This is a genomic window from Desulfobotulus alkaliphilus (genome assembly GCF_007830435.1).
Taxonomy (GTDB): Bacteria; Desulfobacterota; Desulfobacteria; order Desulfobacterales; family ASO4-4; genus Desulfobotulus; species Desulfobotulus alkaliphilus.
In genome coordinates, this window is the sequence record NZ_VLLC01000002.1 from 114,491 (window position 1) to 171,611 (window position 57,121).

51 protein-coding genes (2 of these 51 cut by a window edge) are annotated in these 57,121 nt (G+C 51.9%); 24 read left to right on the top strand and 27 right to left on the bottom strand.

What is annotated here, in order from left to right:
* Nucleotides 1–1,006, top strand: partial view of an adenine deaminase gene (ade, locus tag LZ24_RS02135; RefSeq protein WP_144681861.1) — the 3' portion only. The gene continues 716 nt to the left of window position 1, outside the view; 1,006 of the gene's 1,722 nt are visible here — the last part of the coding sequence; its start codon lies off the left edge, out of view; its stop codon occupies nt 1,004–1,006.
* A 62-nt stretch (nt 1,007–1,068) separates the two neighbouring features.
* Here the strand turns inward: ade and LZ24_RS02140 are convergent, their stop codons facing one another.
* Nucleotides 1,069–1,767, bottom strand: a complete 699-nt coding sequence (locus LZ24_RS02140; protein WP_144681863.1) for a hypothetical protein — start codon at nt 1,765–1,767, stop codon at nt 1,069–1,071.
* A gap of 906 nt (nt 1,768–2,673) precedes the next feature.
* Between LZ24_RS02140 and LZ24_RS02145 the strand changes: the two genes are divergently transcribed.
* Together LZ24_RS02145 and LZ24_RS02150 are read left to right on the top strand one after the other, a co-directional pair.
* On the top strand, nt 2,674–3,879 hold the full coding sequence (locus LZ24_RS02145; protein ID WP_144681865.1) for a DDE-type integrase/transposase/recombinase: 1,206 nt from the start codon (nt 2,674–2,676) through the stop codon (nt 3,877–3,879).
* A gap of 1 nt (nt 3,880) precedes the next feature.
* A complete protein-coding gene (locus LZ24_RS02150) occupies nt 3,881–4,717 on the top strand; it encodes an ExeA family protein (protein ID WP_144681867.1) in 837 nt (278 codons plus the stop codon).
* On the opposite strand, the gene LZ24_RS02155 is transcribed toward LZ24_RS02150, so the two are convergent.
* The 5 genes from LZ24_RS02155 to LZ24_RS02175 all read right to left on the bottom strand — a co-directional run bounded on the left by LZ24_RS02155 (nt 4,701) and on the right by LZ24_RS02175 (nt 9,525).
* Nucleotides 4,701–5,333 (bottom strand): hypothetical protein, encoded by a 633-nt coding sequence (locus LZ24_RS02155; RefSeq protein ID WP_144681869.1) that lies wholly within the window; start codon nt 5,331–5,333, stop codon nt 4,701–4,703. The genes LZ24_RS02150 and LZ24_RS02155 overlap by 17 nt on opposite strands.
* 363 nt (nt 5,334–5,696) lie before the next feature.
* Entirely contained in the window at nt 5,697–6,026 is a 330-nt protein-coding gene (locus LZ24_RS02160; RefSeq protein WP_144682093.1) for a ferredoxin-thioredoxin reductase catalytic domain-containing protein, read from the bottom strand.
* A gap of 2 nt (nt 6,027–6,028) precedes the next feature.
* Entirely contained in the window at nt 6,029–6,463 is a 435-nt protein-coding gene (locus LZ24_RS02165) for a glutaredoxin family protein (protein WP_342779244.1), read from the bottom strand.
* Nucleotides 6,464–6,493: 30 nt separating this feature from the next.
* A complete protein-coding gene (locus LZ24_RS02170) occupies nt 6,494–7,840 on the bottom strand; it encodes a sigma-54 interaction domain-containing protein (RefSeq protein WP_144681871.1) in 1,347 nt (448 codons plus the stop codon).
* 38 nt (nt 7,841–7,878) lie between these two features.
* Complete coding sequence (locus tag LZ24_RS02175; protein ID WP_144681873.1) at nt 7,879–9,525, bottom strand: hydantoinase/oxoprolinase family protein; 1,647 nt, start codon at nt 9,523–9,525, stop codon at nt 7,879–7,881.
* A 272-nt stretch (nt 9,526–9,797) separates the two neighbouring features.
* Between LZ24_RS02175 and LZ24_RS02180 the strand changes: the two genes are divergently transcribed.
* Nucleotides 9,798–10,421, top strand: a complete 624-nt coding sequence (locus LZ24_RS02180) for an SGNH/GDSL hydrolase family protein (RefSeq protein WP_144681875.1) — start codon at nt 9,798–9,800, stop codon at nt 10,419–10,421.
* A 559-nt stretch (nt 10,422–10,980) separates the two neighbouring features.
* Here the strand turns inward: LZ24_RS02180 and LZ24_RS02185 are convergent.
* Complete coding sequence (locus tag LZ24_RS02185) at nt 10,981–13,206, bottom strand: NADP-dependent isocitrate dehydrogenase (protein ID WP_144681877.1); 2,226 nt, start codon at nt 13,204–13,206, stop codon at nt 10,981–10,983.
* 445 nt (nt 13,207–13,651) lie between these two features.
* On the opposite strand from LZ24_RS02185, the gene LZ24_RS02190 reads away from it, so the two are divergent.
* Both LZ24_RS02190 and LZ24_RS02195 read left to right on the top strand, forming a co-directional pair.
* Complete coding sequence (locus LZ24_RS02190; protein ID WP_144681879.1) at nt 13,652–14,347, top strand: response regulator transcription factor; 696 nt, start codon at nt 13,652–13,654, stop codon at nt 14,345–14,347.
* A 15-nt stretch (nt 14,348–14,362) separates the two neighbouring features.
* Complete coding sequence (locus LZ24_RS02195) at nt 14,363–15,787, top strand: ATP-binding protein (RefSeq protein ID WP_144681880.1); 1,425 nt, start codon at nt 14,363–14,365, stop codon at nt 15,785–15,787.
* A 15-nt stretch (nt 15,788–15,802) separates the two neighbouring features.
* Here the strand turns inward: LZ24_RS02195 and LZ24_RS02200 are convergent, their stop codons facing one another.
* The 3 genes from LZ24_RS02200 to LZ24_RS02210 are packed head-to-tail and all read right to left on the bottom strand — an operon-like array spanning nt 15,803 to nt 17,567.
* Nucleotides 15,803–16,726, bottom strand: coding sequence for an Hsp33 family molecular chaperone HslO (locus LZ24_RS02200; RefSeq protein WP_144681882.1), 924 nt, complete (start codon nt 16,724–16,726; stop codon nt 15,803–15,805).
* 15 nt (nt 16,727–16,741) lie between these two features.
* Nucleotides 16,742–17,014 (bottom strand): anti-sigma factor family protein, encoded by a 273-nt coding sequence (locus LZ24_RS02205; RefSeq protein ID WP_144681884.1) that lies wholly within the window; start codon nt 17,012–17,014, stop codon nt 16,742–16,744.
* On the bottom strand, nt 17,001–17,567 hold the full coding sequence (locus LZ24_RS02210; RefSeq protein WP_186442883.1) for an RNA polymerase sigma factor: 567 nt from the start codon (nt 17,565–17,567) through the stop codon (nt 17,001–17,003). The genes LZ24_RS02205 and LZ24_RS02210 overlap by 14 nt, the downstream gene beginning before the upstream one ends.
* Before the next feature lie 274 nt (nt 17,568–17,841).
* Here LZ24_RS02210 and LZ24_RS02215 point away from each other — a divergent pair, with 274 nt between their 5' ends.
* Complete coding sequence (locus tag LZ24_RS02215) at nt 17,842–18,729, top strand: hypothetical protein (protein WP_144681888.1); 888 nt, start codon at nt 17,842–17,844, stop codon at nt 18,727–18,729.
* A 543-nt stretch (nt 18,730–19,272) separates the two neighbouring features.
* Here the strand turns inward: LZ24_RS02215 and LZ24_RS02220 are convergent.
* Nucleotides 19,273–19,992, bottom strand: a complete 720-nt coding sequence (locus LZ24_RS02220; RefSeq protein ID WP_144681890.1) for an ATP-binding protein — start codon at nt 19,990–19,992, stop codon at nt 19,273–19,275.
* Nucleotides 19,993–20,125: 133 nt separating this feature from the next.
* Here LZ24_RS02220 and LZ24_RS02225 point away from each other — a divergent pair, with 133 nt between their 5' ends.
* Entirely contained in the window at nt 20,126–20,821 is a 696-nt protein-coding gene (locus tag LZ24_RS02225) for a Crp/Fnr family transcriptional regulator (RefSeq protein WP_144681892.1), read from the top strand.
* Between the two features lie 478 nt (nt 20,822–21,299).
* On the opposite strand, the gene LZ24_RS02230 is transcribed toward LZ24_RS02225, so the two are convergent.
* Together LZ24_RS02230 and tatA are read right to left on the bottom strand one after the other, a co-directional pair.
* Nucleotides 21,300–23,120 (bottom strand): acyl-CoA dehydrogenase, encoded by a 1,821-nt coding sequence (locus LZ24_RS02230; RefSeq protein ID WP_144681894.1) that lies wholly within the window; start codon nt 23,118–23,120, stop codon nt 21,300–21,302.
* A gap of 505 nt (nt 23,121–23,625) precedes the next feature.
* On the bottom strand, nt 23,626–23,814 hold the full coding sequence (gene tatA, locus LZ24_RS02235; protein WP_144681896.1) for a twin-arginine translocase TatA/TatE family subunit: 189 nt from the start codon (nt 23,812–23,814) through the stop codon (nt 23,626–23,628).
* A 309-nt stretch (nt 23,815–24,123) separates the two neighbouring features.
* On the opposite strand from tatA, the gene LZ24_RS02240 reads away from it, so the two are divergent.
* Nucleotides 24,124–24,975, top strand: coding sequence for an AAA family ATPase (locus tag LZ24_RS02240; protein ID WP_144681897.1), 852 nt, complete (start codon nt 24,124–24,126; stop codon nt 24,973–24,975).
* Nucleotides 24,976–25,374: 399 nt separating this feature from the next.
* Nucleotides 25,375–26,568: a vWA domain-containing protein gene (locus LZ24_RS02245; protein ID WP_144681899.1), complete on the top strand. Its 1,194-nt coding sequence runs from the start codon at nt 25,375–25,377 to the stop codon at nt 26,566–26,568.
* A 417-nt stretch (nt 26,569–26,985) separates the two neighbouring features.
* Here the strand turns inward: LZ24_RS02245 and LZ24_RS02250 are convergent, their stop codons facing one another.
* Nucleotides 26,986–27,798 carry a TatD family hydrolase gene (locus LZ24_RS02250; RefSeq protein ID WP_342779245.1) on the bottom strand — a complete coding sequence of 271 codons (813 nt, stop codon included), beginning with the start codon at nt 27,796–27,798 and terminating at the stop codon, nt 26,986–26,988.
* 228 nt (nt 27,799–28,026) lie between these two features.
* Here LZ24_RS02250 and LZ24_RS02255 point away from each other — a divergent pair, with 228 nt between their 5' ends.
* The 3 genes from LZ24_RS02255 (at nt 28,027) to LZ24_RS02265 (ending at nt 31,232) form a co-directional block, all read left to right on the top strand.
* Nucleotides 28,027–28,866, top strand: coding sequence for a sulfide/dihydroorotate dehydrogenase-like FAD/NAD-binding protein (locus LZ24_RS02255; protein WP_144681903.1), 840 nt, complete (start codon nt 28,027–28,029; stop codon nt 28,864–28,866).
* A 471-nt stretch (nt 28,867–29,337) separates the two neighbouring features.
* On the top strand, nt 29,338–30,741 hold the full coding sequence (gltA, locus tag LZ24_RS02260; protein ID WP_144681905.1) for an NADPH-dependent glutamate synthase: 1,404 nt from the start codon (nt 29,338–29,340) through the stop codon (nt 30,739–30,741).
* A 5-nt stretch (nt 30,742–30,746) separates the two neighbouring features.
* A complete protein-coding gene (locus tag LZ24_RS02265; RefSeq protein WP_144681907.1) occupies nt 30,747–31,232 on the top strand; it encodes a methylated-DNA--[protein]-cysteine S-methyltransferase in 486 nt (161 codons plus the stop codon).
* Between the two features lie 115 nt (nt 31,233–31,347).
* On the opposite strand, the gene LZ24_RS02270 is transcribed toward LZ24_RS02265, so the two are convergent.
* The 10 genes from LZ24_RS02270 to LZ24_RS02310 form a co-directional block, all read right to left on the bottom strand.
* Nucleotides 31,348–31,830: a Crp/Fnr family transcriptional regulator gene (locus LZ24_RS02270; protein ID WP_144681909.1), complete on the bottom strand. Its 483-nt coding sequence runs from the start codon at nt 31,828–31,830 to the stop codon at nt 31,348–31,350.
* 90 nt (nt 31,831–31,920) lie between these two features.
* Nucleotides 31,921–33,711 carry a Na(+)/H(+) antiporter subunit D gene (locus LZ24_RS02275; RefSeq protein WP_144681911.1) on the bottom strand — a complete coding sequence of 597 codons (1,791 nt, stop codon included), beginning with the start codon at nt 33,709–33,711 and terminating at the stop codon, nt 31,921–31,923.
* Between the two features lie 63 nt (nt 33,712–33,774).
* Complete coding sequence (locus LZ24_RS02280) at nt 33,775–35,256, bottom strand: monovalent cation/H+ antiporter subunit D family protein (protein ID WP_144681912.1); 1,482 nt, start codon at nt 35,254–35,256, stop codon at nt 33,775–33,777.
* A 2-nt stretch (nt 35,257–35,258) separates the two neighbouring features.
* Nucleotides 35,259–36,809 (bottom strand): complex I subunit 5 family protein, encoded by a 1,551-nt coding sequence (locus tag LZ24_RS02285; protein ID WP_246118495.1) that lies wholly within the window; start codon nt 36,807–36,809, stop codon nt 35,259–35,261.
* A gap of 33 nt (nt 36,810–36,842) precedes the next feature.
* Nucleotides 36,843–37,226 (bottom strand): cation:proton antiporter subunit C, encoded by a 384-nt coding sequence (locus LZ24_RS02290; protein WP_144681914.1) that lies wholly within the window; start codon nt 37,224–37,226, stop codon nt 36,843–36,845.
* 2 nt (nt 37,227–37,228) lie between these two features.
* Nucleotides 37,229–38,065 (bottom strand): Na(+)/H(+) antiporter subunit B, encoded by an 837-nt coding sequence (locus tag LZ24_RS02295; RefSeq protein ID WP_246118496.1) that lies wholly within the window; start codon nt 38,063–38,065, stop codon nt 37,229–37,231.
* Nucleotides 38,062–38,304 (bottom strand): Na(+)/H(+) antiporter subunit B, encoded by a 243-nt coding sequence (locus LZ24_RS17775; RefSeq protein WP_246118497.1) that lies wholly within the window; start codon nt 38,302–38,304, stop codon nt 38,062–38,064. Before LZ24_RS17775 ends, LZ24_RS02295 begins: the two co-directional genes overlap by 4 nt.
* Entirely contained in the window at nt 38,301–38,642 is a 342-nt protein-coding gene (gene mnhG / locus LZ24_RS02300) for a monovalent cation/H(+) antiporter subunit G (protein ID WP_144681918.1), read from the bottom strand. The genes LZ24_RS17775 and mnhG overlap by 4 nt, the downstream gene beginning before the upstream one ends.
* The gene (locus LZ24_RS02305) at nt 38,639–38,959 is read right to left on the bottom strand and encodes a monovalent cation/H+ antiporter complex subunit F (protein ID WP_144681920.1); all 321 of its coding nucleotides are present in this window, start codon (nt 38,957–38,959) and stop codon (nt 38,639–38,641) included. Before LZ24_RS02305 ends, mnhG begins: the two co-directional genes overlap by 4 nt.
* Before the next feature lie 2 nt (nt 38,960–38,961).
* Nucleotides 38,962–39,480 carry a Na+/H+ antiporter subunit E gene (locus LZ24_RS02310; RefSeq protein WP_246118498.1) on the bottom strand — a complete coding sequence of 173 codons (519 nt, stop codon included), beginning with the start codon at nt 39,478–39,480 and terminating at the stop codon, nt 38,962–38,964.
* 395 nt (nt 39,481–39,875) lie between these two features.
* On the opposite strand from LZ24_RS02310, the gene LZ24_RS02315 reads away from it, so the two are divergent.
* From LZ24_RS02315 to LZ24_RS02335, 5 genes are all read left to right on the top strand, one after another.
* Nucleotides 39,876–41,432 (top strand): ABC transporter substrate-binding protein, encoded by a 1,557-nt coding sequence (locus LZ24_RS02315; RefSeq protein WP_144681922.1) that lies wholly within the window; start codon nt 39,876–39,878, stop codon nt 41,430–41,432.
* 700 nt (nt 41,433–42,132) lie between these two features.
* Complete coding sequence (locus tag LZ24_RS02320) at nt 42,133–43,107, top strand: ABC transporter permease (protein WP_144681924.1); 975 nt, start codon at nt 42,133–42,135, stop codon at nt 43,105–43,107.
* A complete protein-coding gene (locus tag LZ24_RS02325; RefSeq protein ID WP_144681926.1) occupies nt 43,108–44,025 on the top strand; it encodes an ABC transporter permease in 918 nt (305 codons plus the stop codon).
* A gap of 5 nt (nt 44,026–44,030) precedes the next feature.
* Nucleotides 44,031–44,999, top strand: a complete 969-nt coding sequence (locus LZ24_RS02330; RefSeq protein WP_144681928.1) for an ABC transporter ATP-binding protein — start codon at nt 44,031–44,033, stop codon at nt 44,997–44,999.
* 409 nt (nt 45,000–45,408) lie between these two features.
* Entirely contained in the window at nt 45,409–46,431 is a 1,023-nt protein-coding gene (locus LZ24_RS02335; RefSeq protein WP_144681930.1) for an ABC transporter ATP-binding protein, read from the top strand.
* On the opposite strand, the gene LZ24_RS02340 is transcribed toward LZ24_RS02335, so the two are convergent.
* Nucleotides 46,398–47,678 (bottom strand): hemolysin family protein, encoded by a 1,281-nt coding sequence (locus LZ24_RS02340; protein ID WP_144681932.1) that lies wholly within the window; start codon nt 47,676–47,678, stop codon nt 46,398–46,400. The two genes, LZ24_RS02335 and LZ24_RS02340, sit on opposite strands and share 34 nt — an antisense overlap.
* A gap of 747 nt (nt 47,679–48,425) precedes the next feature.
* Between LZ24_RS02340 and LZ24_RS02345 the strand changes: the two genes are divergently transcribed.
* The gene (locus LZ24_RS02345) at nt 48,426–48,806 is read left to right on the top strand and encodes a hypothetical protein (RefSeq protein ID WP_144681934.1); all 381 of its coding nucleotides are present in this window, start codon (nt 48,426–48,428) and stop codon (nt 48,804–48,806) included.
* Nucleotides 48,807–48,870: 64 nt separating this feature from the next.
* Here LZ24_RS02345 and LZ24_RS02350 read toward each other — a convergent pair whose 3' ends face one another.
* On the bottom strand, nt 48,871–50,052 hold the full coding sequence (locus LZ24_RS02350) for a THUMP domain-containing class I SAM-dependent RNA methyltransferase (protein ID WP_144681936.1): 1,182 nt from the start codon (nt 50,050–50,052) through the stop codon (nt 48,871–48,873).
* Nucleotides 50,030–50,911 (bottom strand): EamA family transporter, encoded by an 882-nt coding sequence (locus tag LZ24_RS02355; RefSeq protein WP_186442884.1) that lies wholly within the window; start codon nt 50,909–50,911, stop codon nt 50,030–50,032. Before LZ24_RS02355 ends, LZ24_RS02350 begins: the two co-directional genes overlap by 23 nt.
* Between LZ24_RS02355 and LZ24_RS17080 the strand changes: the two genes are divergently transcribed.
* From LZ24_RS17080 to LZ24_RS02375, 5 genes are all read left to right on the top strand, one after another.
* Nucleotides 50,910–51,068, top strand: coding sequence for a hypothetical protein (locus LZ24_RS17080; RefSeq protein WP_186442885.1), 159 nt, complete (start codon nt 50,910–50,912; stop codon nt 51,066–51,068). The genes LZ24_RS02355 and LZ24_RS17080 overlap by 2 nt on opposite strands.
* Before the next feature lie 449 nt (nt 51,069–51,517).
* Entirely contained in the window at nt 51,518–53,341 is a 1,824-nt protein-coding gene (locus tag LZ24_RS02360; protein ID WP_144681940.1) for a Na/Pi cotransporter family protein, read from the top strand.
* A gap of 230 nt (nt 53,342–53,571) precedes the next feature.
* Nucleotides 53,572–54,099, top strand: a complete 528-nt coding sequence (locus tag LZ24_RS02365; RefSeq protein WP_144681942.1) for a single-stranded DNA-binding protein — start codon at nt 53,572–53,574, stop codon at nt 54,097–54,099.
* 180 nt (nt 54,100–54,279) lie between these two features.
* Nucleotides 54,280–54,699, top strand: coding sequence for a hypothetical protein (locus LZ24_RS02370; protein ID WP_144681944.1), 420 nt, complete (start codon nt 54,280–54,282; stop codon nt 54,697–54,699).
* A gap of 327 nt (nt 54,700–55,026) precedes the next feature.
* Nucleotides 55,027–57,121, top strand: the 5' portion of a protein-coding gene (locus LZ24_RS02375; protein ID WP_144681946.1) for a 3-hydroxyacyl-CoA dehydrogenase/enoyl-CoA hydratase family protein. 317 nt of this gene lie beyond the right edge of the window; 2,095 of the gene's 2,412 nt are visible here — the first part of the coding sequence; its start codon is at nt 55,027–55,029; the stop codon falls past the right edge of the window.

Genomic DNA, 57,121 nt, shown 5'->3' on the forward strand with positions numbered 1-57,121 from the left:
GCGGGAAGGTACCTGCGCCCAGAACCTTGATGCCCTGCTGCCCGCCCTGAATGAGCAGACTTCCCGAAGAATGATGTGGTGTACCGATGACCGCCATCCCCATGACCTCATCCATGAAGGTCACATGGATGACATTATCCGCAGGGCCATTGCCGAAGGCATTGACCCGGTGATGGCCATACAGATGGCAACCCTGAATCCTGCGGAATATTTTTCCCTGAAGGACAGGGGAGCCATTGCACCGGGAAAACGGGCGGATTTTGTGGTCATCGGGGATCTGGAAGCCCTTCACATTGAGGCCGTGTACGTTAAAGGAAAGCGTGTGGCAGAAAGGGGAAGGCTGCTTGCTGATCTGCTTTTGCCCGAAACACCGGCACCACCGGAATCCATGAAAATAAAGCCCGAACAGCTTGATTTTTCCCTGAAGGCAGAAGGAGAGAGTATCCGTGTCATTGATGTGGTTCCGGGGCAGGTGGTGACGGGCAGTCTTGTCATGGCCGCTGCCATGGAACAGGGTATGGCTGTGGCGGATGCGGCGAGGGATCTTGTCAAGCTCGCCGTTGTGGAGCGGTACACGGGAAAGGCAGGATGTGGCATTGCCTTTGTCCGTGGACTGGGTATCCGGGACGGGGCTTTGGCTTCCACCGTGGGGCATGATTCCCACAACCTCATTGTGGCCGGAGACAGCGACGAAGATATGAAAACAGCGGCAGCGGCTGTCATTGAAATGAAGGGCGGCATGGCCGTTGTCAGCAGGGGGCGTGTCATGGCATCCCTCCCCCTTGCCATTGCAGGGCTGATGTCCACAGCCCCCATGGAAACCATTGAAGAGCAGATGAATGCCCTGATCCGTGAGGCAAAGGTTCTGGGCTGCCCCCTTGCCGATCCCTTCATGACCCTGGGCTTTCTTTCCCTGCCCGTGATTCCTTCCCTGAAACTCACGGACAGGGGCCTTGTGGATGTGGATCGTTTTGAGCTGGTTTCTGTTTTTACGGATACTCCATAAAAATTTTTCGGGGCAGAGCAAAGAAACAGCGTACGTTTTTTTTCTTTGATCAGCCCCGTTTTTTACCAGGTGATCTTGAAATCGATGAGATAGGATCTGTCCGTAATATCCTTCAGTTCAAAGGATTCTTTATATCCCAGTGAAAAACTGAACCATGAACTCAACTGCCAGGTGCCCATACCAAAGACAACAGTCTGGTTTTCATAGCCCTCCATCACATCATCCTGCACCTGATGCACCCGGAAAATCTCACCCTTCAGGGTCAGTCTGCCATCCATGAGATTCATGATACCGCCCACGGATGGAATAATATTATGCTCCCATGGCAGATCATTCAGGGCATCGGAAACCCAGCGGGCCTCATCGGGTACAAAGTCGCTGGGAATTTCCTTCTGCAGCCCCTGATACATGAGTCCTGCATTGACAATGGCATTGGGTGTCAGGGCATGGGAATATCTCACCCCGGTTCCCCAGCCATATTCAAAATATCCGCCACCATCGGTGAATACATTTGATTTCAGATAGGTCACCCCAAGGGTGGCATTCACCATCCATTCCACAACGCCACTGGACTGGTACCAGCGTTTTTTGAAAAAGGGCATGAAGGCCGCATGGCGGTATTCCGTATTCATATTGTCATCAATTTCAAGCTGCCTGTAGGGAATGGTGATTCCGCCGGAATGGGCAAGGGAGTCTCCGAAACGCCATTCATAGGCTATGATGCCACTGTTACCCTTGGCACTGTCTGAGCCGATCTCCATGCGGTCATGCTGGCCGGAAATGATGATATCCTTATTGGATACGGGAACAAAGGAAAAGGATCCGGAATCTCCAGCCCCAGTGTAGATTCTCTCTTAAATATCCAGCTTTTCAGCCCAAAATTCTCAAGCTTGCTTACATTCCGTGAGAATCACAATTTAAGCCTTTTTGAGAAAATCGGAAGTTCAAAATGAAAAAGGCATCCGGACAGCAGGAACCGCCCTATGCCTTTTTATCCTCCTCCCCCCCTTTGGGGGGGATAAGAGGGGGGGGGTGTGTTATGAGTTTTTCGACCAAAAAAAACCATAACCCCCAACCCCTCTTATTTAAAAAATGACACTATCAGAAACAGCCCCCAGCGCCAATATAGAATTTGTCCTTGAAAATACCGTTCATTGTCGCCGCTGCCACACCACCCTTGTCATCCGGTATGGCACCTACGAAAGAAACTCTCCTTTCGATTCAAATGCAACCATTAAAATCCATTGTTATTACTGCAAAAACCATCCTTGTCCGCAAAAAACCTTTTCTTTTCCGTCCTTCCCGCTGATCCCCATCATCCGCCACTCCTGGGACACGATCATGCGTTGCAGTGAGCTTTACATAAGGGGAAGCACTTTTGCTGCCATTGCCAAAGAATTGAATATTAAATGGCCATCTGCACGCAAGCTTTGTTCTTTTGTACAGACATTCATACCATGGCTGAAAAAAGAAGGGAGTACCCTTGGTTGGGGTCCTTCTCCAGACAAGGCTCCACCCCACCTCTGGCGGCATTTTACCCGGGATTTTTCGCACTGCTTTTACCCGGAACGCTGGCCGGAACAGCCACCAACACAATTCTAATATTTTGTTTTTTAAGGTTTTTTTATATTAGACCCCCATGATCAATCTTTCACATGGAGGTCTTGATGAAAAACTGGGATCAAATGGATATCGGAGTCTGGCGTTTTGGCATCATCAGCCCGCTTCTGCACAGAAATGAGCTGGATGAATCCCTTGAAAATGCCCTTTTACGGCTTGCGGATCAGAGCTTCCGCCAGCCGGACGGGAAGACTGTTTCCTTTTCTCCGGAAACCCTCAAAAAATGGCTTTACCGCTACCGTAAAGGCGGTCTGCCAGCCCTTGAGAACAGTGAGCGCAAAAACAAGGGAACCCACACGTCTGTCCCCAAAAAGATAGAAGACAGGCTTTTTGAGCTTCGGGAAAAGCACCCCAGATGGGTCTTCTCCCGCCTTTTAGATCAGCTGATCCAGGAAAAAATCTGGGATACAAAAAATCCTTCCAGGGCAAGTCTTTACCGTTTTGCCCAAACCGCCAATCTTCAGCGGGATCCCCATATTACGCCCCTTCCCGCCAAAGCCTTTGAATATGAAATCTTCGGCCAGCTCTGGATGGCGGACTTCCTGCATGGTCCAAAGATAAATATCCAGGGTAAAAAACGAAAAACCTATCTGCACGCCATTATTGATGATGCCAGCCGATTTGTGGTCCATGCCGGATTTTTCACATCGGAAGACACCGAGATCATGATGATGTCCTTAATGGAGGCCATTCGAAGGCATGGTAAACCCATTCGTTTTTATACGGACAATGGGGCCTGTTATGCGAGTATCCACCTGAAAACCGTCTGTGCCAGAATGGGGATTCATCTCATCCACACGCCTCCGGGCAAACCCAGAGGAAGGGGGAAGGTGGAGCGTTTCTTCCGGACCGTCCGGGATGGCTTTCTTGATGGAGAAACCCCGCCAGCCCATACCTTAGAAGGCCTGAACCAGGCCTTCAGTGCCTGGCTGAGCAACTATAACCGACAGCCCCATGCTTCACTGCAAACGACTCCCTTAAACAAAAAACTAAGCTCCGCCAGTGCCTGCACCCCCATTCCCGAAACGATAGAAATTGAATCCATGTTCCGAATGAGCCGTCAGTGCAGGGTCTATCTGAACAACACCATCCGTCTGAAAAAGCGAAGCTACGATGTTCCCAAAGCTTCGCCCGGAAGCCGTGTGGAGGTCTGGTTCATGCCATGGGATCTTGAAATGGTCTGGTATGGCCCGGACATGATACCCGCCAGAAAAGTGGATGCAGCCCACAACGCCCAAACGACAAGGAGATAAAATGACATACATAAACCCACCGGCAAAACTTCCCATTCAGGATTTTTTCCAATGGAAAAGGCATCCCTTTGCCGATACGGATGCCCATAAAAAACCCTTTATGCCCGAAAAAGATCAACAGCAGATGGAAACAATCCTGCGGCTTCTGAACACAGGAAAGAGCCTTGCCCTCTGCGGACCTTCGGGATCGGGCAAGACAACCCTTGCCCATGCCCTTTTGAACTCACTGGATAAAAACAGCTACAGAACCATCTTCATCCCCTATGCAGGATACCCCAGAAACGGCCTTGCAAGAATCATTGCCGAGGCCCTGGGGGTGGATATCCGTGCAAGGGGGCTGCCCATGGTGGCAAGGATACAGCAGCATATAGAAGCCATGGTCACAGCCGCAAGGCCCCTTCACCCGGTCATCATCATGGATGACGCCCAGCGCATGGAAACGGACTCTTTCTGGGATCTCAGTGCTTTTTTGTTCCAGACCTCAAAGCAGGCTGCGGCGGCATCTCTTATCCTGGTGGGGGATGAAAAGCTTGCAAAAAATCTGGAGCTTTCTTCCATGCTGCCTATCCGTTCACGGCTCACAGGCATTATGCGTTTGCAGCCGATGAATGAAAAGGACACACGCTATTTTATCCAAAAACGCCTTGAGAGTGCAGGCGCACCTCCGGATCTTTTTGCCTCAGACGCTGTGGATCTTATTGCAGCCAGTACAAGGGGCAATCGCAGGGCTGTAATGAATATGGCTACCATGGCCCTGGAGGAGGCTTATATGCGGGAAGAAAAAACCATCTCGGCGGAGCTTTTTTACTGTGCCGACTGGTTCAACAGATCCGAGTGAAACAGAGGCGACTGCGAGGGGACTCCTTTGCCAAGGGATAACTCGGTGCGGTAGACTGCTGTCTACAATGAAAGGCCGGAAGGGGATAGCCCCTTTCGGTCACATTTTTGTCGGGTATTTGTTTGTGAGAATTTTTGTGGATTTGTGCGTGAGAATCAACACCAGCGCCAGCAGGTTCAGTGCTGACATTGGGTGCCATGTAAATGGAGGACATGAAGGCAGACTGGGCCAGGGACTGGGAGCTGGTCCTGCCGCTGGTGGCCGTATCCGGGGCATTGCCGAACACAGCTTTGAAAAGATCGTTCTTGTTTTCCTTTGCCCATTCGGTCAGCTGCGTCTTGTTGCCGGTAAAAGAGATGGGAGTAATCCCCCGGCCTTCCACCGTCATGGTAATGGTATCTGTGTCGCTCAGCTTACCGTCCACACCGTTGGTGATCATGTACTCCACGTTGGCATTGTAGAGGGAACCCTTCTGCCAGACCCCCTGCCTTATTTCTTTTTCAGAAGGAATGTTGTTGAAGATAGACTGCCATACCTCATCATTTGCTGACGATGCCGGTATTGTAATAAGAAAAGTAAGACTGAGAACACACAACACTTTCCAGAATTTTAGCATAAGGCACCTCCTTCCAAAGAAGTCATAATAAACACTGTCTTATGATTGAAGGCTTCCGTATCCGGTACAGAGGCCTCCTTTCGTAAATAGCAACAGGCATGCTTATTGCCAGTTATTCTTTTGGGACTGGTGCTCCATTGCTCCGGGTGGGTTGCTGAACCTTTCTGTTTTGAATTACGGCAAAACAAAAATGTGTTTTTTTAAATCCCGGCTCAGCTTTTTTGATTTATTTTTTTTATATGGTGTAATTCTACGCCTCCTCCTTTCCGGAAGCAAGGCAAAAAAGATAAAAAAAACCGCACACCTCCAATAACGGGAAAGGTATGCGGTACAGTTTTTTGAATAGCTTAAAAATTGTTTAAGTCAGAACATTTTTTCCACAGGCCTGCGTTCGGGAACATAGCTTTCGGCAATTTTACCTTCATTCCAGTCCGAAGAAACATAAAGGTTGCAGTAGCAGCTGCCAAACTCTGCCACATCCGGCTCTCTGTAAACACAGGGGCAGAGAATATCCCCATCCTTTTCCCTGTCTCCGGAAGCCAGCCTGCAGGGGCAGGCCATATAACCATAACGCTCTTTGTTGTGCAGCAGGGCCTCCAGAAGCTCCATGACCCTCTCTTTATGCCTTGAAAAGAAATAACCCTTTGCTTCCTGGGTTTTCTTCAGCATTTCATAGAGTTTTTCGGGTGTCATTGTCATAATCCCAGTGCCTCCCTGATTTCATTTTCACGGAACCCCACGATGACCCTGTCATTGATTACGATGGTGGGAAAGGAGCAGCGGGGGTTGAGTTCCCGGAGTTCCTTGAGAATCAGTGCCCGTTCTTCCTGATCCAGCATATCCACATCCGTAAAGGAATATGCCACACTGCATTCATTAAGAAGCTGTTTGGTGGATTTGCAGTGGCTGCAGGTACTGAGGGAGTAAAGGGTTACTGTGTCTGATTTGTTCTGGTCTGATTTATTCTGGTCCGTCCCCTTCATGGTAAAAGCTCCTTTTGTCCGGGTGTCTGATGAAGGCGCAGCAGAAGACGCAGCGGATGTTTTATTGCCCCGGCTGCTGCCCGAAAGCCCCGGTTCAGCAGCGGTTTTTCCGGAAAGTTTCTTTATCCATCCTGAAAAAAATCCCATGGACATCTCCTTTCATGCAGGCTTTTTTTGTCAGCCCGTGTACAGATCCGGATAATCCTTAAGAAAGCGGTACAGGGTTGCCCTGCCTACCCCAAGAAGCTTGGCTGCCTTGGCCTTGTTTCCATCGGTACGGAGAAGCACCTGAGCCACCGTGTCCGGTTCCAGCTTGCGGGCAGGTCCCCTTCTGGATTTCAGTTCCACCTCGCCCCGGATTTCATGGGGCAGGTCCGCAGGTTTGATTTCTCCACCGCCGGATTTTACTATGGCAAAGCGGACGGTATTCTGCAACTCGCGGACATTGCCGGGCCAGGAATAATCCATGAGCATGCCCAAGGCTTCCCTTGAAATTCTTGGTGATGTGTGGGGATACTGCCGGGCTGCCTCCGCCATAAAATGGTGGGCCAGAAGGGCAATGTCATTGCGCCTTTCCTTGAGGGGGGGCAGTTGTATGGGGACCACATTCAGGCGATAGTAAAGATCATCCCTGAAATCCCCCTTTGCCACTTCCTTTTTCAGATCCCTGTTGGTTGCGGATACAATCCGGGTGTTTACCCTCAAGGTCTGTTCTCCTCCCACCCGCTCAAAGGTGCCTTCCTGCAGAAAGCGCAGGAGTTTCACCTGCATGTATTTGGAAAGCTCAGCCACCTCATCCAGAAAAACCGTTCCACCGTCGGCCAGCTCAAAACGTCCTTTTTTATCCTTCACAGCACCGGTGAAGGAGCCTTTCACATGGCCGAACAGCTCCGACTCAATGAGACCCTCGGGCAGGGCACCACAGTTGATGGGAACAAAGGGCTTTGCGGATCTGGGGCTTTCATTGTGGATGGCTGCAGCCACAAGCTCCTTTCCTGTTCCCGTATCCCCTGTGATATGTACGGGAAAGTCGTACTGGGATACGTCCCGGATCTGCTGGAAAATCTGAAGCATTTTGGGGTCATTTCCGATAATACCGGCAAAGCGCCCCATATCCTCTGCCCGTATGCGCAGATTGAAAAGATCCGTCACATCCCGCATGGAGGCAAGAACCCCCCAGAGGGAGCCGTCGGACCGCTTCATGGCAGTCACACGCATCTCCACCTGCAAAACCTCGCCGGAACGGGAAACCAGATTCAGGGGATAGCCCTTGTGATCTCCCTCAAAGGAACTGCCATCGCAGAAGGAACAGCGGCTGCCACAGAGGGGGGCACCAAAAACCTCATGGCAGTCTTTTCCGATGACCTCATCCCTCAGAAAGCCCGTCATCCGCTCCGCTTCCCGGTTGAACACAAAAATTCTGCGGTCTGTGTCATGGGCGACAATACCCGTGTCCAGATTATCGAGAACACGGGAAAGGTTTTCCTTCGAATATAAAATATCATCCATAGACTGATGGCTCATTATGGTCTTCCTGATTTTTCTACAACAATTGGCTGTTTTCAGGCTGTGTGGTTTGAGCGCATTTCCCCGGCCGCAAGGGCGATGCGAAGGGCGCCGATGGCATTGCCCACCCCATGGTGTTCAGGAAGAATCAGCTCCGTTCCCAGGGATCGGGCCACTTCCGGTAAAAGGAAAGATGCCGCCGCTCCGATTCCCACCAGAGGTCCCTTCAGACGAAAACCTGCTTCAAGGATTTCATGTTTTCTGCGGTCGGGCCAGAAAGCAGAGAAACTTTTTCCCGTTTCCAGCCGCACAAGAAAGTCAATGATGGCATCTTCTATATCTGCTGCCACCCGGCTCAGCACTTCTCTGCAGAAATCCTCCACTTTCATATCCAGAACACGGGCAAGGATGCGGGCACCCTCAAGGGAGGCCTCTTTCAGGCCAAAATCCAGAAGCCCCAGCACATGCAGGGCATCCGTAGGCGTAAAGCCCACGCTTTCTATGTGTCCCTTCTGAAGGGCTGCAGCCATGCGGTCTTTCAGAACCATATCCGGCAGTCCTGCAAGGTCTGACAGTTTCCCCCGGCCCATGGGGCCATGGCTGAGAAGGAGCTGATAAATGGCATTGCTTTCTCTGTTTCCTGCTACGGCCCGGAGACAGGAAGCATTATCCTTTCCATCCATCCACTCCGAAGGCGGCGGGATTTCGACGGCCATGCAGAGGGGTACAACCCTTTCCGGGCCTGTCAGCATGCCTTTTCTGCCTGTGCGCACAAAGGAATCCCCGCCTGCGCCCGCCGTATACATGGAAACCGCAGGCACATGGGTGTCCCAGTTTCCAATGCGGCTGCCTTCCGTGTTGACAAGGGGGCTGCCATTGCGGATGCGGGTAATGTCCGTTGTGGTTCCTCCCACGTCCACCACCAGTGCCTGACCCTTTTCTGAAAATCCGGCACCGAACCAGGCCGTGGCCGCAGGACCGCTGGCCACGGTGCTGGCTGCCTGATGCACGGCTTCTTCCGCATCCATGCACCGGCCATCACCGCATACCACACGCAGTCCTTTTTCCAGTCCGTGTTTTGCAAGGGTAAGGGAAACCCCTTCAAGAAAAGCCTGCATTTTCGGCATCAGACGGGCATTCAGTACGGTGGTGGCGGCACGGGCATCAAAGCCGGGTCTGGCACTGACTTCGTGGGAGCAGAAAACGGGTTTGGGGTCCACCAGCTGAATGGCTTTGGCAGCCACTTTCTCGTGGGTGGGGTTGGCAAAACTCATGGCGGAGATGACGGCGTAGGCATCCACATTGCCCCGGAAAAAGAGCACGCCTTCCAGCAGCCCTTCCACATCCAGCGGCGTTTCTTCTTCTCCTGTCACCGTGTGTCCGCCCGTCACCTGACGGATGCCCGCAACGGGCAGCTCCAGATGTTTATCCAGACCAATGACAAAAAGCCCCACATCCGCTCCCTGTCCTTCCACAATACTGTTGGTGGCAAGGGTTGATGAAACCGCAACAAGGCTTACTTTTTTTGCATCGAAGTTTTTATTCTGTCCGAGAAGCTGCAAAGCCCTGTCCAGGCAGAGCTGAAGATCCTGATGCGTGGTCGGTGTCTTTGCCGTGGCCAGCACCTTGCCCGTATCCAGATCCATCAGTGCGGCATCCGTAAAGGTTCCGCCGGTGTCCATGCCGATTCCGTAACGATCCATTTTCTATCCATCCTTCAAGGCCTGTGCAGGTATTCAGCCCGTGCTGTATCGTAAAATCCCCATGCCTTCTCTGTTGCATACACGATATGCATTCCTATAAAATAAACACCGCCGGAAAGATAACAGGCAAAAGCGATGCAGGAAAGAAAAATTAAGGCTTTATTGCCTAAAGAAGGTCTCTGGGATAAAGGTATCATTTGTATGGATGGTCTTACAGAAGACTGGCTGCTGGCGGAAAAAGACGGCGGGACAGAAGACCTTTGGGAGAAAATATGCAGCAGGATAAAAAAATACGTACGGCTTTTGTGGGGGATTCCATTCTGTACGGCTGGGCCGTGGCACCGGAAGCTGCATGCTGGCGGGTTTTTCAGACACTCACCGGTTTTGATGTGGTATCGGAAGGAGGCTTCAACCCCATGGCCCTGCCCGGGGGGACGCTGCCGGATCTGGTTACCCGGACACCCCGGCTTGTGGCACGCTATCGGCCGGATCTGATTTTTGTATGTGCCGGAGCCAATCATTATGATGGCGACGGAACCCTGAGCTGGCCCTATGGTATGGAAGAAAAAGAGCTTTTTGTTCTTTATAAAAAACTGTTTTCTGACCTTAAGGGGGCAGGTGGCCGGGCGGTCTGGCTGGGCCTTCCGCCCTTTGAGGCCTGCGGTGCAGAGCAGAAAATTCCCCGGGATCTTTCCGAAAAAATTGCGTCCTTTTGTTCTGACTCCATCATGGACACCCGCTTTTTTATTGAAGACATGCTGCAAGACCCCTCGTGGAATGCCAGGGGCGGGCGTTTTTATGACAATCTGGCTCTGGATGTTCATCCCAACACCGCAGGTCAGGTCTGCATTGCCCAGAGCTGTGCCGCATGGGTTCGGGAGGCAGGACTGTTGTAGGGCGTTTTCAAGGCCAATGAGCGGAGTTTTTTACCCTTGTGCTGTATCATAAAAAAATCTGATTACCCCTGACTGAGTCAGGGCAGTAATCAGATAGTAAGTATTCAGCACAGTTTATTCCGAACTGCCAATACTGTAGTTGCAGTAGCTTCGTACTGTTGCAAGGCTCCGTGGCTATTTGCAAGTGACATTGCAATCGTTTCGGATCAGAGCTTTGAAGGCCTGTGCGAAAGAAGCGGCAAACTGTCTGAGCCGCCACAAAGGCAGCGTGCTCAAGCCTGCCATGGTAATCAAAAAGCTTATCCTGCCTGTGGCGGGGAGTTTTTGCCGCTTCCGCACAGGGCAAGAAGCTCCCGAATAAGATTGCGTCACGGGCAAATAGCCTGGGGCCTGTGCATCTGCCTTGCAGGTATGGTGCCTGGAAAACTGTGCTGAACAGCAACCCACGTCGTGTTACGGCGTTTTATCATAAAGTAACTTTTGAAGTTACATCAGATAAAAAAAGCTGCGGACGGGCCGGAAGCGACCCGTCCGCAGCTTTTTACATCCACGAAAAATATCAGATGGCGTCGATAATGGCGTTTAAGGTGGCGCTGGGCCGCATGGCTGCAGCGGTTTTTTCTTTGTCCGGATGGAAATAACCGCCAATGTCCATGGGGCTTCCCTGGGCCGCCTGCAGTTCAGCAACAATCTTTTCTTCATTGTCCTGAAGATCCTTGGCAACACCTGCAAAACGGTCAGCCAGCTCTTGGTCTTCCGTCTGTGCCCCAAGGCTTTCGGCCCAGTAGAGGGCCAGATAAAAATGGCTGCCCCTTGTGTCCAGCTCGCCCACCTTGCGGGAGGGGGATTTGCCCTTTTCCAGAAACTTTCCGATGGCCTGATCCAGGGTTTTTGCAATCAGGCGGGCCTTTTCGTTGCCAGAGTTTTTGTAAATATGCTCAAAGGAGGGCACAAGGGCACAGAATTCCCCCAGAGAATCCCAGCGCAGATGCCCTTCCCGGAGGAACTGTTCCACATGCTTGGGCGCAGAGCCACCGGCACCGGTTTCAAAGAGTCCGCCCCCGTTCATCAGCGGTACGATGGAGAGCATCTTGGCGCTGGTGCCGATTTCAAGGATGGGGAAAAGATCGGTGAGATAATCCCTCAGCACATTGCCGGTGACGGAAATGGTGTCCTCGCCCTTACGGATACGTTCCAGACTGAAGCCCATGGCAGCCACAGGATTCATGATGCGGATATCAAGACCCGTGGTATCCTGATTCCCAAGATATTTTTCCACCTTGGTGATCAGTTCCCTGTCATGGGCACGCTTTTCATCCAGCCAGAAAATGGCGGGGGTTCCGGCTTCGCGGGCACGGGTAACGGCCAGTTTCACCCAGTCCTGAATGGGGGCGTCCTTGGTCTGGCAACTGCGGAAGATATCTCCGGTCTGAACCGCCTGCTCCAGCAGGATGGCACCATCTTCGTCCACAAGGCGGATGCTGCCCGGCCCCGGAGCCACAAAGGTTTTATCATGGGAGCCGTACTCCTCGGCCTTCTGGGCCATCAGTCCCACGTTGGCCACAGATCCCATGGTGGCCGGATCAAAGGCACCGTTTTTCTGGCAGTCTTCCACCACTTTCTGATAAATGGTGGCATAGCTGCGGTCAGGAATGGCGGCAATGGCATCATGGAGTTCATCATCTGCTCCCCACATGCGGCCGCCGTCCCGGATAAAGACCGGCATGGAAGCATCCACAATGATGTTGTTGGGAACATGGAGGTTGGTGATCCCATGGCGGGAATCCACCATGGCGAGCCCGCAGTTTTTTTCGTAGCAGGCTTTGATATCTCCCCTGATGGCTTCCTTCTGCGCTTCGGGCAGCTTTTCCAGACGGGCTTCAATGTCGGCAAAACCGTTGTTGACATTGATGCCAAGCCCTTTCAGAATCTCAGCGTGACGGGCCAGAACATCCTCATAATAGACGGAAACACAGTGACCGAACATGATGGGGTCAGATATTTTCATCATGGTGGCCTTGAGATGGAGGGAAAAAAGCAGCCCTTCCTTTTTTGCCGCAGCCATCTGGGCTGAAAAAAAGGCTCTCAGTTTTGCCACATTCATTACAGCGGTATCCACCACCTCACCGGCCTGAAAGGACATCTCCTTTTTCAGTACCTGTATCTGGCCCTCCGCACCCGCAAATTCAATCCGTACCCGGCAGTCTTTGTCAAAGGTCATGGATTTTTCGCTGCCATAGAAGTCGCCCTCCTCCATGTGGGCCACCCGTGATTTTGAGTCGGCAGGCCAGGGCTTCATGAGGCGGTGGGGGTTTTGCTGGCCGAAACGCTTCACCGCCGCCGGTGCCCTGCGGTCCGAGTTGCCCTCCCGAAGTACCGGGTTTACGGCACTGCCCAGAACCTTTGCGTAGCGGGCCTGAATTTCCTTGTCTGCCTCGCTGGCTGCTTCATCCGGATACTCCGGGATATCATAGCCCTGGCTCTGCAACTCGGCGATGGCATCTTTGAGCTGGGGAATGGATGCGCTGATGTTGGGGAGTTTGATGATATTGGTCTGGGGGAGAAGGCAGAGCTGGCCCAGCTCGGCCAGATCATCGGGCTGGCGCTGTTCAGGCAGCAGTTTTTCCGGGAAAGCTGCGATGATGCGGCCCGCAAGGGAAATATCCTTTTTCTTGATGGTCACACCTGACATGGCTGTGCAGGCTTGCAGAATGGGAAGCAGGGAATATGTGGCAAGGGCCGGAGCTTCATCTGTTTCGGTATAGATTATTGTATGGGTGGTCATTTTTGCCTCGGTGATTTCAGGGTTGAATGGAAAGACAGCCGACTAGGGGCAGAGCTTAAAAAAATTAACACACACAGAGGCGGATTACAATTTTTGAAGGGCATCATCTCTTCCCCTTCGGGTCGGGCAGTTTGCCGCTTTCTATTCGCACTCCGGTACTTACGCCTTAAAAGCTGTATTCTTTGCTCCATAGATGTATGGCTTGCGTGCCGGAATCCGAAAGGCTTGCAATGGCACTTGCAAATGGCCGGACTGTCCTGGAGCAGTGCCAGACTGCTGAAATTAAGGGTTTAATTTTTATGGATAAAATGCGCTGGGCTGTTTTTTTCTTTTTTTGAGCAGATGATGTCCGTTCATCGGGCTGCATGGTGAAACACAGGATCTTTACAAATTTTTACGGCCACATTGCCAAAGCTCTGGCATGATAGTGAAAAAGGAGGGAAGAATGCTGCATGTTCTGGTAATTGATGATGACAGGGAGCTGACGGCACTTCTGGCCGAATTTATGGAGCCGGAGGGTTTTTCCGTGGAAGGGGTGCAGGATGGTGCCGAAGGGCTGGAAAAAGCTTTGGGCGGCAAGGCGGATCTTGTGGTGCTGGATGTGATGATGCCGGGCATGGGAGGCCTGGAGGTGTTGCGCAGGCTCAGGGCAAAAAGCCTTATGCCCGTGATCATGCTTACGGCCAGGGGAGAAGAGGTGGATCGCATCATAGGTCTTGAAATCGGTGCGGATGACTATCTGGGAAAACCCTTCAACCCCAGAGAGCTTGTGGCAAGAATCCGGGCGGTGCTGCGCCGTAGCGATCGTGAATCCGAAGGAGCAGGTATAGTGGAAGAAAGCCGCCCCCTTGAACTGGGAGATGTCCGCCTGTATCCGGGCAGCAGGCGGGTAGTTCGGGGAGGAGAGCCCGTCAGTCTTACCATGGTGGAATTTGACTTTCTGACCCTTTTTCTCACCCATGCGGGAGAAACCATGGAGCGGGAACAGCTTTCCGCCGAAGTGCTGGGAAGGCCCCTTGGTGCCTACGACCGCAGTGTGGATGTCCATGTCAGCAGCCTGCGGCGCAAGCTGGGCCCCAGATCCGACGGCGTGGAGCGTATCCGGGCCATACGGGGGGTGGGGTATCTTTACACGGAATAACCTTCAGGAGCTGTTATGCACCGGCTTTTCATTAAGCTTTTCTTCGGATTTCTCGCCTTTACCCTTGCCAGCATGGCTCTCTCCGTCATTCTGGCTTTCACCGCATCCAAGGGACCCTGGAGTGAGCACCGGCAGCGGGTGCGCCATGAACGGCAGGAAATGTTCCGGCTCTCCGTTGAACTTTATGGATACGGTGCCGCCGCCGTACTGAAGGATGAGGGGTTGGGTGGCTATCTTACCTACAGGCAGCACTTTCTGGAAAGGATGCGTACCAGAACCTGGCTTCTTTATCCGGATCATCTTACCGTATCCGGCGATCCCCTGCCGGATCAGGTGCAGAATATTTTACAGAAACTACCCGGAGAAAAGACATCAAGGGTGGCGGTTCTGGAGAATGAACTTCTCGTACTTACAGAATTTTCCCACAGGGAAGAGCGCTGGATCATGGTGGCCCTTGTTCCCCTCCCCCCCCATGCCGAGCGTCTCATGTTCCGTTTTCCCAAAGATCTGGGGATTCGCTTCTGGAGCTCCATCTTTCTTGCGGTCATTCTCTGCTGGGCCATTGCCAGGCATATTACGGGCCCCATCGCAAGGCTGCGTTTCGCCACCCGGAATGTGGCTGCGGGCAATCTTTCCGTCCGGGTGGCGCCGGATATGGGGAACCGAAAGGACGAGCTGGGACTTCTTGCCAGAGATTTTGATACCATGACAGGCCGTATGGCAGACTTATTGAATGCAAGGGACAGGCTGCTGAGGGATATTTCCCATGAACTGCGTTCCCCCCTTGCCCGTATGGCCGTGGCACTGGAACTGGCCCGCAAGGGAGGCGGGGATGTGGGGGCTCTGGGGCGCATGGAAATGGAAATGGAGCGTCTCAATACCATGATCGGAGAAATTCTGACCCTTGCCCGCCTGAGCTCAGGAAGCGGGGAGGATGTTCCTTTTGAAAAAGTGAATTTTTCCAGCCTTGTCATGGATGTGGTTGCGGATGCGGATTTTGAGGCCCAGGGCCAGAGCCGGTCAGTGGTCTTTTCCGGAGAAGGAGAGATCATTCTGGAGGGATCGCCCACCCTTCTGCACAGGGCCGTGGAAAATGTGATCCGCAATGCCCTGCGCCATACACCGGAGGAAGGGGAAGTAGAAGTGTCTCTGAGCCTTGAGGAAGAAAACGAGGCTCTGCTCCGGGTTTCGGACCCCGGGCCGGGTGTGCCGGAAAAGGATCTTCCCCGGATTTTTGAGCCCTTTTACAGGGTCCACGATGACAGGGACAGGCGAACAGGCGGGGTGGGGCTTGGCCTTGCCATCACAGGACAGGCCATACGCCGCCATGGGGGAAGTATTCGTGCCGTCAACCATGAAGGAGGGTTTTCCGTGAATATCCGCCTGCCGGTAAAAACCGCAGGGGCTTTTCCGGCAGCAGTGGGAATGTCAATGGACTGATTCCGGCGGTGTTTGTCAGGATAAAAGCCCGCTCAAATCTGTCTGGGAGAAGGCATACATGGAACCGCAGTTATGGCAGGTGATTTCCAAAGGGAAAGGCCCCTTTGCCAGAATATCCTTTCTGTCTTCTTCGGGCAGGCCCTTCAGGTACAGGCCCAGCTGATCCGCACTGCAACGGCAGAAAAATTCCACCCGTCTCTGGTCAATGATTTTGGGGTTCAGGGCGGCGAAGGTGTTCATAATCATATCTTCGGCTTTTTCTTTTCGGGAGAAAGCCTCGCCGATGCCGGGCATGGAAGCCACGAGGGACTCAAGGGTGACAATTTCTTCTTCCGTGGCACCGGGCATGGCCTGAAGCAGCAGGCCTCCGGCACCGGTGACTTCTCCTTTGGCATCAAAGTGGACGCTCAGGGAGAGGGCCGTGGGGGTCTGTTCCGAGGTGGCGTAGTAATGGGCCACGTCCTGGGCAATGTTGCCGTAGGCAAGGATCACCTGACCGGTGAAGGGCTGGCGTGCGGTCTGGGTATGGCGGGTGAGGGTCAGAATACCTGCCCCGAAAAAGGGTGAAAGGTCGAAGCTCTCCGGGGCTTTCTCAACGGGAATGGGATTTTTGTGCAGGTAGCCCCTTATTTCACCCAGAGCATTGGCTTCTGCGGACAATCCGCCGATGGGACCTGAGCAGGATATTTTAAGCTGTATGCGGTCTTCGCCCTTGAGGGGTGTCGCCATGAGAGCGGCGGCCATGTAAGCATGGCCTAAAGTCAGGGTTTCCAGAATACCCAGCCCATGGTTGGCCCGCATTTCATTGACAAGGCGGGTGGCATGGATGAGGCTGCCGCGGATGTGACCATTGGCAAGGATAAAGATATGGGCCTTGTCCAGGGCACTGGCGCGGAGCTGTTCTTTGATGTCAGAGCCAAAGGGTTTTTTTTTGATCATGGTAAAAAATGACTTTCAGGCTTGTTCCGGATTCCGGGACGCTGCGCTGGCAAGCGCCATCAGTTTCCGGGAGAGGTTTTCAGGTACGGGCCGGGTTCCCACCCGCCTGCAGATGCGGATGCTCTGGGAAAGGGTGGTCAGGCATACCCGGCACTTGGGACAGTTTTGCAGATGGTCTTCCAGCTCCCTGCGTTCATCTCCTTTAAGCTCTCCATCCACATAGGCGGAAAGGCGGTCAAACAGGGCAAGGCAGTGGGCGGGAATATCGGGAATGTCAGGAAGGCTCATGGCTGAAGTATCCTTTCAGGGCTTCCCGGATGGAAAAACGGGCTCTGTGCAGCCGGACCTTGACATTGGCCTGGGAAATATCCAGAATCCGGGCGGTTTCTTCCGTGGAGAAATCCTCCATGTCCCGGAGGACCACCACAAGGCGGTAGGTGGGGGGCAGTTCATCAATGGCTGCCTTGATCCTTGCCCCCAGCTCCTCGTTGAGCAGTCTGTCCACGGGTTCTCTGGCCCACTGGGGCAGTTCTTCGGGGGCTTCGGCCGCATCACCGGGGATGACATCTTCCAGGGAAAGTTCCCTTTCCGGTGCAAATTTGGAACGCCGCCGCATCTTGATACAGACACTGACGGCGATTCTGTAAACCCAGTTGCGGAAAAGGCTTTCCTGACGGAACCCGGACATATACCTGAAGATATTGATAAAGGTTTCCTGAACCAGATCTTCCGCATCCCGGCTGTCTTTGCAGATCCTCAGGCCGAAGTTGTACAGACGGGCCTGATAGCGGCGTACCAGCTCCTCAAACAGCTCTCCCTGACCCTGATTGATGGCCTGCACCAGATCAAGGTCCGGATCCTGTTTGCGGGGGGTGTTTTTCGTGTCCGTTCCGATGGTTTTCTCCCGTTCTTGTCACCTGACAAGAATCTCTCAGTCAGGTGGAAATGCCCAGTTTCGGCAGTATCCAGGCCTGCAGAAGGTACCAGACGCCAATGATGGCCAGCAGAAAAAGAAGCTCTTTCATCCTGTTCTCCTTTTAAAGAATTGTATTTTTAAAGTCCATGTTTTTTGTCCATAAGCGATTGATCACCGGACCTGAAAGAAAGGAGCCGCCATGGACCCCTCAGGTTACAGCCCGTTCTGTTCCGGCAGAGAAGGGAAGATGCTGAACGCTGTAAGGCTTTTTTTTCAGACACCAAGACCGGCAGGATCTGAAGTGGAAGCCCTTGCGGCGGATGTTTTTGGATATGCCGGAGTGGGGGAGGCGGCTTCCCTTATGGTATCCGGACCGGATGAGGCATCGGTCATGCTGAAGGATCTCTGGATGTTTCCGGACAGGGCCTTCAGGCAGGGGCTTGTGGATATATGGGGCGGCAGGGGCTGGGAGGCTTCCGGTATCCGGAATCTCTGCACGGCCCTTTTTCAGGAGCAGCCCTTTGCCCGGCTGGATACGGGCGGAGTGATTGTGGATCTTCCCCTGAGTGCGGCTGAGATCTCACACTTTGTGGGGAGGCTCTGTCTTCACCGCCATATGGCCCCGGAACTTTTGGAAGAGATCCGGTCCATTGAGCCCCTATCCCTTGCCATGGACATGGTGCTGACCCTCTGGACCTCGGGCATGGATGTGCTGGAAGGGCGGGCTGAGATTTTGAAGCGGCTGGTGGCAAAGGAAAAGGGCAACCAGCATTTTTCTGAATTTTTTAATCTCATGGTGAAGGTTATGGCCGAAGCTCCCATGGATGTCCCCTGGCCTCAGCCCCTGCTCCATGCCCGGCGGAGACTGGAGCAGAGGTATTCCGGGGCAAAGCGTGTGGCTGCGGCGCTGGAGCGGGGAACCATGGAAACCCTGCTTCTTTCCGGAGACCGGGTGCTGGATGCGGATCCTGAAAGGGTGGCAGAGGAACTGTATCTTGCGGAAAGTCTCCTCCACAGTCTCTGGCCCGGCGCCCTTCCATGGGATGCGGGTGTGCAGAGCAGGGAGTTTGATTTTGAGAACAATTAAAAAAAGAGTGTAATTATTCAGCACCGTTTTCCAAGTACCATACCTGCAAGACAGATGCACAGGCCCCGGCTATTTGCCCGTGACGCAATCTTATTCGGGAGCTTCTTGCCCTGTGCGGAAGCGGCAAAAACTCCCCGCCACAGGCAGGATAAGCTTTTTGATTACCATGGCAGGCTTAAGCACGCTGCCTTTGTGGCGGCTCAGACAGTTTGCCGCTTCTTTCGCACAGGCCTGCAAAGCTCTGATCCGAAACGATTGCAATGTCACTTGCAAATAGCCACGGAGCCTTGCAACAGTACGAAGCTGCTGCAATTACAGCATTTCAGTTCAGAATAAACTGTGCTGAACAGTTACAGAAGAGTAATTATTCAGCATAATTTTCCTTTGGCAAATGGAGTACCATTAATCAGACAACCGGGCTATTTGTTCGTGACGCAATCCGGCACTCAAGCTGAAAAGCTCAAGCCCTTTACGGGAGCAAAAGTGCTTCAAGGATCTTGAGTGCCGGATTCGGGAGCTTCTTGTCCTGAAAGATCGTGGTAATCAGAATGCCTTTAAAAAAACCGGAGGCTTCGGTGCTGTTTCGGGTCGTCCCCGCTTTCCACTGCGCTGGACAATGATTTCTTTGAGGTCATTATGTCTGCCGGAACGTTTCATGGCTTCCTGAATCATGCGGGAAAGACCGGCGCAGCAGGGTACTTCCATAATGGCTGCTGTGACGGATCGGATATCCCCATGGGAAAAAATGGCAGTAAGTCTTTCTATGGTTTCCTCGCCATTGTCCAGTTTGGGGCAGGTCATGAGAAGGGCTTTTCCCGGCAGCAGATCCCTGTGCAGATTGGGGTCCGCCACAGCGCTGCAGTCTGCAAGGATGAGAAGGTCGGCCCCCCGCAGAAAAGGCGCTGTGGGAGGAATGAGCCGCAGTTGCACAGGCCACTGGGCAAGGGCGGAAGGGGCTGGTTCGCCAGAAGGCGCTGGCGCAGGGTTCAGGTTTATTGGTAGGGAGGAGGGGCAGCCCCGGCTTTTGAGGTGCTGGTGAACGTCCTCTTCGTCAAAGGGCTCGGCTTCTTTTTTGACGATGCTTAAGGCACCCTGGGGGCAGGCACCGATGCATGCGCCCAGTCCGTCACAAAGGGGGTCCCGGATCACCTTTGCCTTGCCGTCCACAAGGGCAAGGGCACCTTCGGCGCAGGAAGGAATGCAGAGGCCACAACCATCGCATTTTTCTTCATCTATTTCTATCATGTCCCGTAAAATTTTCATTTTTGAACTCCTTTGCTCCGTAAGGGCTGATGCTTTTCAGGGGCGGGTACTGGGGCACCCTTTTCATATTTTATGATTAAGGATAAGGCAGGGGATAAAAAAATACATTGATATGAATCAAGGATTAAAAAAAATGCAGACAGAAGATGGTTTAAAACGTTTAAGGCAGGCATCCCTTTTTTCGGATCTGGATGCTCCGACCCTTGCCTCGCTGGCTGATATCGGACGGCTACGGGAAAGCCTCCGCGGGGAAATGCTGTTTCAGGAAGGGGAGAGGGCGGAGGGTTTTTTTGTGCTGCTGTCCGGCAGGGTCAAGGTGTTTAAATCCACGGCCGAAGGCAGGGAAAAAATTCTGCATATTCTGGGGGAGGGAGAACCCGTGGGAGAGGTTCCCATGTTTGCAGGTATTCCCTATCCCGCCAGTGCCCAGACCCTGGAGCAGAGCCAGCTTATTTTTCTGCCCAGAAAGGCCTTTGTGGAAAAACTCGCAGACACACCGGATCTGGCCCTTTCCATGCTGGCTGTGCTTTCCCGGCGGCTCAGGCTGTTTACCACCCAGATAGAGCATCTGACCCTCAAGGAGGTTCCTGCCAGACTGGCGGCCTATCTCCAGACCCTGAGGGAGGAATCAGAGGGCAATGGGGGGGCTCTGGTGTTGCCCGTATCCAAGGCCCAGCTGGCCAGCCTGCTGGGAACCAGTCCGGAAACCCTTTCCAGAATTCTCTCCCGAATGGCTGCTGCGGGATATCTTGAGGTAAGGGGCAGCAGCATTGAAATCTGTGATCCCGAAGGGCTTGCCATGGTGGCCGAAGAGGGAAGGATGGAGTGAGGTCTTAAAAAATTTTTAAAAAAAGTAATTGTTCAACACAATTTATTAAAGACCATACCTGCCAGACAGATGCACAGGCACCCAAGCTGTTTGCCCGTGACGCAATCTTATTCGGAAGCTTTTGGTCCTGTGCGGAAGCGGCAAAAACTCCCCGCCACAGGCAGGATAAGCTTTTTGATTACCATGGCAGGCTTAGGTACGCTGCCTTTGTGGCGGCTCAGACAGTTTGCCGCTTCTTTCGCACAGGCCTGCAAAGCTTTGATCCGAAACGATTGCAACGTCACTTGCAAACAGCCAGGGTGCCTTTCAATAGAACTGAGCCAATAAAATTAAAACGTTAGCATTTCGGAAAAAAACTGTGCTGAACAATCACAAAAAAATAAGGTGCAGAGGAATAAACCCGCCTGCACCTTATTTTTTATACGATAGGCTCAGAACCGGATAGCGGCCCTGAACCTTTTAAAACGGGAGATCCGGATTAGCCAACAAAGGCTTCCTCGGGAATTTCCATGATGGCTCCGGTCAGGTTTTTAACGGAGTCCATTTTACCTACTGCGGTGGGCAGAAGCTGCTCATAGAAGTACTTGGCAGTTGCAATCTGGCCTTCGTAGAAGGGTACGTCTTTTTTCTTGGCGCCTTCAATGGCTTTTTTGGCTGCGGCTGCACGCTCGGCCCATGCCCATGCCATAACAAGGTCGCCGGCCACTTCAAGGAAGGGAGTGGCAGAAGCAAAGGCATCCAGAGCTTTTTCGCTCATGGCTGCGGCACCAAGGGTCATGGCCACTTCACCCAGCTTGTTCAGGGCTGCCTGCAGGCTGTCTGCAATTTTCTCAAGACCAGCTTCACGGGCCTTGGCAACGGTTGCATTGACTTCACCCATGAGATCCATGATGGGCTTGCCTTTGCGCATACCCAGTTTGCGGCCAAGGAGGTCCATGGCCTGGATGCCGTTGGTGCCTTCATAGATGGCGGTGATTTTGGCATCTCTGTAGTGCTGGGCCTGGGGATATTCTTCGATGAAGCCGTAACCGCCGTAAACCTGAATACCGGTGGAAGCCACTTCAACGGCTTTGTCGGTGCAGTAGGACTTGGCAATGGGGGTCAGGATTTCAATGAGACCTTCCCACTTTGTTTTTTCATCATCGCTGTCCGTAACCGTGGCTTTGTCAAAGCAGCTGTTCAGATAGTATACGAGGAAGCGGCAGCCTTCCACATAGGCTTTCATGGACATAAGCATGCGGCGTACATCGGGGTGCTGGATGATGGGTACACCGGTCAGGTCGCCTTCAAGAACGGCTTTCATCAGGTTGGGGCCCTGAATACGCTCTTTGGCATACTGGATGGCATTGCAGTAGGAGGCGGTGGCAAAGCCAAGGCCCTGCATGGCCACGCCCTGACGGGCTTCGTTCATCATGAGGAACATGTACTTCATGCCCTTGTTGGGCTCACCGATGAGTTCACCGATGCAGTTGTCCTTGGAGCCGAAGGCGAGGGTACAGGTGGCGTTGCCGTGGATACCCATTTTTTCTTCGATACCTACGGTTTCAACGTCGTTGAACTCGCCCATGGAGCCGTCATCGTTCACTCTGTACTTGGGAACAAGGAAAAGGGAGATACCCTTGGTGCCTGCGGGAGCGCCTTCAATGCGGGCAAGAACGGGGTGTACCATATTTTCCACAAGGTCGGAGTCACCACCGGAAATGAAGATCTTGTTGCCTTTGATCTTGTAGGTGCCGTCTCCCTGGTCAATGGCAACGGTTTCAAGGGCGCCAACATCGGAACCGGCAACGGCTTCGGTGAGGCACATGGTGCCGCCCCATTTACCGGTGAAGATGTTTTTCACATAAAGCTGCTTCTGCTTTTCCGTACCAAAGGTGGCAAGGATGTTACCGCAGCCGTGGGTCAGGCCGGGGTACATCATGAAGGAGCAGTTGGCGGAGGTGAAGTATTCACCGGCAGCCATGGCCAGAAGGTGGGGCATGCCCTGACCACCGAATTCGGGATCATCGCACATGGCCAGCCACTGACCATCACAGAAGAGCTTGTAGGGCTTGTGGAATGAGGGCGGAACTTTAACCTGACCGTTTTCCAGTTTTACGGCTTCGGGATGACCGTTTTCCTTGTCCGCCAGTTTGTTGGTGGGAAGGATTTCTTTGATGGCCAGGTTTCTGGCCTCGGTGATGATCATGTCACAGGTTTTTTTGTTGAAATCCGCAAACTTCTCATGCTTGCTGAACTCACTTACACTGAATACTTCGTGCAACAGAAAATCCTGGTCTCTGCGTTCAATAAGTGGCATTTCCCATCTCTCCTTATTAAATGTTTTGGTGACTCCTGAACCTTAATCCTTAAAGCAAAGTGAAAAAAATCATCAATGCGGACACAGCTGAAGCTGTGGTGAAAACGTGATATAAAATTCTTGCGGTATGGAGCCTGAAAAACTTTTTTAAAGAAAAATCTTATGATCCTTACAGTAAGAGGAAGCTTTTGCCCCGTTTTTTATGACCGGACGCAAAAAAGTCTCTGCAACCCGGATGATTCTCAAACTCTGATCATTTGCACGCATACTTTTAAATCCACAGGATGTCAATGGTATATGGGAGAATTTTGTATCCTTATCCGCCATAAAACTGTTTTTTTTTCGGTTTTTTTAATAAAACAATCTCTGATTTTTAAAGAATTTTTCTTTTTACTACGATCTGCAGGAGGCGTCTGCTGCCGGTTGGTGGCTGTTTTTTGTGTGAGTCCTGTTTTTCTTTGTGTTTTATGTTTTTTTGCCCGTTTTTATTTTCCGCGCTCCTTTTTTATTCGTTATCTTTTTTATTTTCCTGGTCCAGCCTTGTATCGGAAAGGTTCTCCTTACTGGAAGCCTGTTTGAAGTTTTGTATGGCTTTGCCGAGCCCGGAGCCGATTTCAGGAAGCTTGGCTGCTCCGAAGACGACGAGCACAATGACAAGGATGATAATCAGTTCCGGTATGCCTATGCCAAACATGGCAACTCCTCAAATCTCATGGTTTTAAAACAGTATATTTTATTTTATCAAGGATATGCCAATAGCACCAAGTGCAGCGCTATGTCAATTGTCAAATGGCCGGAGGAGAGAAGGGCTTGACGGATGGTCGGGCTTTGCCCATTGTGGAGCATATAAAAATGGCTTCCCCCCTGATGCGGACGGTGTTTTGTGTTTGCATCTGTCCGGGTACTGTGAAAAAAACGCAGGAGATTTTTTTTGATCAGAAAGTTTTTAAATTTTTCCCTGAAACGGGATGAAAAGCAAGGTAAGTCCATAAGGAGATTCGGTATGACGACAACTTCCGGTGTACAGTTTACCGGTGCCAGGCGCTATGTTCTGGATGATGAACTGGCAAGTATTGTGAATATTTCCATGGCTCTGGAGATGCCCCTGCTGCTGAAGGGAGAGCCGGGAACGGGCAAGACCATGCTGGCCCATGCCATTGCGGAAAGCCTTGGCATGCCCCTGACCATCCTCAATGTGAAGTCCAGCATGAAGCTCATTGAGGCCTTGTACCAGTATGATACCCTGACCCGCCTCAATGACAGCCGCTTTGGTGACTCCAGCCGGGATGTGAGCAATATCCGGGAATATATCCGCATGGGCAAGATCGGTCAGGCCTTTACGGCGGATAAAAGGGTGGTGCTGCTCATTGATGAGATCGATAAGGCGGATACGGATTTTCAGGATGACATGCTGGATGTTCTGGACCAGATGCAGTTTGACATCATTGAGGTGGATGAAACGGTGCAGGCAAAGCACAGGCCTGTGATTATCATTACATCCAATGCCAAAAAGGATCTTTCCGATCCCTTCCTTGGCCGCTGCAATTTCCATCACATTGCCTTTCCCGATCCCAAGATGATGCGCCGTATTATTGATGTGCATTTTCCCGTGATTGATAAAAAACTGGCGGAAAGTGCCATTGACACCTTCTATAAGCTCAGGGATCTGGACGGCATAGAAAAACGTCCTGCCACACGGGAGCTGATCAACTGGATGCGTGCTCTGGATGCGGACCCGGATTTCAAGGCTGCGGATCTTGTGAAGGGGCAGGTGCCTTTTCTGGGGGTTCTGTTCAAAAAAAGCCCGGACTATGAGCGGGTCACCCGCCTTGTCACCCGTCGCCGGGGGCTGTGATCCTCTGATGGTAACTGTTCAGCGCAGTTTATTCTGAACTGCCAATGCTGTAATTGCAGCAGCGTCGTACTGTTGCAAGGCTCCGTGGCTATTTGCAAGGGACATTGCAATCGTTTCGGATCAGAGCTTTGCAGACCTGTGCGAAAGAAGCGGCAAACTGTCTGAGTCGCCACAAAGGCAGCGTGCCAAGGCCTACCATGGTAATCAAAAAGCTTATCCTGCCTGTGGCGGCGAGTTTTTGCCGCTTCCGCACAGGGCAAGAAGCTCCCGAATAAGATTGCGTCACGGGCAAATAGCCAGGGGCCTGTGCATCTGTCTTGCAGGTATGGTACTTGGAAAACTGTGCTGAATAATTACCTCTGATGGAAGAATCTCCATAATTCCTGAAGGGAAATTTTCATGTTTGTTGCGTTTTTTTATCTCTTGAAAAATATCGGAATCCCCGTGAGTCCCACGGCTTTTCTGACCCTTCACAGGGCCATGACCATGGGGCTGATCCGTTCTCTGGATGATTTTTACATGGCTTCCCGGAGTATCCTCATAAAAAGTGAACGCCACTTTGATCTTTTTGATCAGGCCTTTGCCCATCACTTTGAAGGTGTGGAGCTTTCCGTGGAAGAGGGCTTTGAGATGGATGAAATCGCCAGAGCCCTGCTGGACGAGTGGCTAAAGAATCCCAAAGAGATTGCCAAAGCCCTTGGAGTGGATGAAAAAAAGCTGGCAAATCTTTCGCCGGATGAACTCATCGAATATTTCAAGGAAAGGCTGAAGGATCAGACGGAACGCCATGACGGGGGCAACCGCTGGATTGGTACAGGGGGCACATCGCCGGTGGGACATTCGGGGTATCATCCCGAAGGTATGCGTGTGGGCGGGGTTTCCCGGAACAAGTCTGCGGTGAAGGTGGCGGGTGAGCGCCGTTATAAGGATTATTCCGCCAGCGGTCCCCTGACCCAGTCCCAAGTGGGGGAAGCTTTGAAGCGGCTTCGGAACATGGTGCCCGAAGGGCCGAGGGATCAGGTGAATATCGATGCCACCCTGCGCCAGACCCTGAAGAATGGCGGGGAGATAGAGATTCAGTTTGACCGAAGCCTCAGGGACCGGCTCAAGATCATGCTCTTTATCGATAATGGCGGCTGGTCCATGGACCCTTACGTGGATGTGGTGCAGACCCTCTTTGATTATGCCAGATCCCAGTTCAAGGAGGTCCGCACCTTTTTTTTCCACAATACCATTTATGATACGGTCTGGGAGGATCCTTCCCGGTATAAAAAACCCGTCAACCTTATGGATTTTGCCAGAAAAGATCCGGAAACAAGGCTCATTTTTGTGGGCGATGCCAGCATGGCTCCCTATGAGCTGATGGCCAGAAACGGGGCCATCCACATGCAGTACCGCAGCGGCAGACCCAGCGTGGAAAATCTGCAGTTTCTTGCGGAAACCTTCTCCCGCAGTGTCTGGCTCAATCCTGTGAATCCACGCATGTGGGGGTATACGGCGACCATCAATCTTATCAGTCAGGTCTTTCCCATGTTTCCCCTTTCTCTGGATGGCCTTGAAGAGGCTGTAACGGTGCTGATGCGGAAAAACTAAGGAGACTGTCCGGTAACGGCCTTGCTCTGGCGCTTTTCTCCCCTTGGACAAGAATTGCTTTATGGAACCCTCACCCCAGGGCAGGCACAGGGGCCTGCCCCTACAAAGCAGGGGCTGCACTATCCATTCGCAGGTGCAGATCCTGTGTCTGCCCTACCTGCTCCTTTATGGCGTTGAGGCTGGTCGTGGGTATTGTCGTTAAGGACTTTAAGGTCGTTAAGATCATTAAGGAAGGTGAGGGAAAAAGAGCCTTGGGGGAACCCCCAAAACTGTTTTTTTATAACCCAACGGGCCTGATAAAAACTATGAGTAAGGCCAATCCTTTCGGGAGAGAAGACCCGGCACGCAGACTATCAACCGGATTTGATTCAGGCAGAGGGGCACTCTGCCTGTTTCCCACTTCCCACTCCCCATTTCTCACTCTTTAGAATCAGGGATTTCATCGGGCTTTACACGGAAAAGCTCGCAGGTATTCTGAAAAACCGTTTCTGCCAGCTCTTCTTCGGGGGTTTTTCGTATGGCGGCAAGGGTTTTCAGAACCGAGGGCACAAAGGCAGGCTCGTTGCGTTTGTGGCGGTTGCGTTCCGGAGACGGGGTCAGGTAGGGGGCATCGGTCTCAATGAGGATGCCGTCATCGGGAAGCATGCGTACCATGCGCCTCAGCTCTTCTCCCCGCTGTTTATGGGTAAGAATACCCGTAATGCCGATGTGAAGCCCCAGATCCAGATAGCCTTTCATTTCTTCCAGATTGCCAGAAAAACAGTGAACCACTCCGGAGAGACCGGAGGGTGCCATGTGTCTGAGCATGGAAAGGAGTTTGCCCCCTGAATCCCTTTCGTGGAAAATAATGGGCAGCTTCAGGGCCATGGCGGCATCAATCTGGGCTTCCAGCCACCTTTCCTGCACATCCATGGGCGCATGCATGCGGTTAAAGTCCAGGCCGCATTCCCCCCAGGCCCGTACCCTGGGATTGCGGGCCAGAGAGGCCAGTATACTGATAATGCTGCCGTTGCAGCTTTCGCTGTCGTGGGGGTGGATGCCCACGCTGGCAAAAAGTCCGGGGTTCTCTTCGCTCAGGGCCACGGCCCGTCTGGATCTTTCAAGGCTGATGCCTGCAATCATCATGCACAGCACCCCGGCTTCTCTGGCTCTCCGGAGCATGGCATCCCTGTCCTTTCCAAAGGCCCTTTCATCTTCTATATGGCAATGGCTGTCAAAAAAACGCATCATATTCCTCACTCTGTTCATGGGGTGGCACGGATCAGCCCTGTGCCGACTGGTCCATGGTTTTGTATCACTGCTTTGAAAGGAGATCAAATCTCTGGTCCTGGATTATTTGAAAGGCATTTTTTAGGGCGGGCCTGTGTAAGGGATGTCTGATTCTTCTTTCCCGCGCTTGCTTTCCATGGATTCTACGTTTATGTAGTAACCGGTCAAAAAAATACATAAGGAGGAAGCATGTTCAAGATAGTCAAACGGGAAGCGCTTGTGGCATCTTCTGTCATTCTCCATGAGATCCATGCGCCAAGGGTTGCCCGCAAAGCAAAGCCCGGTCAGTTTCTTATTTTAAAAGCCACGGAAACCGGTGAACGCATCCCTCTGACCATGGCGGATACGGATGCCGAAGCCGGTACGGTGACGGTTATTTTCATGGTGGTGGGGAAATCCACAGCCCTTTTTGCCTCCCTGAAGGAAGGGGATGCATACGCAGATCTCATCGGTCCTCTGGGGCGCGCCACGGATATTGAAAAAGCAGGCCATGTGGTCTGCATTGGCGGCGGAACAGGCATTGCCGTTCTGCACCCCATTGCCAGAGCCATGAAGCAGGCAGGTAACCGCCTCACCACCATCCTTGGTGCCAGAAGTGCGGATTTTATGATCCTTAAAGAGCGGATGGCCGACCTTGCGGATACCTTCCTTCCCATGAGTGATGACGGTTCTGTGGGAAAAAAAGGCTTTGTCACCGACGCACTGAAGGAAGTGCTGGAGCAGGATAAGCCGGATATGGTTGTGGCCATCGGTCCTGTGCCCATGATGAAGGCGGTAAGTGAAATGACCCGCCCCTATGGAATTCATACACTGGTCAGTCTCAATCCCATCATGATAGATGGGACGGGCATGTGCGGCGGATGCCGGGTGAGTGTGGGAGACAAGGTGAAGTTTGCCTGCGTGGATGGCCCTGAGTTTGACGGTCATGCCGTAGATTTTGATGGCCTTTCCCAGCGTCTCAATGCCTACAGGGAAGAGGAGCGGACAGCCATGGAGGATCATAAGTGCCGCATGGAGATGGCTCCATAGCTGAAATATTAACTTGATATTGTTGTTTTTTCGTGCCGTTTTTGTCTGCTAGGTCTTCTGGTTGTCGGGCAGGTGTGCAGGCACCCAGGCTATTTGCCTGTGACGCAATCTTATTCGGGAGCTTTTTGTCCTGTGCGGAAGCGGCAAAAACTCGCCGCCACAGGCAGGTTTAACTTTTGTATTGCCATAGCAGGCTTAGGCACGCTGCCTTTGTGGCGGCTCAGACAATTTGCCGCTTCTTTCGCACAGGCCTTCAAAGCTCTGATCCGAAACGATTGCAACGTCACCTGCAAATAGCCACGGTTCCTTGCTTTATGGGCAAATTTTTGAAATCAATCTATTTTGTCTTGCAGTCGATGGTCAGACAGCTACCTTCAGTGGAAGAATTTACTTTACGTCATCATACCGCAAGGCGGTTCACAGGCTTTTGGCATCTGTTATGATGATGCAAAAAAAGGCCGGAGGAGAATCATGCAGGAAAAGGATAAGAAAAAAAAGGACAGACTTCCCATGCCTGAGCAGGCAGCGGATGTCCGCCGTCATAATTTTCTTGAAGTACCTTTGGGATACACGGAAGAGATGGCCAGAGAAGAAGCCTCCCGCTGTATTCAGTGTAAAAATCCCCAGTGCGTTCAGGGGTGCCCCGTGGCCGTACCCATTCCTGAATTCATCAAAGCCATAGCAGAAGACCGTTTTGCCGAAGGTATCCGTATCATCTGGGAGAAAAATGCCCTTCCTGCGGTCTGCGGCAGGGTATGCCCCCAGGAAAGCCAGTGTGAGGGGCTGTGCATCCTTGCCAAAAAAGGCAGCCCTGTGGCCATAGGCAACCTTGAGAGGTTTCTGGCGGATTGGGAGCGGCACAACGGCGATGGTTCCCTTCCGGAAAAAGCCGCATCCACTGGTAAAAAGGTGGCCGTGGTGGGCAGTGGCCCTGCGGGCCTTACCGTGGCAGGCGATCTGGTCCTTAAGGGCCATGATGTTACCCTGTTTGAAGCCTTCCATAAGCCGGGCGGTGTTCTGATTTACGGTATTCCTGAGTTCCGTCTGCCCAAGGCCATTGTGGAGTCTGAGGTGCAGACCCTGGAAAAACTTGGCGTCAATCTGGTCTGCAATACTGTGGTGGGCCGGGCTGTGGATGTGAAAGAGCTTTTTGAAGAGGGTTTTGATGCGGTCTTTGTGGGTGTGGGTGCAGGTCTGCCCAGTTTCATGAACATACCCGGAGAAAACCTCATCGGAGTGTATTCCGCCAATGAATATCTCACCCGGGCCAATCTCATGAAAGCCTATGATCCTGCCTATGATACGCCCATGGTCGTGGGCCGTAATGTGGTGGTGGTGGGTGGCGGCAATGTGGCCATGGATGCGGCCCGCACGGCCCTGCGCATGGGGGCTGAGTCCGTGAAAATCGTTTATCGCAGATCCAGAGAGGAAATGCCCGCCCGCCTTGAGGAATCCCACCATGCCGAGGAAGAGGGGGTGGAATTCATGCTTCTCACCAATCCCCTTCGCTTTGAGGGGGATGAGAAGGGCAAACTGAAAACCGTAACCTGTAAGCGCATGGAGCTGGGTGAACCCGATGCCTCGGGTCGCAGAAGGCCTGTTCCCGTTGCGGGTTCCGATTTTACCATGGACTGTGACCTTGCCATCATTGCCGTAGGCTCAGGGGCCAACCCTCTGCTCACCAGCTCGGAACCGGATATTCGCCTGAACCGCTGGGGCAACATTGATGCGGATGCTGAAAACGGCAAGACCACCATGCGGGGTGTCTGGGCTGGCGGAGATATTGTTACCGGCGCAGCCACGGTGATCCTTGCCATGGGTGCGGGCAGAAAAGCGGCAGACAGCATGCATGACTACCTGATGCGGGGCTGGTAAAGGTGATGGAACAGGCTTTCAGGGGGAGGGTTTTTGAAACGGTCCTGGGGCCTGTTGCTCTTTTTTGTGATTCAGGAGAAAAAGGGCTGAAAAAGCTTGTTTTTTTGGAAGAGGGTGGGGGCAGGGGAAACGCTTTTTCATCGGATGCCCCCCTGCTGAAGGAGGCAGAAAAACAGCTTCTGGAATACCTTGCAGGAAAACGCATTCGTTTTGATTTGCCACTTCTGCCGGAAGGAAGGCCTTTTCAGCAGCGGGTGTGGGAAGCCCTGCTTGGCATTCCCTTCGGAGAAACAAGGTCTTATAAAGATATTGCTCTGGCTCTGGGGCAGCCCGGAGCCTCTCGGGCAGTGGGCAATGCCAATGGCAGAAATCCCCTGCCCATTTTTATTCCCTGTCACAGGGTCATAGCAGCAGATGGCAGCCTCGGGGGCTATAGCGGCGGACTGCTTCGTAAAGTCTTTTTTCTCAGGCTTGAAAAAAGCAGAACTTGAGGGAAAGGCAGGTGACGGGTCAGAGGGTGGTCCGGCACTCAAGTCTTTTTTAATTCTGAAAGATTGAGTACCGGTTAATGTCATGTATTAACATAGCGTGCGGGGGCAGAATGTATTATTCTTCATTCAGATCTTCTATGTCCGGGTGCTCGCTGATGGATCTTACAAACTGCTGTGTGCGATGGCTCAGCCGATTTTGTATGATGCTTACCGTAGCTCTCATGATTTTGTACCCAATAGTATGATCTTTTTCAAAAAGATCAATAAGGCCTGAACCATTTATCATAATAAGTTCTGTTGTCCCTGCGCTTATGGCATTTAAGCTGTAGCCTGTATTGTCAAGGATGGAGGTGAGGCCGAAAGCAGCACCTGGCTTCAGTGTCCCGACGGTAACTGCCATGGTTGTGTGGAGGCGCTCCTCCAAAAGAACGAGGCCGGATTGAAGCAGGAAAAACGTTTCGGCTGTATCCCCTTCCTTGTAAATCACCTGACCTTCCTCAAAGTGGACCTCATGGCAGAGAGGTGTGATTTTTTCCAGCTCTTTCTGGGTGAGACTTTCCAGTATGGGATAGTTTTTCAATATTTCACTTGTAATCATTTCAAGCTTCCTTCCATGGAAGATACATTGTGTTATCAGATTGCTGCAGCCCCTCCTTCAGGCAAAAGGCAGGCTGCAGCACTGGTGGGATCATCCTGAAAAAAAGAAAAGGATAATCAGCAAGAAGACCACGGCAGCAGCGCCCAGGCCAAGGGGTGTTGTGCCGGTACTGTAGCTTGATTTGACCTCTTCTTCCGTTGTTTTGTCCGTAAATGGCCGCAACAGTGCCAGGGTCAGTTTAAGGGGAATGTCGCTGGCAAGAGCCGCCAGTTTAGGAGTCAGTTTACCGGCAACCAGCTTCTCAGTACTTTCATTGAGCCTGTTCAGGCTCCGGTCCATCATTGAGTAAAATACATTGCTGCCAGCAATAAAGGCGATATCCGTATCCGATGGCTTGATTGCTGGTTTTGCTTTGTCTTTGTTTTTCTTTGCCGCCTTAACCATGAGAACAAAAAGCCATGCCCCCACAGCCATTACGAGAAGCTGTTTGCCAAGATGCTTGAGAGTATAGGGGTTGTAGTCCATTGCATGGGGGAGGATACGGTAAAGGGCATCGGGGAAAAAACCCAGATAAAAGGACATGAGAGCTGTAAGCCCCATGGCAATGAGCATACAGGCAGGAGCTTCTTTTGTAGATGGTACGCTGGGTGTGTCTTTGCCTCCAAACCAGATGTAGTATGGAAGTTTGAGACCTACTGAAATCCAGGTTCCCAGACTGGACAGAAGAAGCATGATCCAGAGAATGTTTCTTCCTGAATAGTCCGCTGCTGAAAGGATGATATCCTTGGAGATGAATCCTGAGGTCAGGGGCGCTGCGGATATGGAAATACCTCCCACAATTGTGAATGCAAGGGTCAGCGGCATGAGTTTGCTTAGGCCCCCCAGCTCCTTGATTCTTACACTGCCTGCCATCTGGAGTACAGCTCCTGCCCCCATAAACAGAAGGGTTTTGTATATGACATTGGTATAGGCGTGGGCTACGGCACCGTTGATGGCAAGGGTGGTGCCAATGCCTATGGCACACACCATATACCCTATCTGGCAGACAATGTGATAGGCCAGAATCCGTCTTGCATCGGTGGTGATGAGGGCGTATGTGACACCATAGACGGCCATAAAGGCACCGATGATGGCAAGGATGTCAAAACCGGGGAAGGCGCGGCAGAGAACATATACGGCGGTTTTTGTTGTAAAGGCACTTAAGAATACTGCCCCTGTGACCGTTGCTTCAGGGTATGCATCCGGAAGCCAGGCATGGAGGGGGGGGGCAGCAGCATTGACGAGGAATCCTGCCATAATGAGATATTCGGCAAGTCCTGCCTGATCCGGATGGAAGCGGGTAAAGGAAAGGTCGCCACCTGTGGCCTGATAGTGGATAATAATACCAGCCAGAAGGATCAGTCCACCTGCCATGTGCATGAGTATGTAGTGAAAAGCGGCGTCATAGGCGGCTTTATTTTTTCTGGCAAGGATGAGAAAGGTTGAAGCTACGGCCATGATTTCCCAGAAGATATAGAGGGAAAGCAGATCGCCTGCAAAGGTAACACCCAGAGCGCCGCCCGCGTAAAAAAGGGCGCACATATGCTGCACATTATCCTGCAGTTTAAGTGCATACATCACACTTAAAAAACAGATAATAGCAAAGATGATTCCAAAGGGTTTTGCAAGGCTGTCCATGCGGCCGAAAACAAGGTCAAAATCCATGAATTTTACTGCCCAGTGTATACCCTCTGGTGTATTAAGAATAACGGTAAGGGCAAGCAGGGGCAGAAGCAGCATCCAGACAGCCCTGACTCCCTTCGACATGAGAGGGATGAACAGGGCACCGCCGATGAGGATAAGGGCAGGGGGAATACCGCTGCCGAATAGGGTCTGGTACATGGGAAAACTCCTGTACTTTATGTCATTGACATGGGGTCATGATAGAACAGCTTTCATCCACTTTCAGCCGCCCATGATCTGTGAGACGGCAAGCTGGGCCAGCCTGAAAAAGGGCTGGGGATAAAAGAACAGGACAAGGCAGCCTATGGCTGTGATGCTCAGTGGATACAGACACCATGGTGGCGACTCTTTGATACTTTCATTTTTATATAAATCCTCTTCCGGTGGGCAGAAAAAGGCCCTGTAAACAATGGGCAGAAAATACGCCGCATTGAGTATGGAGCTTACCAGCAGCACCACAAGAAATGCGATCTGTCCGGATTCCAGGGTGCCGATGACCAGATACCACTTGGAAAGAAAGCCTCCTGCGGGGGGAAGGCCTATAACAGACAGTGCACCTATGAAAAAGGCTGTCATGGTAATGGGCATGCGCCTGCCGATGCCCTTCATCTGGCTGATATATTTTTTTCCTGAGGCCACAAAGATGGCACCTGCACAGAAAAAGAGGGTGATTTTTCCGAAGGCGTGCATGGTGATGTGCATCATGGCTCCCTGGAGGGCTGCTGGCGTCAGGAGCGCAACTCCCAGCACAATGTAGGAAAGCTGCCCCACCGTTGAAAAGGCCAGTCGTCTTTTAAGTTCATCCTGACTTAAGGCCATCAGCGATGAAACAAGTATTGTGATGCTTGCAAATATGGCAATGATGGTGCCGATACCCGCATCGGAGAGGGGGCCGGTGCCAAGGGTGCCAGTGAGGGCACGGAATACGCAGAAAACACCTACCTTTACTACGGCAACGGCATGGAGCAGGGCACTGACCGGGGTGGGCGCCACCATGGCTACGGGAAGCCAGGAATGAAGGGGCATTATACCTGCCTTGGCAAAGCCGAAGGTAAGCATAAGGGCCAGTACAAGCAGGGTACCGGAGTTAACATTACCTGCAACTACACCGCCTGCGGTGAAGTCGAGGGTTCCTGCCTGAACATAGACATAAAGCATGGCCGGAAATGCCAGAAGCACTGATGCGCCAAGGAGATAGGCTATATACTTTCTGCCGGACACTCTGCCTTCATGGTCCTGATTGTGGGCAACCAGGGGATAGGTGGCAAAGCTCAGCATCTCATAGAAAAGATACATGGTTAAGAGGTTGGCCGAGAAGGCAACCCCTATGGTTGCAGAAAGGGAGATGGCGAAAAAGCTAAAATATCGGGTCTGGCTATGCTCGTCAAGACCCCTCATGTAACCAATGGAGTAAGCGGAAGTGACAATCCAGAGGGAAGAGGAAACTAAAGCAAAAAGTAATCCGAAAGCATCTACCTTGAGGGCAATGGGGACGCCGGGAATGACTTCGGCAATGGTGAAATGTATGGTTCCGCCCTGAAGGACGAAGGGGGCCATGGAAAGGACCAGGCCGAATTTGATAAAAGCGGCTGCAAATGTCCAGGCCTCTCTGGCATTCATGTTTCTGCTGGAAACAATGGCCGGAACAGCTGCCAGCGATACCAGAAGGGCAAGGAGGGGTGTTATGCTGTATAAGGTTTCCATATTCAGAGTACCTGTCCGGGAATCGCCGGGTCAATGAAAAGGTTTACAATGCCTCCTGTCATAAAGCCCAGTGCAAGGAGGGTCAGTGCCATAATGATAAGGGGAATGAGCATGGATATGCGGGCTTCTGCCATGGCCAGAGAAGGCAGGCCGTGATGGGTATGGTGGTCACTCTCATGCTCTCTGGAGTTTTGGCCGAAGGTTTCGGCTGGTACTTCAAAGAAAGCGATTTCAAATACTTTGAAAAAGAGAATGGCATTGATGATGCTGGCAGAAAGCAGGGCAATAACAAAGCCCCAGTGCCCGGCTTCAATGCCGCCGGAAATAAGATACCATTTGCTGAAAAAACCGCAGGTGGGAGGAATCCCGATGATCGCAAGGCCGGAAATAACAAGAGCACCCATGGAAAAGGGCATGGTTTGGAAAAGACCTTTAAGGTCTGAGAAGGCATCGGCACCTCTTCTGGCCCGGATGTTGGCGACAGCCATGAATACACAGAGAGTCATGGCTGCGTCATTGAGAATGTGCAGCATGGCACCGGTCATGCCCGCCCGGTTGCCCAGCCAGAAGCCGCCTACCATGTAAGCCACTTCCACCACAACGATGTAGGTGAGCATTCTTTTGAAACTTTTTTGGGCAAGGGCCATGAAGGCACCCGCAAAAATACCTATGGTGGCCAGCCAGACCATGGCATCGGCAATGATTCCCGTATCAAAGGCAAGGGAGAGCGGGAACAGGGAAAGAACAAGCCGGATCATAATGTAAATACTGACTTTGGTGGTCAGGGCTGCCATGACATTGGTGGTGGCATCCGGGGCAAAGGTATAGGCATTGGGCAGCCAGCCGTGAACCGGGAAGGCGGCCATTTTTGCAAGAAGACCTGTCATGCAGAGGGCAAAGGCCATGGTGATGGTGGGGTTGGGCCCCATTTCCTGAAGGATGACAGCGATATCCGTCATATTCAGGGAGCCTGTGGCGATGTAGATGTAAGCAACGCCCATGAGATAGAAGCTTGCTCCAATGGTGCCCATGAGCAGGTAGTTCAGGGCTGCAAAGGGTGCCCGGTTGTGGCCCATGCCAATCAGTGCGTAGGCGGACAAAGAGGCAATTTCCAGAAGAACATAGAGGTTGAATATATCTTCTGTTGCCACCATTCCTGCAAGGCCTGATACAAAAAATACGTAAAGAGCATACCAGGCAGGGGCTTTTTCGGTAAAATCCTTTTCAGCACTTGCTCTGGATGCCACAAGATTGATTAGGGCCACGGCCATGATGGCAGTAAGTATGAGGGCGCTGAAGGTGTCGATGCGATAGGCTATGCCAAAGGGAGGCAGCCATCCGGCCATATGATAAACAAGGATTTCGCCCTTTGCCGTTTTTATGAGCATGTGTATGGCCGCAATGAGGCCGGACAGCAGACCAAGAAAGGCCATTGGGAAGGCCCACTTCCTGTTGGCCCATCCGGCAGCTGCTGCCGCCATACCCAACAGGAATGGGGCCATGACAATAAGGACGGGAGAGTGTTGGCTGAATTCCATCATAATCGGATCCATATGCGCCCCTGAGGCGCTTCATAAGATGCCGTTTCAGTGGGACTGAATGGCGTGGTTGATTTCATCTTCCTCAAGGGTACCGTATATACGATAAACCTTGAGAGCCAGAGTCAGGGCTACTCCCAGGGTGGCCACGGCAACGACAATGGCCGTGAGCATGAGAACATGGGGCAGCGGGTTCAGATACATGACAGGGTCAATGGCTCCCTTGTGTTCTTCCATAAGTATGGGAAGGGTTGCATCATGTTTGAAAGATGCGGATATGAAAAAAAGAATGATGGAGGTCTGAAAAATATTCAGCCCGATAATTTTTTTAATGAGGTTGGTTTTTGAAATCATGGCGTACATTCCAAGGAAGAAAAGGAAGATACAGCCCCAATAGTTGTATTTGCCGATAAAATAAGGGATCGCATCCATAGTCAGAGTCCTTCGTCCTGCTGTCCTGCGGAAGACAGGTTGTAGTAAATCCATACCATGACAGCCATTACAGCCATGGTGACACCGACCTCCACGATGAGAATGCTGTGGGATCTGGCCATGGCCTCATCGCTTAAAAGAAGAGGGGCCAGAACTTCATAGTTGAGATAGTCCATACCAAGAAGCAGGCAGAGAAGACCAGTACCAGCAAAAATAAACACGCCGATAATGGACCAGAGGGCTGCGGTGCGTTCACTCATACGCTTCAGGGATGTTTTGAGGTTATGGCTGATGGCAAGCAGAATGATGGTGGCGCCAAGAACCACCCCTGCCTGAAACCCGCCTCCCGGGCTGTAGTGGCCGTGGGCCAGTACATAAAGGGAGTAAATCTGTAGAAAAGGTATGAGGCAGCGGCATGTGGTCTGGATGATGGGATCGTAGGGGGTCCATAGTGCATCTATGGATCTGAATACCTTTGAGTTTTCAGCAGGAAGCTTTCCCCCTTCTTCAATTTTTATGGTTACGCCCGTCGGAATATGCCTGTAGTAGTGGTGTCCGCCCTTTTTACCCCTGGCCCTTGAGCGCAGAAGGAAAAAACAGGCAAAGCCAGCAGCGAGGACCACTGCTGCCTCGAACATGGTGTCGTAGGATCGGTAGTCCGCCAGAACCACGGCCACCATATTGGGTGTTTTGGTGTGCTCATAGGCATTTTCAATAAAATAGGGGGATACATGTGTGCTGGCGGGTGAAGCAGGATCCCCCCACATGGGCAGGTAGTGGGCGTTCATTAAAAGAAGTCCGCCTGCAAAAAGGCAGAGTATAAGGGCGAGTTTTTTCAATCTTTGGTCCTCCTTGTGGTCTGGAAAACCGTTGCAACAAAAAAGACCGTGCTGACGCCAGCACCTACGGTGGCTTCGGTGAAGGCAACGTCCACGGCCCCCATGACAGCCAGCAGCAGACAGATGAGAAAACTGTATGCGCCAATGACAATGGCGGCAACCATGAGATCCTTTGCCGCAAGGGCGCCTAAGGCGCATATGATAATCAGGGTTAAAACAATAATATCAACAGGAATCATGGGCTTTCCTCTTCGTTTTGCCGGGTCCATGGTTTCAGCCCGGCCCGTCTGCCTGCATCGGCAATGGCGTGGGTGGCCGTGGGGCTGGTAATGAAGACAAAAACGGCAATGAGAATGATTTTAAGGCTCGTGATGAGGCCATTTACATCCGGATGCCTTGTCAGTACATAAAGGATTGAAGCGCTCAGGAGGCAGACAAGGGCGATGGTATCAAGGAGGCTTGCCCCATGGAGCCTTGTATAGAAGTCCGGCATACGAAGAATGCCCAGAGCACCTCCCAGAAGAAAGACACAGCCTGCTGCAAGGAGCAGGGCAATGAAAATGTCAAAAATAATCATGGTCCATATCCTTTATCCGGGGTCTGTGAAGGTGTGGAGTCTTCGTGTAGGCCCCGCCTTTTCTGGAAATAGCGGGAGGCAGCCAGTACGGCAATGAAGTTGAGCATGGCGTAGGCCAGGGCAATATCCACCAGCATGTCCACCCGTTGATACATGACACCGATGATGACCAGAAGGGGGGTGGTTTTTGATCCGATGGCATTGACACCAAGGATGTGATCCAGGCTGGAGGGTCCTCGGACGGCGCGGTAAAGGCCCGCAGCCATGGCCATGGCAATGCAGATAGCCGCAGCATTGAAAAGGGTTTCTGTGAACATGATTATTCTCCAAAGGTCCGGGCGATGCGCTGCTCCATTTCACCGGGCAGGGACTCACTTGATTGTTTGTCCAGGGCGTGGACGGTAAACCTGCCTGGAGATGATATGGAAAGGGTGATGGTTCCCGGCGTCAGGGTGATGGAGTTGCCGAAGGTGACCCTTCCTGTTTCGTTCTGTATCCGGGTATGGAACTGAATGATATGGGGGTCTATCTTTTTTTTGAGGCCTGGATGATATACCAGCTTTAAGACGTGTATGCCTGACAGAAGAATTTGCCAGAGAAGCCAGCATACATAGATAAAGAAGCGGTACCAGAGGGCCGGGCTGTGTCCTTTGATTCCGTTAGGAAAAAGAAGATCATGGGAAAACCAGGCCACAATGGCTGCGGAAATGGCTCCCAGTCCCAGATGGAAAAGGTCAAACATTCCGGAAAGCAGGATCCATGTGAGCATCAGCACACACCATGTGAGTAGCAGGGTGGGGCCTTTGCCGGTTTTGGGGGGGCTGTCTGTGGGTATCACCTTGTCCCTCCTTGAAACGAAGATTGATATTGAATTTTAAATGAAACATTTTAAAACGTTTTTTTTCTTGTCCAATTTGTCTGTCGGGTAAAATTATCTCAAAAAATTTATCCTAAGGTTTTTTTAAATTCAACTTTTTTTTGGATTTGCTTGGCAAAATATTCTGTTTCTCTGGTGTCTGGTACAGGTATCGTTAAAAAAAATAGGGTTTTATATCTTTTGTTTTAAAATGTTTCATAATGTTTTTGCCGGGTTTTAGGATCAGCAGGCTTCTGCTATGTACCATGAAAATATATGGACTTGACCCCTTGGTTCCGAAAGGATATAGGCAAAAAATATAGGCAGATGAGAAGGCCCCACCCTTTGTTATCCCTAAAACTATGTATGGAGGTATGATGAAAAAGATTGGTTTAACCATTATATGTGCCCTGGCTCTGACCTGTTTTGGTGCGGGTTCTTTGTTTGCCAAGGAAATCAGGCTGGCCTTTGACTCGGACCCGGTGTCTCTGGATCCCCACATGCAGCTTTCCGGCGGTATGCTGATGTATTCCCATCAGGTCTTTGATCCTCTGGTACGCTGGACCCAGGAAATGGAGTTTGAGCCAAGACTTGCGGAAAAATGGGAACGTATAGATGATCTTACCATGCGTTTTCACCTCCGTAAGGGAGTAAAATTTCATTCAGGAAACCCCTTTACAGCCAAAGACGTAGCCTGGACCATGAACCGGCTCAAGGAAAGTCAGGATTTTCGGGGATTGTTTGAGGCCTTTGTCGAAGCCCGTCCCGTAGACGATCATACGGTGGATCTTATCACGGACAGGCCCTATGGCCTGGTTTTAAGCCTTGCCACCTATATTTTCCCCATGGACAGTGTTTTTTACACAGGCACCGATGCGCAGGGGCAGTCCAAGGGGCTTATCAACAAGACCGGTCCCAGCTTTGCCAATGCCAACGCCTCGGGAACAGGTCCCTTCAGGGTAACGGCCCGGCAGCACGGGGTCCGGACGGTTTTTGACCGCTTTGAAGGTTACTGGGATAAAAATTCCCCGGGCAATGTCTCCCGGATGATTCTGACGCCCATCCGCAATGACGCCACCCGTGTGGCTGCCCTGCTTTCCGGTGATGTGGACTTTATCGTTCCCGTGCCTCCCCAGGATCAGGACCGTATTGAACGCCACAACGATGTGAAGCTGGTTACCATGTCCGGTACCCGCATTATCATGCTGCAGATGAACCAGAAGCGCCGCCCTGAGTTTCAGGATGTAAGGGTCAGGCAGGCCATTGTCCATGCGGTGAATAACAAGGGCATTGTGGACCGTATCATGCGGGGCCGGGCCACGGTGGCGGGGCAGCAGAGTCCTAAGGGGTATTCCGGTTACAATGAAAATCTGGTTCCCCGTTATGACCTGGACAAGGCCCGCAGGCTGATGAAGGAAGCCGGTTATGAAAAGGGCTTTGAGGTGACCATGATCGCACCCAATGACCGCTACGTGAATGATGCCCGCATTGCGGAAGCCATTGTGCCCATGCTGGCCCGTATCAATATAAGGGTGAATCTCCAGACCATGCCCAAGGCCCAGTACTGGGATGAATTTGATGCTCAGGTGGCAGATATTCAGCTCATCGGATGGCATTCGGATACGGAGGATTCCGGCAACTTCACCGAGTACCTTGCCATGTGTCCCAATGTTGAAACCGGCTATGGTCAGTACAATTCCGGAAACTACTGCAATCCAAAGGTGGATGCACTGACCCTTGCCTGCCAGACGGAAACGGACATGGAAAAGCGCAATGCCATGCTTAGGGAAATTGAGCAGATCCTGTATGATGATGCGGCCTTTGTTCCTTTGCACTGGCAGGATCTTTCCTGGGCTGCAAGAAAGAATCTTGAAATTGAAAAGATTGTGAATGTTCAGGATTTCCCCTATTTCGGGGATCTTGTGGTTAAATAAAAAGTAACGGTTCAGCACAGTTTTCCAAGTACCATGCTTGCAAGACAGATGCACAGGCCCCCAGGCTATTTGTCCGTGACGCAATCCGGCACTCAAGCTGAAAAGCTCAAGCCCTTTACGGGATCAAAAGTGTTTAGGGATCTTGAGTGCCGGATTCGGGAGCTTCTTGACCTGTACGGAAGCGGCAAAAACTCCCCGCCACAGGCAGGATACGCTTTTTGATTACCATGGCAGGCTTCAGCACGCTGCCTTTGTGGCGGCTCAGACAGTTTGCCGTTTTTTATTAGCATTCCGGCACTCAAGCTTGCAAAAGCCCTTTGTTTTCATCGCAGGCTCTGGGTTGGTTTATGGCTTGAGTGCCGGAATCCGAAACGATGGCAATGTCACTTGCAAATAGCCACGGAGCCTTGCAACAGTACGAAGCTGCTGCAACTACAGCATTGGTATTTTGGAATAAACTGTTCTGAATAATCACAATAAAAAGGATTTCGGCAAGGCACAGGGAAGGGGGGGGTCTTTTTCCTGTGCCTTTTTTTAGCACTCAAACCGGATAAACGGATCTTTGTCAGGCGGTCTTATCCCTTTTGAGTGCCGGAAAAAATGGACTGAACATTTTGCATTTTTGTGTTATGCTTTTATGTTTTTCGTCCGGACAGTGTCCGGGCGGTGGTATGAACTCCTAAGCCTTCAGGTTGTTTTCATGTTTGCATTCCTTGTGCGCCGGATCAGTCAGGCGGTGTTTGTCATGCTGGTGATCAGCCTTCTGGGCTTTTCCATCCGTCATCAGATCGGAGATCCTGTGCGGGATCTTGTGGGCGTCAGTGTCTCCGTTGCGGAGCGTGAAGCCCTGCGGGATGAACTGGGCCTGAATGATCCCTTCCATGTGCAGTATCTTCGTTTTTTAAAGGGGCTTCTTAAAGGAGATCTGGGCCAGTCCTTTTTCTTCAAAAAACCCGCACTGGATGTGATTCTGGCCAAGATGCCCGCCACGCTGGAGCTTGTATTCTGCGCAGGTGTGATCATTGTGGTTTTTTCAGTTCCCCTTGGCATGTATGCCGCCATCAGGCCGAAAAGTTTTTTTTCAAGGCTGATCATGGGCGGCAGCATTGTGGGGGTTTCCATACCTGTTTTCCTCACGGCCATCCTTCTGATCTATCTTTTTTCCGTGATTCTGGGCTGGCTGCCTTCCTACGGACGGGGGGAGCTGGTCATGGTGGGCGGCTGGCAGACGGGTATGCTCACCGCAGATGGCTGGCTGCACCTTATTCTGCCTTCCATCGCCCTGTCTTCCATCATGTTGCCCCTTTTTATCCGCCTGATCCGTTCGGAAATGATGGAGGTTCTTGAGACGGAATACATCCGTTTTGCCCATGCCAAGGGGCTTTCAAAGGTCCGGGTGTGGCTGGTTCATGGTTTCAGAAATACCCTGCTTCCGGTGATTACCGTGGGGGGGGTACAGATCGGTACCATGATCGCCTTTACCATCCTTACGGAAACGGTATTTCAGTGGCATGGCATGGGTTTTATGTTTCTGGAGGCGGTGCAGCGTGCGGACACCTCTCTTCTGGTGGCCTACCTCATGGTTGTGGGCTTTCTCTTTGTGGTGGTGAATACCCTGGTGGATATTCTCTACGGTATTGTTAACCCCAAGGTTCGGGTATCAGGCAGGCAATAAATGACACGCTGGCAGGCATTCAAAGACTCTTATTTTCTCTACAGTTTCAAAAGGGACAAGGTGGCGGTGACAAGCTTTGTCATTTTTCTGCTGCTTCTGGTGATGGCTTTTTCCGCACCCTGGACAGCCCCGCACAATCCCTATGACACAGCCACCATAGATATCATGGATTCCAACCTTCCTCCGGCCTGGATGGATGAGGGAGAAACCCGCTTTGTTCTGGGAACGGACATTCAGGGCAGGGATCTGCTTTCCACCATGATGTATGGTATGCGGGTGTCCATTCTCATTGGTCTGGGCGCTGTGATCCTGCAGGCGGTGCTGGGTATTTTCATCGGCCTTGTGGCGGGGTATGCGGGAGGAAGGGTGGATGCCTTTCTCATGCGCCTTGCGGATGTGCAGCTTTCCTTCTCAACCCTCATGGTTGCCATTTTCATATCAGCCATATTCCAGACGGCCTTTGGTGCCGGGCGCTATGAGCAGATGGCCGTACCCATCCTGATCCTTGTGATCGGCCTTGCGGAGTGGCCCCAGTACGCCAGAACCGTGCGGGCTTCAGTGCTGGGGGAAAAGGGAAAGGAGTATGTGGAGGCGGCCCGGGTCATCGGCCTTCCTTCCATGCGCATCATGTTTCGGCATATTCTTCCCAATACCCTGTCTCCGGTGCTGGTGATTTCCACGGTGCAGGTGGCCAATGCCGTCATGAGCGAGGCGGCCCTTTCCTTTCTGGGACTGGGGATGCCCGTCACCCGTCCTTCCTTGGGTTCCCTCATCAATTCCGGCTTTGAGTATATTTTTTCAGGCTCCTGGTGGATTACTCTCTTTCCGGGTTTTCTGCTGGTGCTTCTGGTACTGGTGATCAATCTTTTGGGGGACTGGTTGCGGGATGTGCTGAACCCCAAGCTTTACAAGGGATAGTTTTTATGAATCATCTGCTTGAAATCCGGGATCTTGAGGTGCGTTTTGCCCTGCGTTCCGGAGATCTGACCGCCATTGACCGCATCGGGTTTACCCTGGAAAAGGGCGAGCGCATGGGGCTTGTGGGGGAATCCGGAGCGGGAAAGTCCGTGACGGGTTTTTCCATTTTAAATCTCATCAGCAAGCCGGGGTACATTGCCGGAGGAAGTATTTTTTTCCGTGGGAAGGATCTGGCGGCCCTGAGTCCGGAGGAAATGCGCTCTGTCAGGGGAAACCGCATCAGCATGATTTTTCAGGATCCCATGATGACCCTGAATCCTGTCATGACCATCGGGGATCAGATGACAGAAAGCCTCATGGCCCACAGAAAGATTTCCCGTGCTTCCGCAGAAGCCCTTGCCGTGGAAAAGCTGCAGGCCGTGCACATCCCTTCCCCCGAAGCCCGGCTGCGTCAGTATCCCCATGAGTTTTCAGGGGGCATGCGTCAGCGCATCGTCATTGCCATTGCCCTTCTCACGGACCCGGATCTCATCATTGCCGATGAACCCACCACAGCGCTGGATGTGACCATTCAGGCGGAAATCATGGACCTTCTTCTGGAGCTTTGTACTCTGAAGGATATGGCCATGATCCTCATCACCCATGATCTGGGGGTGGTCAGTCAGGTGACGGAAAAGATTGCCGTGATGTATGCGGGGAAAATTGTGGAAACGGGTTCCACGGAAAATATTGTGGCCAGACCCCAGCATCCCTATACCCAGGGCCTGATCCGGGCCTTGCCCGGCAGCAGGGAACCCGGCAGCAGGCTGTATCAGATTCCCGGCTCCATGCCCAATCTTTCGGCAATTCCAAAGGGATGTGCCTTTCATCCCAGGTGTGAGCGGGCAGAGGAGGTCTGTCGCAGGGAGGTGCCTGAACTTTTGAAGAGGGGGACTTTTCAGCGGCTGGTGGCCTGTCATCTGGTGGGTGTGTGATCTTGTTTTTTGTAATTGTTCAGAACATTTTATTCAGAGATATCAGTGTTATCGTTTTAGCGGCTTCGTGCCGTTGCAAGGCACCCTGGCTATTTGCAAGTGACATTGCAATCGTTTCGGATCAGAGCTTTGAGGGCCTGTGCGAAAGAAGCGGCAAACTGTCTGAGCCGCCACAAAGGCAGCGTGCTTAAGCCTGCTATGGTAATCAAAAAGCTTACCCTGCCTGTGGCGGGGAGTTTTTGCCGCTTCCGCACAGGGCAAGAAGCTCCCGAATAAGATTGCGTCACGGGCAAATAGCTTGGGTGTCTGTGCATCTGTTATCTGGCAGGTATGGTGTTTGGAAAATTGAGCTGAACAATTATGTTTTTTTATTGTTATGATGCCGTTTATATGAAGGAAGGAAGAAGCCATGCTTGAAAAATCAGCCCTTGTGACCCTGAACAAGGTGGTCAAGCATTTTGATATATCCGGTGGATTTCTGGAACAGCTGCGTTTTAAAGGGCTTCGTCCCCGGCTGGAGCAGAAAAAAGTGCATGCCATCAATGATGTGAGCCTTGCCATAGAGCCGGGAGAGATCCTGAGCGTTGTGGGAGAGTCCGGCTGCGGAAAGTCCACCCTGGCCCGCACGGTGATGGGGCTGTATGCGCCGGATTCTGGGGAAATCTACTATGAAAATACCCGGATCGATACCTTGGACAGTACACAGATGCTGGTGCATCGTAAAAAAATGCAGATGATTTTTCAGGATCCCTACGCATCCCTGAACCCCCGCATGACCGTACGCCAGACCCTTGAAGAGCCTTTGCGTTTTCATCAACCCTCCATCTCCGAGACTGAGGTCAGGGACAGGGTGGCGGAAGTCATGGAGCAGGTGGGGGTGAATCCTGTGTGGGGTGAGCGTTATCCCCATGAGTTTTCAGGGGGACAGCGCCAGCGGGTTTCCATTGCCCGGGCCCTTATGGTGGATCCTGAGTTCATTGTGGCGGATGAACCCATATCGGCTCTGGACGTGTCCATTCAGGCACAGATTCTTAACCTTCTCATGGAGGCCAGAGAGCAGCGGGGCCTGACCTATATGATGATCACCCATGACCTTTCCGTGGTGGCCCATGTGTCCACACGGGTGGCAGTGATGTATCTGGGAACCCTCTGTGAAGTGGCTCCGGCGGCCAATCTTTTTGAAACGGCAAAGCATCCCTATACAAGGGCACTCCTTTCCGCCATTCCAAAGCTGGGCCAGAAAAAGCCCCGGCACATCAAGCTGAAGGGGGAAGTTCCAACCCCCATCCACCTGCCTTCGGGCTGTGTTTTCCATGGCCGCTGTCTTTATGCCAATGAGCGCTGCCGCAGGGAAGTCCCCCGGCTTCTGGCCTTAAGCTCCGGTGTGCAGGTGGCCTGTCATGGTGTGGAGGAAGGAAGGGTACTGGACTGATCCTGTTCTTCCGCTGCGGCCATACCCGGAGGCGCATATTTGACCCGCAGTTTCAGAATGCGGTTGCCGTCCATGGTCATGACGCTGATCATGTAGGAGGATACCACAAAGGTCTGGTCTTCGCTGGGGATGCGGCCGATGTGGTGCAGGAGAAAGCCTGAGAGGGTGTCATAATCCGGGGATTCGGGCAGCTCTTCGGGTAATACGCGGTTCACATCTTCCACCGGGATTTTACCCAGAATCAGCCATTCCTTTTCACCCACTTCCTTGATCAGAACCTCGTCCTTGTCCGATTCATCGGAAATTTCTCCTACAATCTCTTCCAGAACATCTTCCAGGGTGACAAGGCCGCAGACCCCTCCGTATTCATCCACCACAATGGCCATGTGCTGTTTTCTGGCCTTGAACTGGGCCAGCAGGGTGTCAATTTTTTTTGATTCGGGGATAAAGTAGGGCTTGCGCATGATTTCCCTGAAATCCGGCAGGCGGCCGTGGGTGGTCTGAAAGCGGAAGATGTCGCCCACATGCATGACGCCCACCACCTCGTCAAGGCTGCCTTCAGTGAGGGGAATACGGGAAAAGCCCGATGCCAGAATGGCCGGAAGATCCGGCTTTTCTTCCAGATCCGCCACAAACATATCCCTTCTTGGTGTCATGATGTTGTAGGCGGGGATGTCATCGAATTCAAAAATATTGCGGATAAATTCCTTTTCTTCTTCCTTGATTTCTCCTTCTTCCTCGCCCACCTCCACAATGGAAATGAGTTCTTCTTCGGTGATGGTGGGCAGACGCTGGAGTCGGCCCGTGAGCAGGGGCACAAAATCCAGAAGAAAAATAAGTGGGTAGCAGATAAAGGAAAACCAGCGTATGGGAAAGATGACCATTCGGGCAATGAGAAGATTGTTCTGGGTGGCCAGGGATTTGGGTATGATTTCCCCGAAGATCAGCAGCATCAGGGTCATGATGCCGGTGACAATGCCGATGGCATTGCTTTCAAACTGCTGGATGGCAAGGGCCGTGGCAATGGCCGAAGCGCCTACGTTCACAAGGTTGTTGCCGATGAGGATGGTGGCCAGCAGGCGGTGGGGTCTGCTTTTCATTTCAAGGATCAGTCTGTCGGCACGGCCTCCTTCCTTGGCCATGTGGTGGGCTCTGGCTCTGGAAATGGAAAAAAGGGCTGTTTCCGAACTGGAAAAAAATCCTGAAAGCAAAAGGCATAGGAAAAGAAGTGCGAGATGGAAAGTCATGGTTCGGATCACCGGCAGCAGCGGAGATCACAGCCTCCTTTCGGATTTGAATTGTATGTTAAAGAATTTATGGTATGGAGCGTTCATTTCAGATATTGTAGTGTTTTGATTTAACAGTTTTTTGTTAATTATTCAGTATGTTTTATTCTGAAAAATTGTTTTTTAATTTCAAGATCTTGGTTCCAGCAAAAGACAATCGGGCTGTTTGTGAGTGACATTGCAATCGTTTCGGATCAGAGCTTTGCAGGCCTGTGCGAAAAGGAAGCGGCAAACTGTCTGGCCCGCCACAAAGGCAGCGTGCTTAAGCCTGCCATGGTAATCAAAAAGCTTATCCTGCCTGTGGCGGGGAGTTTTTGCCGCTTCCGCACAGGGCAAGAAGCTCCCGAATAAGATTGCGTCACGAACAAATGGCTCGGTTGCCTATGTGTCTGATTGTAATCGTTCGATTTGTCGAAATAAAACTGTTCTGAATACTTACATTTTTATTAAGATTTCCGGGTCACTTACGGTCTGATAACAACCGGGCCAGAATATAAGGCTGAGCCAAGGCAGTCATCAGATTATTTTATTGGCGCAATAATAAATCCTTCATCGGGATACTGCAAGGGAGTTCCCTTAATTGTTTTTTATGGATTGCACAGACCGGCAATGAACCTTGTTTTGTGCGCTGCAATGGGTTAAGATCTGCAAATGCCCTTTCATGGGAAAGGGCTTTTGCGATAACTCGTTGAATAATAAGGGTGAACCATGCTCTCTGTACATGCGGATACAAAAAATAATCGTTTGTATATTGTCATCGGACTTCTGGAATCCCATGAAGAGATTCATGGTCTTCTGGATGAAGTGGAAGCCATATTACCTGCCTTGTCTCCCGGCTTTTCATGCATTACGGATCTTCGGGAGTACCGCCGCATCGGAGATGCCGGAGAAGAACTGATCTTTCAGGTGCAGAAAGCGCTGAAGGAAGCAGGCATTGCAAGGGCTGTGCGGGTGGAGAGGCGGCAGGCCCTTCCCGAGCATGTGCAGTTTGAGGCCGGAAGTCTTGAGGCTGGCTACCCCACCCATCTGGTGAGAACCATGGAAGAGGCGGACAGCCTGCTGGATCGTCTGGAAGCGGCTTCTGTCTGAGGGTTTTTTGAAAAAGTCTGTGCCTCCCCATGCCCCTTCCGGAGCATAGCAGATGAGACCATGGTCATGGCGTATGCAGATGCATGTCTTCGGTTTTTCCCGTAAAAAGCTGCATGGCAAGACCGCCATGCTGAAATCTTCTGCAGGTAAGCCGTGAAAATTCCTGCGGAATTTTCTGTTCTCCGGGTACAAGAATCCCTGTACGCCATCCCTGCCATTTTTTCTGAAGATGATCTGCCAGCCGCCGGTTTAAAATACCGGCTGCTTTTTTTGTGCCCATGCGCAGACCGTAGGGCGGGTTGAGCATGATGAGGCCTGCTTCACCCCGGGGTGCATCAAGGGAGAAAAAGTCCGCTTTCTGTATCTGGATGTTTTCAAGAAAAGAGTGCTGCAGGCAGAGTGCCCGGAAATCCGTCAGCACCTTTTCTTCCACATCACTGGCATGGATGGGGGCGGGTAGTAAATGCTGTGTCGGCTCTTCTTCCCGTGCAAAGGGTGCCACAAGAAAGGCCGGCCAGTTTTCCCATGCAAAAGATCTGAAGCTTCCCGGTGCAAGGTTGGAGGCCATGAGGGCTGCTTCCATGGAAAAGGTACCGGACCCGCACATGGGATCAGCCAGAGGGATTTCCGGGGTGTAACCGGATGCCATGAGGATGGCTGCGGCAAGGTTTTCCCTGATTGGCGCCCTGCTGCCTGCTGTTTTCAGGCCCCGGAGATATAAAAGGGGGCCGGAGCTGTCCACGGAAAGGGTGAAGCGGTCCTTTTCTCCCCGCAGGTAAAGTCCCGGAAGGGGTTTTTCCTGAATGCAGGGGGCACCGGATTCCCTGTCCTTTTTCGATGAAAGGAAATCCCTGATTCTCTGGGCAAGGGCATCGCTGTGATAAAGGCGGCATTTGTGGCAGAGAACCCGTATTTCAGGAAGGGGGCCTTCGGGAAAGTAGAGCTGCCAGGGAATTTCTGCCAGATTTTTTTGAAAACCTTTGAAATCTGTGGCCGTAAAGCGGGCCATGCGCATGAGAATTCTGGAAGCGGTCCTGAGGCGGCGGTTGGCTTCCGGAGCAAAGGAAAGGGGGGCCTGTAACAGGATGCCTCCCTTTTCTGCTTTCATGGGGCCTGTGTCCGGGAAAAGGGTCTGTATTTCCTTTTCGCATTCCTTTTCAAAGCCCGGAGGGCAGATAACGAAAAATTCCTGTTTCTTTTCAAGGAGCTGCCTGCGTATCTGTTTATGAAGACGGGTTCTGCGCATGGTATGAAAGGGTCCTTTTGTCCGGAAGCTGCAGAAGGATGACGGCGGTGATCACCAGTACGGCTCCGGAAAGTTGCAGGGTATTGAAGATTTCGGCCAGCAGGAAAAAGCAGAGGATACCTGCAAAAACAGGTTCCAGGGTGCCGGTGATGCTGGCCGGAGATGCGCCGGTGATGCGGACACCGTAAAGGTAAAGGAAAAAAGGCAGGGCTGTGCCAAAGCAGCCGATGGCCAGGGCCAGACCCCATGTTGGCATGTCGCTGCCAAGGGCGGTAAAGCCGGAGAAGGGGGGGCGCAGGATGTTCCACAGGATGGCTGCAATGAGCATGGCGTAAAAGACAACGGTTTCCGGGCTCTGTTCCTGCATTTCCGCCTCTCCGGCAAGGGAATAGATGGCAAAGGTGAGGGCCGCTCCCAGTCCTGCAAGGATTCCGGTACCGTTCATGGCCTTAAAATTCATGGATGCCAGATCTAAAACCAGGGCACAGCCGGTGATGGCGGCGCACAGGGCCATGAAAACACGGGGGGACAGCTTCTTTTTCTGATAAAAGACCTGCCAGAGGGCGATCAGCACCGGAGCCAGATACTGCAGCAGGATGGCTGCGGCCACCTGGATGCGGCTGATGGCCAGAAGATAGGTGGCCTGCATGGCCGCCATACCGAAAACTCCCAAAAAAAGATATTGGGGCACTCTTTTTAGGGGTATGCGCATCTTTTCCGGAGACCGGAAAAGCAGAAACACGCCGATGCAGAAAACGGCCACCGTCAGACGGATCTGTACCAGATCAAAGGGGGACAGGCCTGCGTTAAAAAGATATTTGGCAAAGGAGCCCGAAGCTGCCCAGAGAAGGGCTGCCATGATTATGGCAGAAAATCCTGAAAAAACGGAAGTTTTAGATTTTATCATTTCTTTTTTCCGTTGGTTATCACATGGTATAAAAATCAGCCTTCGGATGCTTTTTTCGGCTGCGGCACTTTTTAAAAAGGTCCTGCGGCAGCGTCCTTTATCCGGTTGAATCATAAACCGGCGCAGAAAGACATAGATTTTTTCTTTTTCAATTTATGCCAAACTGTGTTTATCTTCTTTTCCTGTTGCTGTTCAGCACAGTTTTCCAAGTACCATACCTGCAAGACAGATGCACAGGCTCCAGGCTATTTGCCCGTGACGCAATCTTATTCGGGAGCTTCTTGCCCTGTGCGGAAGCGGCAAAAACTCCCCGCCACAGGCAGGATAAGCTTTTTGATTACCATGGCAGGCTTAAGTACGCTGCCTTTGTGGCGGCTCAGACAGTTTGCCGCTTCTTTCGCACAGGCCTGCAAAGCTCTGATCCGAAACGATTGCAATGTCACTTTCAAATAGCCTCGGAGCCTTGCAACAGTACGAAGCTGCTGCAATTACAGGATGGCAGTTCGAAATAAATTGTGCTGAATAATTACCTTTTCCTGTTCTTGATGGCTGATTCCTATGACTTTTTTTGACAGGGTTTCTTCTGTGTCTCTTTTGTCTGTTTTCAATAAAAAAAATCACGCTAAGCGTCTGTTCTCCGGCCTTGCGGGCGTGGCTGTTTTGTTTTTGCTTCTGGCTGTTCCTGCCCTTGCCCTTGACTGGTATCCCGAGTCCGGCAGTGCCATTGACTGGGGGCCTGTGCTGCTGGGACTTTTTGGGGGCATTGCCTTTTTTCTTTACGGCATGGAGCTGATGAGTGAGGGCATGAAGCGGGTGGCAGGCTCCCGGATGCGGGAGGGGCTGGCCAGTCTGACCCGAAGCCCCTTCCGGGCGCTGGGTGTGGGGGCCTTTGTCACCATGATGGTGCAGTCTTCCAGTGCCACCAGCGTGATGCTTGTGGGGCTGGTGCAGTCGGAGCTGATGCGTTTTCCCCAGACCCTGGGGGTGATTCTGGGTTCAGGAATCGGTTCCACGGTCACTGCCCAGCTCATTGCCTTCAAGGTAACGGATTATGCCCTGATCATGGTGGGGCTGGGTTTTCTCCTGAAACTGCTGGGACGGGGGGACCGGGCAAGGGATTTTGGTCGTATCCTTCTGGGGTTTGGCGTTCTGTTTTACGGTATGAAACTGATGAGTGACGCCATGGTGCCCCTGCGTTCCGATCCGGGAACCATTGCCTTTCTGCAAAGCCTTTCCAATCCCGTTCTGGGAATTCTTGCGGGTATTGTGGTCACCGCCCTGATCCAGAGCAGCGGGGCCATTGTGGGTATCCTCATTGTCCTTGGAGAGCAGGGGCTGGTGGGGCTGGATGCGGCCGTGCCCATTATTCTTGGGTCCAATATCGGAACCTGTGTGACGGCCATCCTTGCCGGGCTGGCCGGGGGCAGGGAGGCCAAGCGTGTGGCCGCAGCCCATGCGGTATTCAAGATAGCAGGTGTTTTGGTCTGCCTCCCTTTTCTGGCGGGTTTCGGTTTGCTGGTGGAGGCTGCCGGGGGAGGCATGGCCCGGCAGGTAGCCAATATCCATACCTTTTTCAATGTGGGGCTGGCCCTGATTTTTCTCCCCTTTACCGCTTTTTTTGCCCGTTTCATCGAGTGGACTGTGCCGGAAAAAAAGGAAAAGGAACTTCTGCCTGCCTTCACAAGTCCGCTGGAGAATGCAAAGATTGTTTCTCCGGATGTGGCTGTGGAAATGGCCCGCCATGAGATTGCAAGGATGGCGGGTCTGCTGGAGGTGATGGTCAGGGATGCGGGTATTCTGTTTGTGGCGAAAAAGCCCAGGCAGGACAGTGAATACCCCCGCCTGAGTCTTTTGGAGGGCCTTGCTTTCCGGGAAAGGGAGCTGGATTATCTGGATAAGGTGACAGGGGATTTTCTTTTCCGTATCGGAAGGGAGGCCGTGACCGGAACCCAGACCCAGACAATCTATGCCATGATTTCCATCACGCGGGATCTGGAAAGTATTGGAGATCTGATGGAACGAAACGTTGTGCCTCTGCTGGAAAAAAAACAGGCCCTCTTAAAAAGCTTTTCCGATGAAGGCAGGGAGGAGCTGGAAATTTATCACACCAAGGTACTCAAGCAGCTGCGTCTTCTGAGGGAGGCTTTTTCGGAAAAGGATCTGGATAAAGCCACGAAGATTATGCGTGGGGAGAGAAAATATCTGGATCTGGAGCTTCAGTACCGTATCCGTCACCTGAACCGTATCATGTGTCAGCGGGTGGAGTCCGTGGAAACCCATGAGCTGCATATGGAGCTCATGAATCTCATGACCCAGGTGATCGTATATACTTCCAATATCGCCAAAACCTATCTTTCTGCAGTGGCGGAGCGGGATGTCTGAGTCTTTTTCATCATGGTTTTTCCCCCTTTATTTACATAGCCCTGGTGTGTTAATGAAGAGCTGCGTAGCAATCCTTTGTCCGTTTTAAGTACAGGCCTTCAGCGTTTGGATCCGGCAGAGGCCGTCCGTCTGGCCTGTGCCGGAGCAAGGCGCCGCAGTGACAGTGATGTCATTATCAGAATAAAATATTTTGAACAGCTACAAAGAACTTTATGGGTGAAGGAGGTTCCATGAGCGGAGTGAACAAGGTTATTTTGATCGGTAACCTGGGGGCAGATCCAGCCATACGTTATTTTCAGGATGGTACGGCCGTATGCAATTTTAACATGGCCACCACGGAAAACTGGACCGACAGGCAGAGCGGTGAGAAAAGGGATAAAACCGAGTGGCACCGAATTGTTGCTTTCCGGCGGCTTGCGGAAATCTGCGGACAGTATCTCCGCAAGGGTTCCAAGGTGTATGTGGAAGGCAAGCTGCAGACCCGAAGTTATGAAAAGGATGGCCAGACCCGCTACATCACGGAAATTGTGGCCTCGGAGATGCGGATGCTGGATTCGGCCCGCAGCGGGCAGGGCCAGCCTCCGGGGGGAGAATATGCGGGTTCATCATCGGCGGGGAGCTATGGTGGGGGGCAGGGCGGCTATGGCGGTCCTTCCCAGGCGGCCGCCGCCTATGCCAGTCCTTCCCAGCCGGGGAATGCCTATGAGAACGGGGGAAACTTCTCTGCCGGACCTCCCGATGATGACATACCATTTTAAGTATTCGTATAATAAACAAGGTTTTTTTTAAATTCTGTCTTGATTTTTTTGCAAGAGAGGGTATGACAGAAGCACACAAAGTTTTTGTAACCTTCTTTTTATGCGGGGGGCGTATATTCGGAGGTTTCGGAGTTTATCAAAAGACCGGTGATGACCGGCAGATGTTCAGGGGTGAGAAGTATGCCGAATACAGTCATGGCGGATGTATCAAGGAAGCGTCTGTATATCCGTTACGGGGAGATGACCATTGAGCAGTATTTTCAGTTTACCGGGGAAATTTTAAAGGAAGCAGCAAAACTGGAAGAAGGCTTTACCATATTATCGGATTTGAGGGAATTTTCTCTGCCCAAAGGAGAAAACCCTATTCAGGCGAATATCCGTGAGATCGCTGAGGTTCAGCAGAAGCTGAAAAAAATGGGCGCCAGTGAGATTATCCGTGTTGTGGATCCTCAGGTGTGGCTGTTCATGGCCATGGGTGAGGCGGAAAAGCGTGCCGGATATGAAGCCTTTATCTTTGATGACTATGAAGAGGCGGATGCGGCTCTGGATGACATGACCGAAGACATCCATTCCGGGGATGTAAAAAAGGCAGGGTCCTGATATCTTTGATGGGTATCCGGGCCTTTTTTTTGCCGCAAAATTTGGTTGTTCGGGTCAGGTATGCTTCGTGAATGACGAATCATCGGGCCTGTTTGATATGGTTTTATATTTTATCCTTATTGTCCGGGGTGTGGGTCATTCTTGTCTGTTAAGGGGTGAAAGAATCTGAAATTTTTTAAGATTTTTTTATCTCTGGCTTTGTTTTAACAGGGGCTAAATTCCCTTGACATACAAACAAAGTTTTTGATAATGCAGTGGGTCATATTTCAGGCAGTCGAATTAGGTTGGGTTTGCTTGCTTGTCAATTATCATATTCAGGAGGTAATCATGAGTAGAAAAATCAGAAAGGCGGCTGTTATCGGTTCCGGTATCATGGGTGGCGGTATCGCCGCTCTGCTGGCCGCCGCAGGAGCCGATGTTTACCTGTACGACATCGTTCCCTTTGATCTGAAGGACGAAGAAAAAAATGATCCTGCGGCCAGAAACCGCATTGTAGAAGCCGGTATGAAAGGTGCTCTCAGCGCCAAGCCAGCCCTTTTCTACACGAAAAAGGATGCCGCCCGTATCCAGACCTGCAACCTGACTGACGATTTCGACAAGCTGGGTGAATGCGACTGGATCTGTGAGGTTGTTGTGGAAAACCTCAAAATCAAGCAGGATCTTTTTGAGCGTATTGATAAGGTAATGAAGCCCGGCGCCATCATTTCCTCCAATACCTCCGGTATTCCCCTTGCGAAAATTTCCGAAGGCCGCTCTGCTGAATTCAAAAAGAATTTCCTTGGCACCCACTTCTTCAACCCCGTACGCTACATGCACCTTCTGGAGCTGATTCCCGGTGCTGAAACCAGCCAGGAAGTTCTGGACTTCATTGCCCATTACGGCGAAGTCAGCCTGGGTAAAGGGATTGTATGGGCCAAAGATACCCCCAACTTCATCGGTAACCGCATTGGTATTCAGGGTATCGGTGTTGTTATGCAGAAGGTTGCCCAGGATGGTATTACCATCGCTGAAGCCGATGCCCTCTTCGGACCTGCCATGGGTCGTCCCAGAAGTGCCATTTTCGGTACCGCTGACCTTGTTGGTATGGACACCATGGTGCATGTTGCGGACAACTCCTACAACCTCTGCCCCGAAGATGAAATGCGTGAAACCGTTGCCGTTCCCCAGTATGTCAAAGACATGGTGGCTTCCGGCAAGCTTGGTGACAAAACCAAGCAGGGTTTCTACAAAAAAGGTAAAACCCCCGAAGGCAAGCGTTTCAAGCAGCAGATTGATCCTGCCACCGGTGAATACATTGATATTGCCAAGCCCGAATTTGACTGCCTTGTAGCGGCCAAGGGCAAAGAAACCCTTGCTGAAAAAATTGCCACCGTTGTATGGGGCGAAGACAAGGGTGCCAAGTTCGTATGGAGTTGTACCGCTTCCCAGCTCACCTACTGTGCCAACCGCATTCCCGAAATTGCCGACAGCCTTGTTGAAATCGACAATGCCATGAAGTGGGGCTATGGCTGGGAAGTGGGTCCCTTTGAAGCATGGGATGCCATTGGTGTTAAAAAATCCGTAGAGCGCATGAAGGCCGAAGGTCTGCCCGTATCTGCCAAAGTGGAAGAAATGCTCGCCAAGGGCAATGAGACCTTCTACAAAATGGATTCCGGCAAGCTCTTCTACTATGACTTTGCATCTGCCAGCTACAAGGAAGTACCTGCCAATGAAGCTGCCATCAGTCTGGCTGCTGTCAAGGCAGACAACAAGGTTGTAAAAACCTGTCCTTCTGCCAGCCTGATTGATATTGGCGATGGCGTATTCTGTATTGAATTCCACACCAAGATGAATGCCCTGAACAAGGAAATCATCGAATTCATGGGTACTTCCATGGATTACGTGGATGCCAACGGTGTGGGTGCTGTTATCGGTAATCAGGCCGGTGGTATGCCCGGTGCATTCTCCGCTGGTGCCGACCTTTCCTTTGTTTCCAAGCTGGCCCATGACAAAGCTTACAGCGAAATCGAAAGCTTCCTTGCCATGGCCCATGAAGGTCTGCAGCGTGCCACCTACTCCAAGTTCCCCGTGGTTGCAGCTCCTTACGGTATGGCTCTGGGTGGTGGTTGTGAAACCTGCCTCAGTGCGGACAAGATTGTTGCCCATGCAGACCTCTACATGGGTCTGGTTGAAATCGGTGTTGGTCTGCTTCCCGCCGGTGGTGGCTGCCTCAACCTGTACAAGAAAATGATCGATTCCCTTCCCGGCGGTACTGCCAAGGAAGTGGATCTGACCAAATTCTTCATCAACACCTTCATGGCCATTGCCATGGCCAAGGTTTCCATGAGTGCTGACGGTGCCGTAGCCAACGGTCATATGCACCCCTGGAAAGACCGCATTGTCATGAACCGTGATCTTCTCATCGGTGAAGCCAAAAAAGAAG

Excerpts from the sequence above, each read along its gene's own strand:
- LZ24_RS02140 (WP_144681863.1), bottom strand. The coding sequence starts at position 1,767 with ATGGAGATCGGCTCAGACAGTGCCAAGGGTAACAGTGGCATCATAGCC.
- LZ24_RS02145 (WP_144681865.1), top strand. The coding sequence starts at position 2,674 with ATGAAAAACTGGGATCAAATGGATATCGGAGTCTGGCGTTTTGGCATC.
- LZ24_RS02150 (WP_144681867.1), top strand. The coding sequence starts at position 3,881 with ATGACATACATAAACCCACCGGCAAAACTTCCCATTCAGGATTTTTTC.
- LZ24_RS02155 (WP_144681869.1), bottom strand. The coding sequence starts at position 5,333 with ATGCTAAAATTCTGGAAAGTGTTGTGTGTTCTCAGTCTTACTTTTCTT.
- LZ24_RS02160 (WP_144682093.1), bottom strand. The coding sequence starts at position 6,026 with ATGACACCCGAAAAACTCTATGAAATGCTGAAGAAAACCCAGGAAGCA.
- LZ24_RS02165 (WP_342779244.1), bottom strand. The coding sequence starts at position 6,463 with ATGGGATTTTTTTCAGGATGGATAAAGAAACTTTCCGGAAAAACCGCT.
- LZ24_RS02170 (WP_144681871.1), bottom strand. The coding sequence starts at position 7,840 with ATGAGCCATCAGTCTATGGATGATATTTTATATTCGAAGGAAAACCTT.
- LZ24_RS02175 (WP_144681873.1), bottom strand. The coding sequence starts at position 9,525 with ATGGATCGTTACGGAATCGGCATGGACACCGGCGGAACCTTTACGGAT.
- LZ24_RS02180 (WP_144681875.1), top strand. The coding sequence starts at position 9,798 with ATGCAGCAGGATAAAAAAATACGTACGGCTTTTGTGGGGGATTCCATT.
- LZ24_RS02185 (WP_144681877.1), bottom strand. The coding sequence starts at position 13,206 with ATGACCACCCATACAATAATCTATACCGAAACAGATGAAGCTCCGGCC.
- LZ24_RS02190 (WP_144681879.1), top strand. The coding sequence starts at position 13,652 with ATGCTGCATGTTCTGGTAATTGATGATGACAGGGAGCTGACGGCACTT.
- LZ24_RS02195 (WP_144681880.1), top strand. The coding sequence starts at position 14,363 with ATGCACCGGCTTTTCATTAAGCTTTTCTTCGGATTTCTCGCCTTTACC.
- LZ24_RS02200 (WP_144681882.1), bottom strand. The coding sequence starts at position 16,726 with ATGATCAAAAAAAAACCCTTTGGCTCTGACATCAAAGAACAGCTCCGC.
- LZ24_RS02205 (WP_144681884.1), bottom strand. The coding sequence starts at position 17,014 with ATGAGCCTTCCTGACATTCCCGATATTCCCGCCCACTGCCTTGCCCTG.
- LZ24_RS02215 (WP_144681888.1), top strand. The coding sequence starts at position 17,842 with ATGGACCCCTCAGGTTACAGCCCGTTCTGTTCCGGCAGAGAAGGGAAG.
- LZ24_RS02220 (WP_144681890.1), bottom strand. The coding sequence starts at position 19,992 with ATGAAAATTTTACGGGACATGATAGAAATAGATGAAGAAAAATGCGAT.
- LZ24_RS02225 (WP_144681892.1), top strand. The coding sequence starts at position 20,126 with ATGCAGACAGAAGATGGTTTAAAACGTTTAAGGCAGGCATCCCTTTTT.
- LZ24_RS02230 (WP_144681894.1), bottom strand. The coding sequence starts at position 23,120 with ATGCCACTTATTGAACGCAGAGACCAGGATTTTCTGTTGCACGAAGTA.
- tatA (WP_144681896.1), bottom strand. The coding sequence starts at position 23,814 with ATGTTTGGCATAGGCATACCGGAACTGATTATCATCCTTGTCATTGTG.
- LZ24_RS02240 (WP_144681897.1), top strand. The coding sequence starts at position 24,124 with ATGACGACAACTTCCGGTGTACAGTTTACCGGTGCCAGGCGCTATGTT.
- LZ24_RS02245 (WP_144681899.1), top strand. The coding sequence starts at position 25,375 with ATGTTTGTTGCGTTTTTTTATCTCTTGAAAAATATCGGAATCCCCGTG.
- LZ24_RS02250 (WP_342779245.1), bottom strand. The coding sequence starts at position 27,798 with ATGATGCGTTTTTTTGACAGCCATTGCCATATAGAAGATGAAAGGGCC.
- LZ24_RS02255 (WP_144681903.1), top strand. The coding sequence starts at position 28,027 with ATGTTCAAGATAGTCAAACGGGAAGCGCTTGTGGCATCTTCTGTCATT.
- gltA (WP_144681905.1), top strand. The coding sequence starts at position 29,338 with ATGCAGGAAAAGGATAAGAAAAAAAAGGACAGACTTCCCATGCCTGAG.
- LZ24_RS02265 (WP_144681907.1), top strand. The coding sequence starts at position 30,747 with ATGGAACAGGCTTTCAGGGGGAGGGTTTTTGAAACGGTCCTGGGGCCT.
- LZ24_RS02270 (WP_144681909.1), bottom strand. The coding sequence starts at position 31,830 with ATGATTACAAGTGAAATATTGAAAAACTATCCCATACTGGAAAGTCTC.
- LZ24_RS02275 (WP_144681911.1), bottom strand. The coding sequence starts at position 33,711 with ATGTACCAGACCCTATTCGGCAGCGGTATTCCCCCTGCCCTTATCCTC.
- LZ24_RS02280 (WP_144681912.1), bottom strand. The coding sequence starts at position 35,256 with ATGGAAACCTTATACAGCATAACACCCCTCCTTGCCCTTCTGGTATCG.
- LZ24_RS02285 (WP_246118495.1), bottom strand. The coding sequence starts at position 36,809 with ATGGATCCGATTATGATGGAATTCAGCCAACACTCTCCCGTCCTTATT.
- LZ24_RS02290 (WP_144681914.1), bottom strand. The coding sequence starts at position 37,226 with ATGGATGCGATCCCTTATTTTATCGGCAAATACAACTATTGGGGCTGT.
- LZ24_RS17775 (WP_246118497.1), bottom strand. The coding sequence starts at position 38,304 with ATGATTCCTGTTGATATTATTGTTTTAACCCTGATTATCATATGCGCC.
- mnhG (WP_144681918.1), bottom strand. The coding sequence starts at position 38,642 with ATGATTATTTTTGACATTTTCATTGCCCTGCTCCTTGCAGCAGGCTGT.
- LZ24_RS02305 (WP_144681920.1), bottom strand. The coding sequence starts at position 38,959 with ATGTTCACAGAAACCCTTTTCAATGCTGCGGCTATCTGCATTGCCATG.
- LZ24_RS02315 (WP_144681922.1), top strand. The coding sequence starts at position 39,876 with ATGAAAAAGATTGGTTTAACCATTATATGTGCCCTGGCTCTGACCTGT.
- LZ24_RS02320 (WP_144681924.1), top strand. The coding sequence starts at position 42,133 with ATGTTTGCATTCCTTGTGCGCCGGATCAGTCAGGCGGTGTTTGTCATG.
- LZ24_RS02325 (WP_144681926.1), top strand. The coding sequence starts at position 43,108 with ATGACACGCTGGCAGGCATTCAAAGACTCTTATTTTCTCTACAGTTTC.
- LZ24_RS02330 (WP_144681928.1), top strand. The coding sequence starts at position 44,031 with ATGAATCATCTGCTTGAAATCCGGGATCTTGAGGTGCGTTTTGCCCTG.
- LZ24_RS02335 (WP_144681930.1), top strand. The coding sequence starts at position 45,409 with ATGCTTGAAAAATCAGCCCTTGTGACCCTGAACAAGGTGGTCAAGCAT.
- LZ24_RS02340 (WP_144681932.1), bottom strand. The coding sequence starts at position 47,678 with ATGACTTTCCATCTCGCACTTCTTTTCCTATGCCTTTTGCTTTCAGGA.
- LZ24_RS02345 (WP_144681934.1), top strand. The coding sequence starts at position 48,426 with ATGCTCTCTGTACATGCGGATACAAAAAATAATCGTTTGTATATTGTC.
- LZ24_RS02350 (WP_144681936.1), bottom strand. The coding sequence starts at position 50,052 with ATGCGCAGAACCCGTCTTCATAAACAGATACGCAGGCAGCTCCTTGAA.
- LZ24_RS17080 (WP_186442885.1), top strand. The coding sequence starts at position 50,910 with ATGATTATGGCAGAAAATCCTGAAAAAACGGAAGTTTTAGATTTTATC.
- LZ24_RS02355 (WP_186442884.1), bottom strand. The coding sequence starts at position 50,911 with ATGGCAGCCCTTCTCTGGGCAGCTTCGGGCTCCTTTGCCAAATATCTT.
- LZ24_RS02360 (WP_144681940.1), top strand. The coding sequence starts at position 51,518 with ATGACTTTTTTTGACAGGGTTTCTTCTGTGTCTCTTTTGTCTGTTTTC.
- LZ24_RS02365 (WP_144681942.1), top strand. The coding sequence starts at position 53,572 with ATGAGCGGAGTGAACAAGGTTATTTTGATCGGTAACCTGGGGGCAGAT.
- LZ24_RS02370 (WP_144681944.1), top strand. The coding sequence starts at position 54,280 with ATGCCGAATACAGTCATGGCGGATGTATCAAGGAAGCGTCTGTATATC.